General features: G+C 72.3%; 50 protein-coding genes (1 of these 50 cut by a window edge). 21 read left to right on the top strand and 29 right to left on the bottom strand.

The window, feature by feature from the left end; all coding sequences use genetic code 11:
- A protein-coding gene (locus IF28_RS40440; RefSeq protein WP_420713803.1) for a DUF4157 domain-containing protein crosses the window boundary here: on the top strand, positions 1-1,648 show its 3' portion. Its footprint begins 377 nt before the window's first position; 1,648 of the gene's 2,025 nt are visible here — the last part of the coding sequence; the start codon falls outside the window, past its left edge; the stop codon is at positions 1,646-1,648.
- 16 nt (positions 1,649-1,664) lie between these two features.
- On the opposite strand, the gene IF28_RS0133900 is transcribed toward IF28_RS40440, so the two are convergent.
- From IF28_RS0133900 to IF28_RS0133885, 4 genes are all read right to left on the bottom strand, one after another.
- Positions 1,665-3,797: an ATP-binding protein gene (locus tag IF28_RS0133900; protein ID WP_030228783.1), complete on the bottom strand. Its 2,133-nt coding sequence runs from the start codon at positions 3,795-3,797 to the stop codon at positions 1,665-1,667.
- On the bottom strand, positions 3,794-4,501 hold the full coding sequence (locus IF28_RS0133895; RefSeq protein ID WP_030228782.1) for a DUF4255 domain-containing protein: 708 nt from the start codon (positions 4,499-4,501) through the stop codon (positions 3,794-3,796). Before IF28_RS0133895 ends, IF28_RS0133900 begins: the two co-directional genes overlap by 4 nt.
- Complete coding sequence (locus IF28_RS0133890; RefSeq protein ID WP_037894615.1) at positions 4,498-7,662, bottom strand: DUF11 domain-containing protein; 3,165 nt, start codon at positions 7,660-7,662, stop codon at positions 4,498-4,500. The genes IF28_RS0133895 and IF28_RS0133890 overlap by 4 nt, the downstream gene beginning before the upstream one ends.
- Positions 7,663-7,832: 170 nt before the next feature.
- On the bottom strand, positions 7,833-8,555 hold the full coding sequence (locus IF28_RS0133885) for a helix-turn-helix transcriptional regulator (RefSeq protein WP_030228778.1): 723 nt from the start codon (positions 8,553-8,555) through the stop codon (positions 7,833-7,835).
- Positions 8,556-8,760: 205 nt separating this feature from the next.
- Between IF28_RS0133885 and IF28_RS0133880 the strand changes: the two genes are divergently transcribed.
- On the top strand, positions 8,761-10,113 hold the full coding sequence (locus IF28_RS0133880; RefSeq protein ID WP_234325403.1) for a hydrolytic protein: 1,353 nt from the start codon (positions 8,761-8,763) through the stop codon (positions 10,111-10,113).
- A gap of 139 nt (positions 10,114-10,252) precedes the next feature.
- Here IF28_RS0133880 and IF28_RS0133875 read toward each other — a convergent pair whose 3' ends face one another.
- Positions 10,253-11,086, bottom strand: a complete 834-nt coding sequence (locus IF28_RS0133875; protein WP_063829364.1) for a hypothetical protein — start codon at positions 11,084-11,086, stop codon at positions 10,253-10,255.
- 218 nt (positions 11,087-11,304) lie between these two features.
- Positions 11,305-11,922 carry an RNA polymerase sigma factor gene (locus IF28_RS0133870; RefSeq protein WP_030228772.1) on the bottom strand — a complete coding sequence of 206 codons (618 nt, stop codon included), beginning with the start codon at positions 11,920-11,922 and terminating at the stop codon, positions 11,305-11,307.
- Positions 11,923-12,168: 246 nt separating this feature from the next.
- Between IF28_RS0133870 and IF28_RS0133865 the strand changes: the two genes are divergently transcribed.
- Entirely contained in the window at positions 12,169-14,892 is a 2,724-nt protein-coding gene (locus IF28_RS0133865; protein WP_030228769.1) for an FG-GAP-like repeat-containing protein, read from the top strand.
- A 47-nt stretch (positions 14,893-14,939) separates the two neighbouring features.
- Here IF28_RS0133865 and IF28_RS0133860 read toward each other — a convergent pair whose 3' ends face one another.
- From IF28_RS0133860 to IF28_RS0133845, 3 genes are all read right to left on the bottom strand, one after another.
- The gene (locus tag IF28_RS0133860) at positions 14,940-15,353 is read right to left on the bottom strand and encodes a hypothetical protein (protein WP_030228767.1); all 414 of its coding nucleotides are present in this window, start codon (positions 15,351-15,353) and stop codon (positions 14,940-14,942) included.
- Between the two features lie 210 nt (positions 15,354-15,563).
- Positions 15,564-16,121 carry a hypothetical protein gene (locus tag IF28_RS0133855; RefSeq protein WP_030228765.1) on the bottom strand — a complete coding sequence of 186 codons (558 nt, stop codon included), beginning with the start codon at positions 16,119-16,121 and terminating at the stop codon, positions 15,564-15,566.
- Between the two features lie 231 nt (positions 16,122-16,352).
- Complete coding sequence (locus IF28_RS0133845; protein WP_030228762.1) at positions 16,353-17,927, bottom strand: beta-N-acetylhexosaminidase; 1,575 nt, start codon at positions 17,925-17,927, stop codon at positions 16,353-16,355.
- Between the two features lie 248 nt (positions 17,928-18,175).
- Between IF28_RS0133845 and IF28_RS0133840 the strand changes: the two genes are divergently transcribed.
- The 8 genes from IF28_RS0133840 (at position 18,176) to IF28_RS0133805 (ending at position 24,277) form a co-directional block, all read left to right on the top strand.
- A complete protein-coding gene (locus tag IF28_RS0133840; RefSeq protein ID WP_420713804.1) occupies positions 18,176-18,808 on the top strand; it encodes a 2-oxo-4-hydroxy-4-carboxy-5-ureidoimidazoline decarboxylase in 633 nt (210 codons plus the stop codon).
- A 158-nt stretch (positions 18,809-18,966) separates the two neighbouring features.
- A complete protein-coding gene (sdhC, locus tag IF28_RS0133835) occupies positions 18,967-19,347 on the top strand; it encodes a succinate dehydrogenase, cytochrome b556 subunit (protein ID WP_078621622.1) in 381 nt (126 codons plus the stop codon).
- Between the two features lie 5 nt (positions 19,348-19,352).
- The gene (locus IF28_RS0133830) at positions 19,353-19,835 is read left to right on the top strand and encodes a succinate dehydrogenase hydrophobic membrane anchor subunit (RefSeq protein ID WP_030228755.1); all 483 of its coding nucleotides are present in this window, start codon (positions 19,353-19,355) and stop codon (positions 19,833-19,835) included.
- Positions 19,836-19,854: 19 nt separating this feature from the next.
- Positions 19,855-21,609 carry a succinate dehydrogenase flavoprotein subunit gene (gene sdhA, locus IF28_RS0133825; RefSeq protein ID WP_030228753.1) on the top strand — a complete coding sequence of 585 codons (1,755 nt, stop codon included), beginning with the start codon at positions 19,855-19,857 and terminating at the stop codon, positions 21,607-21,609.
- Positions 21,609-22,388, top strand: a complete 780-nt coding sequence (locus IF28_RS0133820; protein ID WP_030228750.1) for a succinate dehydrogenase iron-sulfur subunit — start codon at positions 21,609-21,611, stop codon at positions 22,386-22,388. The genes sdhA and IF28_RS0133820 overlap by 1 nt, the downstream gene beginning before the upstream one ends.
- Positions 22,389-22,564: 176 nt before the next feature.
- Complete coding sequence (locus IF28_RS0133815; RefSeq protein WP_030228747.1) at positions 22,565-22,972, top strand: hypothetical protein; 408 nt, start codon at positions 22,565-22,567, stop codon at positions 22,970-22,972.
- Positions 22,969-23,472, top strand: coding sequence for a thiol-disulfide oxidoreductase DCC family protein (locus IF28_RS0133810; protein WP_030228745.1), 504 nt, complete (start codon positions 22,969-22,971; stop codon positions 23,470-23,472). Before IF28_RS0133815 ends, IF28_RS0133810 begins: the two co-directional genes overlap by 4 nt.
- A 31-nt stretch (positions 23,473-23,503) precedes the next feature.
- The gene (locus IF28_RS0133805) at positions 23,504-24,277 is read left to right on the top strand and encodes a TetR/AcrR family transcriptional regulator (protein WP_030228742.1); all 774 of its coding nucleotides are present in this window, start codon (positions 23,504-23,506) and stop codon (positions 24,275-24,277) included.
- Here the strand turns inward: IF28_RS0133805 and IF28_RS0133800 are convergent.
- Positions 24,270-26,675, bottom strand: a complete 2,406-nt coding sequence (locus tag IF28_RS0133800; RefSeq protein WP_030228740.1) for an MMPL family transporter — start codon at positions 26,673-26,675, stop codon at positions 24,270-24,272. The genes IF28_RS0133805 and IF28_RS0133800 overlap by 8 nt on opposite strands.
- Before the next feature lie 162 nt (positions 26,676-26,837).
- Here IF28_RS0133800 and IF28_RS0133795 point away from each other — a divergent pair, with 162 nt between their 5' ends.
- Entirely contained in the window at positions 26,838-27,524 is a 687-nt protein-coding gene (locus IF28_RS0133795) for a response regulator transcription factor (RefSeq protein WP_030228738.1), read from the top strand.
- On the top strand, positions 27,521-28,975 hold the full coding sequence (locus tag IF28_RS0133790; protein WP_030228736.1) for a sensor histidine kinase: 1,455 nt from the start codon (positions 27,521-27,523) through the stop codon (positions 28,973-28,975). Before IF28_RS0133795 ends, IF28_RS0133790 begins: the two co-directional genes overlap by 4 nt.
- Positions 28,976-29,243: 268 nt before the next feature.
- Here the strand turns inward: IF28_RS0133790 and IF28_RS0133785 are convergent, their stop codons facing one another.
- Positions 29,244-30,533: a metallophosphoesterase gene (locus IF28_RS0133785; protein WP_030228734.1), complete on the bottom strand. Its 1,290-nt coding sequence runs from the start codon at positions 30,531-30,533 to the stop codon at positions 29,244-29,246.
- 24 nt (positions 30,534-30,557) lie between these two features.
- The gene (locus IF28_RS0133780; RefSeq protein WP_030228731.1) at positions 30,558-30,806 is read right to left on the bottom strand and encodes an SCO4848 family membrane protein; all 249 of its coding nucleotides are present in this window, start codon (positions 30,804-30,806) and stop codon (positions 30,558-30,560) included.
- A gap of 91 nt (positions 30,807-30,897) precedes the next feature.
- Here IF28_RS0133780 and IF28_RS0133775 point away from each other — a divergent pair, with 91 nt between their 5' ends.
- Entirely contained in the window at positions 30,898-32,175 is a 1,278-nt protein-coding gene (locus tag IF28_RS0133775; protein ID WP_030228728.1) for a D-alanyl-D-alanine carboxypeptidase family protein, read from the top strand.
- Here the strand turns inward: IF28_RS0133775 and IF28_RS0133770 are convergent.
- Genes IF28_RS0133770 through IF28_RS0133755 form a run of 4 tightly spaced genes read right to left on the bottom strand, consistent with a single transcriptional unit; the run spans position 32,123 to position 34,912 of the window.
- On the bottom strand, positions 32,123-33,040 hold the full coding sequence (locus IF28_RS0133770) for a YihY/virulence factor BrkB family protein (protein WP_030228726.1): 918 nt from the start codon (positions 33,038-33,040) through the stop codon (positions 32,123-32,125). The genes IF28_RS0133775 and IF28_RS0133770 overlap by 53 nt on opposite strands.
- Positions 33,028-33,456 carry a GtrA family protein gene (locus tag IF28_RS0133765; RefSeq protein WP_030228724.1) on the bottom strand — a complete coding sequence of 143 codons (429 nt, stop codon included), beginning with the start codon at positions 33,454-33,456 and terminating at the stop codon, positions 33,028-33,030. The genes IF28_RS0133770 and IF28_RS0133765 overlap by 13 nt, the downstream gene beginning before the upstream one ends.
- The gene (locus IF28_RS0133760; protein ID WP_030228722.1) at positions 33,450-34,388 is read right to left on the bottom strand and encodes a decaprenyl-phosphate phosphoribosyltransferase; all 939 of its coding nucleotides are present in this window, start codon (positions 34,386-34,388) and stop codon (positions 33,450-33,452) included. Before IF28_RS0133760 ends, IF28_RS0133765 begins: the two co-directional genes overlap by 7 nt.
- Positions 34,385-34,912: a phosphatase PAP2 family protein gene (locus IF28_RS0133755; RefSeq protein ID WP_030228719.1), complete on the bottom strand. Its 528-nt coding sequence runs from the start codon at positions 34,910-34,912 to the stop codon at positions 34,385-34,387. The genes IF28_RS0133760 and IF28_RS0133755 overlap by 4 nt, the downstream gene beginning before the upstream one ends.
- A gap of 134 nt (positions 34,913-35,046) precedes the next feature.
- Between IF28_RS0133755 and IF28_RS0133750 the strand changes: the two genes are divergently transcribed.
- Positions 35,047-36,402: an FAD-binding oxidoreductase gene (locus IF28_RS0133750; protein ID WP_030228714.1), complete on the top strand. Its 1,356-nt coding sequence runs from the start codon at positions 35,047-35,049 to the stop codon at positions 36,400-36,402.
- Positions 36,403-36,435: 33 nt separating this feature from the next.
- Positions 36,436-37,191, top strand: a complete 756-nt coding sequence (locus IF28_RS0133745) for a decaprenylphospho-beta-D-erythro-pentofuranosid-2-ulose 2-reductase (protein ID WP_030228712.1) — start codon at positions 36,436-36,438, stop codon at positions 37,189-37,191.
- A gap of 15 nt (positions 37,192-37,206) precedes the next feature.
- On the opposite strand, the gene IF28_RS0133740 is transcribed toward IF28_RS0133745, so the two are convergent.
- Complete coding sequence (locus tag IF28_RS0133740; RefSeq protein WP_030228710.1) at positions 37,207-37,785, bottom strand: 2'-5' RNA ligase family protein; 579 nt, start codon at positions 37,783-37,785, stop codon at positions 37,207-37,209.
- 229 nt (positions 37,786-38,014) lie between these two features.
- The gene (gene trpS / locus IF28_RS0133735) at positions 38,015-39,007 is read right to left on the bottom strand and encodes a tryptophan--tRNA ligase (RefSeq protein WP_078621620.1); all 993 of its coding nucleotides are present in this window, start codon (positions 39,005-39,007) and stop codon (positions 38,015-38,017) included.
- Between the two features lie 152 nt (positions 39,008-39,159).
- Between trpS and IF28_RS0133730 the strand changes: the two genes are divergently transcribed.
- The 3 genes from IF28_RS0133730 to IF28_RS0133720 all read left to right on the top strand — a co-directional run bounded on the left by IF28_RS0133730 (position 39,160) and on the right by IF28_RS0133720 (position 41,444).
- Positions 39,160-39,720: an RNA polymerase sigma factor gene (locus IF28_RS0133730; protein WP_030228706.1), complete on the top strand. Its 561-nt coding sequence runs from the start codon at positions 39,160-39,162 to the stop codon at positions 39,718-39,720.
- Positions 39,713-40,594, top strand: a complete 882-nt coding sequence (locus IF28_RS0133725) for a hypothetical protein (RefSeq protein ID WP_030228704.1) — start codon at positions 39,713-39,715, stop codon at positions 40,592-40,594. The genes IF28_RS0133730 and IF28_RS0133725 overlap by 8 nt, the downstream gene beginning before the upstream one ends.
- Before the next feature lie 208 nt (positions 40,595-40,802).
- Positions 40,803-41,444, top strand: coding sequence for a hypothetical protein (locus tag IF28_RS0133720; protein ID WP_234325402.1), 642 nt, complete (start codon positions 40,803-40,805; stop codon positions 41,442-41,444).
- Positions 41,445-41,514: 70 nt separating this feature from the next.
- Here the strand turns inward: IF28_RS0133720 and IF28_RS0133715 are convergent, their stop codons facing one another.
- The 4 genes from IF28_RS0133715 to IF28_RS0133700 all read right to left on the bottom strand — a co-directional run bounded on the left by IF28_RS0133715 (position 41,515) and on the right by IF28_RS0133700 (position 46,290).
- Positions 41,515-42,969 (bottom strand): glycine hydroxymethyltransferase, encoded by a 1,455-nt coding sequence (locus tag IF28_RS0133715; RefSeq protein WP_030228698.1) that lies wholly within the window; start codon positions 42,967-42,969, stop codon positions 41,515-41,517.
- Between the two features lie 255 nt (positions 42,970-43,224).
- Complete coding sequence (locus IF28_RS0133710) at positions 43,225-44,409, bottom strand: glutathionylspermidine synthase family protein (protein WP_030228695.1); 1,185 nt, start codon at positions 44,407-44,409, stop codon at positions 43,225-43,227.
- A gap of 7 nt (positions 44,410-44,416) precedes the next feature.
- Complete coding sequence (locus tag IF28_RS0133705) at positions 44,417-44,758, bottom strand: hypothetical protein (protein ID WP_030228692.1); 342 nt, start codon at positions 44,756-44,758, stop codon at positions 44,417-44,419.
- Positions 44,759-44,904: 146 nt separating this feature from the next.
- Positions 44,905-46,290, bottom strand: a complete 1,386-nt coding sequence (locus IF28_RS0133700; protein ID WP_030228689.1) for a PLP-dependent aminotransferase family protein — start codon at positions 46,288-46,290, stop codon at positions 44,905-44,907.
- Positions 46,291-46,337: 47 nt separating this feature from the next.
- Between IF28_RS0133700 and IF28_RS0133695 the strand changes: the two genes are divergently transcribed.
- Positions 46,338-46,844, top strand: a complete 507-nt coding sequence (locus IF28_RS0133695) for a carboxymuconolactone decarboxylase family protein (RefSeq protein ID WP_030228686.1) — start codon at positions 46,338-46,340, stop codon at positions 46,842-46,844.
- A complete protein-coding gene (locus IF28_RS0133690; RefSeq protein WP_030228683.1) occupies positions 46,841-47,293 on the top strand; it encodes a carboxymuconolactone decarboxylase family protein in 453 nt (150 codons plus the stop codon). Before IF28_RS0133695 ends, IF28_RS0133690 begins: the two co-directional genes overlap by 4 nt.
- A gap of 9 nt (positions 47,294-47,302) precedes the next feature.
- Here the strand turns inward: IF28_RS0133690 and IF28_RS0133685 are convergent, their stop codons facing one another.
- The 7 genes from IF28_RS0133685 to IF28_RS0133655 form a co-directional block, all read right to left on the bottom strand.
- On the bottom strand, positions 47,303-48,253 hold the full coding sequence (locus IF28_RS0133685) for an ABC transporter substrate-binding protein (RefSeq protein WP_030228680.1): 951 nt from the start codon (positions 48,251-48,253) through the stop codon (positions 47,303-47,305).
- 1 nt (position 48,254) lies between these two features.
- Positions 48,255-50,204 (bottom strand): ABC transporter permease, encoded by a 1,950-nt coding sequence (locus tag IF28_RS0133680; protein ID WP_030228676.1) that lies wholly within the window; start codon positions 50,202-50,204, stop codon positions 48,255-48,257.
- Positions 50,204-51,310, bottom strand: a complete 1,107-nt coding sequence (locus IF28_RS0133675) for a quaternary amine ABC transporter ATP-binding protein (RefSeq protein WP_037894611.1) — start codon at positions 51,308-51,310, stop codon at positions 50,204-50,206. The genes IF28_RS0133680 and IF28_RS0133675 overlap by 1 nt, the downstream gene beginning before the upstream one ends.
- Positions 51,307-52,863 (bottom strand): GMC family oxidoreductase, encoded by a 1,557-nt coding sequence (locus IF28_RS0133670; protein ID WP_030228671.1) that lies wholly within the window; start codon positions 52,861-52,863, stop codon positions 51,307-51,309. The genes IF28_RS0133675 and IF28_RS0133670 overlap by 4 nt, the downstream gene beginning before the upstream one ends.
- Before the next feature lie 88 nt (positions 52,864-52,951).
- Entirely contained in the window at positions 52,952-54,472 is a 1,521-nt protein-coding gene (locus IF28_RS0133665) for an aldehyde dehydrogenase family protein (RefSeq protein ID WP_030228669.1), read from the bottom strand.
- Positions 54,473-54,735: 263 nt separating this feature from the next.
- A complete protein-coding gene (locus IF28_RS0133660) occupies positions 54,736-55,725 on the bottom strand; it encodes a malate dehydrogenase (RefSeq protein WP_030228667.1) in 990 nt (329 codons plus the stop codon).
- Positions 55,726-56,157: 432 nt separating this feature from the next.
- Positions 56,158-57,222: a helix-turn-helix domain-containing protein gene (locus IF28_RS0133655; RefSeq protein ID WP_078621618.1), complete on the bottom strand. Its 1,065-nt coding sequence runs from the start codon at positions 57,220-57,222 to the stop codon at positions 56,158-56,160.
- Between the last annotated feature and the right edge of the window lie 118 nt (positions 57,223-57,340).

Raw genomic sequence — 57,340 nt, 5'->3', positions numbered from 1 at the left:
CACCTCGGGCAGCCATGTCGTCCTCGGTGACGGCGGCGGCGACAAACACACCCTCGCCCATGAACTCACCCATGTCGTGCAGCAACGGCAGGGTCCCGTCGCGGGCACGGACCACGGCGACGGCCTGCGCATCAGCGACCCCGCCGACCGCTTCGAACGGGAGGCGGAGGCGAACGCGCACCGCGTGATGGCGGGCCCCGCGCCCGTGCAGCGGGCCGAGGCGGACACGGCGGCGCCCGCGGCCCGCGGCGCGGCGGTGATCCAGCGCAAGGGCACGGAGGAACTCTCGGGCCAGTTGCCGGCCGCCGGGGCCGGCGGCACGTCGCTGTCGTCCTTCCTCAAGTCCTTCTCGCGCGCCCCCGCCCAGGAGTCCCGGGAACTGGCGGACATCCGCCGGGCCATCGCGGAGTACGACCGTGATCCCAAGCGGGACCCCATGTACTGCGCGCAGCAGGTGGTCGGGCTGCTGCTGGCGGTCAGCGGCGCCGAGGAGAACCTGGAAGGCAGGCCCGAACGGGAGACCGCGTCCGCCAGGACCTTCCTGACCGCGGCCCGCACGGCCCTGAAGGCCGAGAACGACCGGGTGACCGAACAGATCGGCCGGGACGCCGACTTCCCCGCGGAGGCCCGCGCCCCCTTCGAGGCGATGACCGCGAACGGCATGCTCTGGAGTGAGGATGCCTGGGCCGACAGCGCCGCGGCGTTCGCCATGAGCGGGCCGAGCTACTTCCGCGAGCTGTCCGAGCTGAACCGGGCCGGTATGGCCAACGAGATCAGCACCCGTGGGCGCGACGAATGGGTGGCCGGCGTCGAACGGGCGCTGGGTGCCGCGCTGCGGCAGAGCGTGCTGGTCCACTACACCAAGGACGAGGAGCGCGCGGAGCAGCTGAAGCAGGCGGGCCACATCAAGTCGAAGACGGAGCTGCTGAAGGCGGACCCCGAGGCGCCGAACAACTCCGAGGGCTACGACACCCACGTACTCGCGAACGAGGGCTTCGTCTTCTTCTTCCTGGAGGCGCCCGGCAGCGAGTTCCGCGACACCCGGTTCGGAAAGGTCCGCTTCGAGATCCCGCTCGTGGACTCGCCCCTGGAGTCCCAGGGCTGGCTGATGCTCAGCGACTTCGCCCAGCGGGAGTATCCGACGATCAACGCCAAGCCCGCCGAGCCGGCGGTCACCAAGAGCGAGCTGGCCACCCGCCCGGAGAAGATGCCCGCCGAATTCTCGCTTCCCGTGAGGAACTTCGACCTCGGAGCCGCCAAGGGGGAGATGGACTACGACAAGTTCGGGGAGCGGCGCAGCATGGAACAGGACCCGATCCGGGCGAGCCAGATCCTCCTCTCCATGGCCCAGGCCGCGGCGGACGAGCACAGCACGATGACCTACGGCTCCGGCGCCGGGCAGAAGCAGTACAAGGAGCGGCTCCGCTCCAACACCCTCAGGGGCAAGGACATCATTCCCGGCCTGGTGGACCGCGCGGTGCTGGAGATCATGCGCATGGAGGACGTCAACCCCGCGCTGGCGGGGCGGCTGAAGAACATGTCCGGCCAGGAGCTGATGAGGTTCCTCCTCAAGGACCTGCTGCGTCCGCAGGCGATGCTGCCGGGCACCGTGGATCTCGCCAACGCCACGATGCGGGTCAAGTCCTGACCCCGGACGGGTCGTCTCACGCCCCGGCCGCCTCCGCCGTGTAGGGCCCGAACTCGCTCTCCAGGAGCAGCCGTCCGAGCTTGCGGTACTCCTGGGCGATCGCGGTCACCGTCTGCCGCATGGTGAGCGGTTTGCCGGACTCCGCGGCAAGGTAGGCCGCGGTGACCGCGCAGGCGCGGATGGAGCCGCCGGCGAGTTCGAAGCGGTCCGCGCAGAAGGCGAGGTCGAGGTCGTCGGAGCGGGGCAGCCGGTCGCCCAGGCACCGGTCCCACAGGGCGAGCCGCTGGCCGGCGTCCGGCATGGGGAAGTCCGCGACGACGTCCAGACGGCGGGTGAACGCCTCGTCCAGGTTGGCGCGCAGGTTGGTGGTCAGTACGGCGATCCCGTCGAACGACTCCATGCGCTGGAGCAGATAAGCCGACTCGATGTTGGCGTGCCGGTCGTGGGCGTCCTTCACCTCCGAGCGTTTGCCGAAGATCGCGTCGGCCTCGTCGAAGAGCAGCACCGCGTTGACCGCGGAGGCCTCGGTGAAGATGCGCTCCAGGTTCTTCTCGGTCTCCCCGACGTACTTGTCGACGACCGTGGACAGGTCGACGACGTACAGGTCCATGCCGAGGTCCGCGGCGACGACCTCGGCGGACATGGTCTTGCCGGTGCCGGACTCGCCGGCGAACAGCGCGATGACGCCGCGCCCCCGGCCGCCGCCGGGCCGCATCCCCCACTGTCCGAGCACCTGCTCACGGTGGCGGGCGCGCAGTGCGAGCTCCCGCAGCCGCCGGTGGGTGGTGGGCGGCAGCACGAGGTCGTCCCAGCCGACCCCCGGTTCCACCCGCCGGGCGAGCCGGTCGAGGCCCGCGCCGTTCTGGGCGCGGACGGCGCCCCGCAGATCGTCCGGTCCGACGGGGCGTCCGTCGAGCGCGGCCGTGCGCACCGCCACGTCGGCGGCCCGGCGCAGTTGCCCGGCGTCCAGCCGATGCGCGGCGACGGCTCGCGCGAGCGCCTCGACGTCACCGAGGGGATCGACGGGCCGACGCGGCCCGGGTGCGACCGGGCCGGCGGTCGCCGGGCTCGGTGACCCGGCGTCGTCGGCGGGCCGGTGCGAGGTCCCGGCCGCCTGCGCGGCCCTGGTGAGCGCATGGTGCCACCGGGCTGCCTGGCGTTCCGGCGCCGGGGGCGGGACCGTGAGGGTGACGGGGGTGTCGGGGGCCCAGGTGGGGTCCCAGGGTGTCGCGTCGTGGGTGTAGAGGGGGATGCCCCGGAGTTCGGTGCAGAGGGTCCGGAGCGTGCGGGAGCGTTCGCCGGGTTCGCCGGGCAGGGCCGCCAGCGGTCCGAGCACCACGCCCGCGCCGGTCAGGCGGGCCTCGAGGGCGAGGACGCGGGCCAGTGCCGGCAGGTCGGACGGGCGGCGGGTGAGCGCCGCCGGGTCCAGGACCAGCGGGTCCCGGCCCGCCGTGCGCAGGGCCGCGACGGCCAGCCCCTCGGCGTCGCCGCCCCGGCTGCGCAGATGGACGAGACCGGCCGCGGCGGCCGCCCGGCGGACCTCCACCGGCTCGGCGGTGGGGTCCTCCAGGACCTCGCCGAGCACTCCCGTGAGCCGGGCGTCGGGTGTCGGGTCGCCCAGGAGGTGGGCGGTGACCCGGTCGGGGACCGTCAGCACGCGCGACAGCGGGGGCCGTTCCGGTTCGGTGATCTCCAGCAGACCGCCCGCGATCAGCGGTGCCCCGGGGGCGAGCCGGAACCGGGCGGGCGACGCCCCGCCGAGCCCGCAGAGTTCCAGTGCGAGCCCGACGGTGGGCCGGCGCCGGGTCAGGTCGTCGTTGAGGTAGCCGTAGAGCCGCTCGAACCGGGCGTCCAGGTCGGGCGCCAGGGCCACCAGCAGCAGATCCAGGTCGAGCGGAGACAGCCCGAACCGCCGTGCGAGCGTGTCGAGTCCGGATCCGTCCGGCGGCTGCCAGGGCTCCCGCGCGGGTACGTCGAGGCCGCCCGGCTCGTCCAGGATCCGCGCCGCCGCCTCCGGGGTGAGGTACTGGCCGCGGTAGGGGTCGTCCGGGTCCGGGTCGGCGTCCCGCCGTACGGCCACGGCCTCCCGCACCCGCCGCTCGACCGCCCCGAGCCGTGTCCAGAGCGCGGGCTCCTCGGTGTGTGTCACGGCTGGCGGTCTCCCTTGCGGCGGCGCCGGGCCGGGGCCGGCGGGCGTTCACGCGGGCCGGTGAAGCCGTCCGCGCCGGGGTCGCCGACCTCGGTGTACCGCAACCGGCGCCCGGGGCCCGCCTGTTCGCCCTCGCGGGCGGCGGCGGTGCGGACGACGAGTCCCTCGGTGACCGGCGGTGCGGCGACCCGGGTCACCCCGGCGAGGGGCGCCCGCACCCGCACCCCGAGGGACGCCTTCAGCTCTCCGCCGAGGGCCGACCACACGTCGGCGGCGGCCGGCGCGTCCATGCCGGTCCCGGCGGCGTCCAGGCCCACGGTCAGGCCGAGTTCGCCGAGCGAGCCGGTGAGCAGCGCCGGGGGCAGCACGTCGTACGCCACCAGGGTGCCGAGCACCTGCGACAGCAGCCGGTGTTCGTCCTGCGGGCGGCTCGCCCACGCCGTGACGAGGTACGTCAGCTGGAACCAGCGCGGCGGGGAGCGCCGGGCGACGACGTGCCCGTCCTCGTCGTACACCTCCCCGGCGCCGGCGCCGCGCCGCAGGGCGTCCTCCCGGATGTCGTACAGGAAGACGCAGACGGTCGGGGCGCTGCGCCGGGCCGCCCAGTCACGGGTGGGGGCGTCGAAGACGACGTCGACGCCCGACGCCTCCAGGCCGCTTTCGGCGAGCAGCCTGCGCAGCCCCTCGTCGACCTCGTGGATCACCGGCGGGTCACCTCGTCCGGCGGCTGCACACTGCCGTTGACGACCAGGAAGTCGGTCTTCACCGGGGAGAATCCGGGGCCGCTCGCCGTGATGACGCGGGGTCCGGTCTGGTCCTTGGCGAGGATGAGCAGCTGGCCGATGAACGTGCCGTCCGCGAGCGGGACGGTCGGCGCGGCGGCCGCGGTGATCCCCGGCTTCCACGTGAACCGCACCGGCACGCCCGGCGGGAAGTCCTTGCCGCGTACGGAGGTGACGAAGCCGGGCTTGCCGATCTCCGGCACGGCGACGATGCGCGGCTGCAGGATGCGCAGCCGCTGCCGGGCGGTGTTGTCGCTCCGGTCGGCGTCCGTGCCGGTGGTGGTGAGGCGGCCGGTGACCTGTCCGGTCAGCGCCCTGTCGGGCCTGAGCACGACCCGTACGACGGTGCTGGCGCCCGGCGTGAGGTCGGGCAGCGCGCACTCGAGGTCGCGGTCGCAGCCGGCCGGCGTGCCGCCGCGGGGGATGCCGGCGGGCAGGCCGATGCGCAGCCGCAGTCCGGTGGCGAGGGCGTTACGGCCGTTGCGGACGGTGTACGTGACCACGACCCGGCCGCCGACATAGCCGGGGTTCGGCTGGGCGGTGACCCGTACCCCGGGACCGGCCTCGGGTGCCGCCGGCTCCGGGGGCACGGTGGGCGTGGGAGTCGGGGCGGGGGGCGCGGGCGGCGTGGGGGTCGGGGTGGGCGTGGGGGTCGGGGTGGGCGTGGGCGTGGGGGTCGCCTCGACGACCGGCACCACGGTCCGGCCCGCGTTGTCGCCGGGCTGCGGGTCGATGACCGTACCGGTGACCGACCAGTCGACCGGTGCGTCGCCGGGGACGAGGCCGGTGAGCGTGACCTGTACCGGGACGGTGGCGCCGGGCTCCACCACACCGAGGTCGCACTCCAGGGACGCGGCGTCGCAGGTGCCGTCGGGCGGGGTGATCCGGGTGACCCGGACGCCGGGCGGCGGGGCGATGGTGAGCCGGGTGCCGGGGGAGGCGGCGGGGCCGTTGTCGACCACGTCGACGGTGACCGTGACGGTGTCGCCGACGGTGACCTGCGGCGTGCTGCCGGGTGCCCGGACGGCGAGGTCCACGGACTGCTGGACGGAGGGTTCCTTCTGCCGTCCCGCGAGACCGGCGGTGAGCGGGGTGAGGCCGCCGGAGGCGATGTCGAGGAGGCTCAGCTTCTCGGGGCTGTTGCCGGCGGCCTCGGCGCGGGAGCTGAACACGAGCCCCTTGCCGTCGGCGGTCCAGGCGGCGTCGCGGGGCTGGTGCGGTCCGGTGACGGTGGTGTCCGGCAGTTCCCGGTCGCAGGCGCCGGGCACACCGCGGGCGGCGGCCGGCAGGAGGACCTGGCAGGTGTCGCCGGTCGGGGAGGTGAGCAGGATGCCGTTCCGCTCGTCGATCCGGCCGGCCCCGTTCTTGCGGTTGAACGCGACACCGCGCCCGTCCGGGGAGAAGGCGGGGCTGTCGTCGATGACCTCGCAGTCGCCGGGGCAGTGGGTCTCGCTCAGGTCGTTCTGGTCGGTCAGGTCGTCCACCGGCACGGTCCACACGTGCTTGTTGCCGCCCCTGCCGTCGATCTCCTCGGCGCGGGTGAAGGCCAGGGTGGCGCCGTCGGAGGACCAGGTGGGCTGGGCGTCCCGGCCGGTGAGCTCTCCGGCCGGCGGGACGATCTCGCCGGTGATCGCGCCGTCGGCGACGTCGGCGACGAGGATGCGGCCCGCCCCGCCGACGGCGCCCGGCGAGACACGGGTGAAGGCGAGGCGGGTGCCGTCCGGGGAGAACGTCGGGTCGGTGTCCCAGTCGGTGGCGGCGCGGCCCGCGAGGTCCATGGGTGCCGCGTTGAAGCCGTCGGCGTCGACCGTCCAGATCCGCTGGCTCCGCTGTCCGGCCTCGCCCTCGAAGCGGGTGACGACGATCCGGCGGCCGTCGGGCGTGTAGTTCTGCCGCTCCGTCCAGGGGTCGTAGCCGGGGCCCGGCTGGAAGAGGGGGTCCTTGGCGGGATCGGTGTTGGTGTCGGCCGCGGGGTCCTCGGTCAGGATCGTCGGCCCGAGGTCGCGGGGGTCGGAGCCGTCCGCCCGGATGTCCTGGAGCGTCGCCACGTGCGGGCCGGCCGCGGAGGTGCGCTCGACGACCGCACGGCCGCCGTCGACGGCGCCGAGCCAGGTGGGCGAGAGGACGTCCCGGTCCTCGTTGAGCACCAGCGAGGGAACCTGGTCGGAGTGGGCGGTGGACCGGAACACATGGTCCCAGTCGCCCTCGCACTCGCAGGTGATCTCGGGACTGAGGAACACCAGCCCGTCCCCGTCGGGCAGCCACGACGCCCCGTGGGCACGCCAGTTGGCCGCCACCCCCGCGAACAGCGGCTCGTCGGCGGCCCCGTTCGTGATCCGCAGCCGGGACACGGACCGCCCGTCCTCGGTCGTGGTGACGGTGTAGGCGATCCAGTCCCGGTTGACGTCGTCGTCGACCGGGTTCCACGCCGGCTCGGAGGCCGTACCGCCCGCGGAGCCGGTGAGCCGGGTGGCGGCACCGCCGCTCAGGTCCCGTACGTGGATCTGCCGGCCGGCCACCGGGTCGGCGTCGGACACGTACGCGATGCGCTCCCCGTCGGGGGAGACCGCCGGGTCGGTCTCGTCGGCCGGGGTGTCGGTGAGCCGGGTCGGAGCACCGCCGTCGGTGCTCACCAGCCACAGGTCGCGCTGCGCCCCCTCGCCCGCGTCGAACACCACGGACTCTCCGTCGGGCGTCAGCTGGGGGTGCGCGGCGTCCATGCCGGTGGTGAGCCGCCGTACGGAACCGCCGGCGGCCCGCAGATAGATCTGCGGGTTCTTCTCGTCCCGCCGGGAGGCGAAGACCAGCTGGTCGCCGACGGCGGACGGCTGTACGTCGTAGTGGGCCGGGCCCTCACCGAACAGGGCGGGGCTGGAGGTGGTGGAGGCGACGCCGCCGAGACTGCGGTGTCCGGTGCCGGCGTAGGTGATCCGGGTCTGCGCGGCGTCCGCCGCGTCCGTGTCCCCCGGTTCGGCATTGCCCGGACCGGCCGCCGCCGTCACCCCGAGCAGCGGGAGGAACAGCAGCAGCGACATGCCGAGTCTCCCCAGGCGGTACCGCCCGCCGGAGCCAGCGGATTCCATCGGGTCCCCTTCGCGGTCTGGTGCGGCAGCTGGATGTGCCCTCGCCCACCGTGCACCGGCCGCGCGCACGGCGGCAGGGCGGCGGGGCCGCACCCGGGGGAAGCGCGGGGTGTGCTTTCGGGCAGCGCGGGGTTCCCCGGCGTCGTCGGCGGGGGCGCCCGGCCGGTCCCTCAGATCAGCCCGTTGCGCAGCGCGTAGCCCACGGCGTGGGCCCGGTTGCGCAGTTGCAGCCGGGTGATGACCTCGTGCAGGACGTTCTTGACGGTGCGTTCGGAGTACGAGGTCTTGCGGGCTATCTCCGCCGTGTCCAGGCCCTCCGACACCAGCCGCAGCATGTCCGCCTCGCGCGTGGTGAGGGTGGACAGGGACAGCGCCCCGGGGTCGAGTGCGGAACGCTGCAGGCTGCCGACGTGGTTGAGGAGTTCACCCAGCAGATCGCCGGGGAGCATGCCCTCGCCGTTGCCGGTGGCCAGGACCAGGCGCAGCAGCTGGTCCTGATCGGCCTCGGCGCGGCGCAGCACCGCGGCGACCCCGCACTCGATGACACGCTGCAGCCCGCCGGCCCCGAGGGTGCCGATCACCAGGCCGGTGCGGGTGGCGCCGTTGTGCCGCAGCCGGCCCAGCAGGGCGGCCACGTCGTCGTCGACGGTGTCGGCGACCACCAGGGACACCCGGGCCGAGCCCATGTCGTCGGCGTCGACCAGGTCGACCTCGGGCCGGTGCCGTAACTGCTGGACGACGCCCACCCGCAGCACCGGGTCGGCGGCGTAGACGGCCAGGGTCACCCGGGGCGGAGGTCCGTCGGGTGGGGTGCGGTGGATCCAGCCGGTCCGGACGGGGCCGGGCGGTGAGGTGTCGGACAGTTCGGGTCGGATCTCTTCGGCGCGGAACACGGCTACCTGCTTCGCATGAGTCGGTGGGAGGTGACGGGGAGAACGTGAGGTGATCACAGGCGGGGTGGTGCGCGGGAGGCGGCTCGCCACATCAAGAGGCCGCCGTTACAAGTGAGTTGCCCGCGGCTGTCCGGGCACCGTCACTGCCCGCACATTGCCCTCGCGTTCCTCGCCGTACTCCCGGGCGGGCTCCTACGGTGAGGGCGTGACGCCTTCCGCAGCCTCTTCCGGTCCCGGTGCGCCCGGCCTCGACATCCCGGCCGTGACGGTGACTCCGGGCGACATCGCCACCACCACGCTGACCGTGCGCAACGACAGCGACATCGTCGAGGCGTACGACCTGACGGTGGTCGGGGACTGCGCCGCGTGGACCACGGTCGAACCGGCGCGCGTCTCCCTGTATCCCGGCACCTCCGAGACGGTGACGCTCCGGCTGGAGCCGCCGCGTTCCCCGGAGATCCGGGCCGGCGAGATGCCCCTCGGGGTGCGGGTGCTGCCGAACGAGCACCCCGACGCGGTACGGGTCCTCGAAACCACCGTGCACGTCGGGGAGTTCCACGAACTGCGGACCGAGCTGTCCCCGCGCCGCCGGCGCGGCTGGCTGCGCGGCCGCTACCTGCTGGCCGTACGCAACCAGGGCAACACCCCGGTGCGGGTGCGCTTCACCCCCGGACAGGCGGGCGAGGAGCTGGCGTTCGCCTTCGACCCGGCGCAGCCGAAGCTGGAGCCCGGCGAGTCGGCGGAGGTCCGGCTGCGGGTCCGTACCGCCAAGCCGGTGTGGTTCGGCAACCCCGTGGTGTGGCCGTTCACGATGGACACCACGGAGGCCGTCGAGCAGGAGGAGACGGCGCAGGCGCGCGCCGGCGATCCCGTCGTACAGCCGCCGCTGGACGCGGAGTTCGTCCAGATCCCGATCTTCCCGAAGTGGCTGCTGATCCTGCTCGCCGCGCTGCTCGCGCTGCTGCTCGCCTGGTTCACACTGGTCCGTCCGGCGGTGCGCAGCGCCGCCGAGGAGGCGGCCACCGAGGCGGTCCGGCCCCGGCCGACACCGGCCGGTGAGCAGGAGGCCGGCGGAGGGGCTCCGGGCACCGGGGCCGACAGCCGGCCCGGGGGCGGCGGCCAGGAGTCGGGGGCCGCGGCGCCCGGCACGGGCGGCGACGGCAGCGCCTCCTCGGCCGGGGGCGGTACGGCGGCCGGCGGCGCGCAGCACTCGGAGACGATCGACCTGAAGACGGGCACGGGCCGGACCGAGGCCGGCACGTACAAGGTGCCCGCGGACAGTGTCTTCGGCGTCACCGACATCGTCGTCGCCAACTTCCAGGGCGACGAGGGCGTACTGACGATCAGCTTCGGCGACCGCAAGATCACCACGATCGCGCTGGAGACGTTCCGCAACCAGGACTACCACTGGGTCACTCCCATCGAGATCCCCGAGAACGACACGGTGACCATCAGCGTGACCTGCGCGAAGCCCGGTACCCCGGCCACAGGTCGTCAGGCGTCCCAGTGCCATGAGGTCCTGAACGTGAGCGGAGTGCTCGGCACCACCACGCGATGAATCGGACATGCTGCTTCCGAGTTCATCCTCGATCAGTGGTGGCTACATTCGGAAAGTACCGAAAGCCTTTCGGCCGGAAATGAATAACCTTGGTCTCAAAACCGGCATCGAGCCCCAGGGGTCCCGTACGGCACCGGGCTCAGGGGCGGCCGGCTCCCGGGTTTCCGGACTTCTCCGGCTCACCGGGGTTCCCCGTGGGGCCGGCCGGGCCGTTGCCCTGGTTGCCCGAACTGCCTTGGTTGCCGAAGGTGTTGGCGCCCGGCTCGCCGGTGGGGCCGTTTCCGTTCCGCCCGGACCGGCCGTTGCCCTCGTTCCCCGGCTGCCCTGAGGGCGCGTCCGCTTCCAGCCGCCCGGCGCAGTAGGCACCGACGTCCGCCGCGCCGCCCGCCGCCTCGACGAGCCGCTTCCAGACCGCCGAGTCCAGCGCCTTGCCCCGGCCCCGCACCCGGTCGTAGGCCCGGCAGTGGGCCTCGGTGTCCTTGGCCGTGGCGGGACGGCCGGGGCGGCCGGAGCCGGTCTCCGGGGCCGTGGTGGAGCCGCCGGCCGACGGGGTGGCCGTACCGGACGACGGGGCCCGGGTGCCGCTGACGTCCCTCGCCGGTTCGTCCGGGGACGGGCCACCCGCCGCGCCGATGCCCGCGACCGCGACACCGCTCAGTGTGAGACCGGCGATCAGCACGGACAGCGTGGCCTTCAGCGAGCGGCGGCCGAGCCGGCCGCCCCGGGTCCGCCAGTCGTCCCGGCGCCGGGTGCGCGCGCCCCGCGCCCCCGTCTCCCGGGCGGCCAGGAACGCGGCGACGGCCCGCTGCTCGGCCCCGACGTCCACACCCTCGCGTATCAGCGCGGCGGCGAGCAGGGCCTCCAGGTCGGGCCCTGCGGTGGCGGCACCCGGGCCCCGGCGGCCGGACGGCGTGCCCTCGGGGTGCGCACGCCGACGGCCGGCGGGCCCGCCGTCGTTCTGCCGTTCACCCATGTCCGTTCCCGTTCCTGCTCGTTGCACCGGATACCCGCGGTCCGCCGGACCCGTACGGGCCGGCCGTGGAGGCGGCGTCGCCCGGACCGACGGATACGTTCCGCATGTCCGGCCCGTTCAGCCGGCGGCCTTGGGCGGCCGTCGTGGACCGCCGGGCGCCGCAGGGCCGGGCCGGACGCCGTCGCGCCGCCCGCCGTGTCCGCCGTCCCGGCCGATGTTCATGTCGACTCACCCAGCGTCTGCGAGGCCTCATCCGTCACACCGTCGGGGCCGAGCTGCCGCGCGAGACGCTTCAGCCCCCGGTACGCGGCCGTCCGTACGGCACCCGGCCGCTTGCCGAGGACGCGGGCGGCGGCGGGCCCGTCGAGGCCGACGACCACCCGCAGCAGCACGGCCTCGGCCTGGTCCCGCGGCAGCCCGCCGACCAGTTCGAGGGCGTACTCGGTGGACAGGGACTCCATGGCCTGGTCGTAGGTGCTCTGCGGTCCGGGCAGGTCCAGTACGTCCTGTTCCAGCGCCGACGGCCGGGGCCGTACCCGCTGCCGGCGCAGATGGTCCAGCGCCCGGTGCCTCGCTATGGTCGCCGTCCAGCCCCTGAAGCCCGCCCCGTCGCCCCTGAACCTCCCCAGATCGCGGGCGATCTCCAGCCAGGCGTCCGACATGACGTCCTCGGCGTCGTCCCCGACCAGCCCGCGCACATAGGCGAGCAGGCCCGGCTGGACGAACCGGTAGGCCACGGCGAAGGCGGCCTCGTCCCCCTCCTGGGCCCGCTCGACGGCCGCGCCCAGTTCCCCGTCGTACGCCTTTACGCGGCGGGATTCCCCTCCGTGGCCCAAGAACCGTCCTCGTCCGTACCGGGCGCGCAGCGCACCCGTGTCGCCTGGTACGGGCCCGTCCCACACGCGCCCGCACCCCCACGGTCATCAGCGTCCGCCGCCACGAAAGTGTCACAGCTCGTCACGGGCCCCGTACGGCGCGGGGGACGTCCGGGGCCATGTGTGACGTTCGGTGCCCGCCCGGCGCTGGATGAATGCCACCTGTGGGACAGGTGGTGTCCATGTTGCATTCCAAGGGGTGGGGTAGTGAGTCCTCGAAGGACCCATGCGTACAAGCCGCTCAGCCTGAGACGGCGGGCCTGGCTGACCATCGGAGCCGTCGTCGTCGGCGGCGCCGGGGTCGCCACCTACGCGGTCGCCGGCCCGTCGTCGGAGCCGCCCGCCGGGGCGAAGGCCCGGGAGCCGAGCATCCACACGCTGGAGCTGGACAACCGGGGCGCGGGCCGCCGGGGTCTCGACCGGCAGGCGACGAAACGATTCAGCGCGGTACTGGTGACCTGGGACAACCCGGAGGCGGACGCCAAGGGCACGCCCGAGGTGCGCACCCGGGACCTGGAGACCGGCGAGTGGTCCGGCTGGCAGAAGCTGGAGGACGAGCCGAGCCAGGCCGACGGCGCGGAGGGCGAGCGCGCGGCGGCCCGCGGCGGTACGGCGTCGGTGTGGACCGACGACTCGGACGGTGTCGAAGTGCGCGTGGTGAACGCCACCGGCACCCAGGTCGGCGGCCAGCCGGCCGGTATGGACGTCAAGCTCCTCGACCCGGGCACCGACCCCGAGGGCGCGCCGACGGTCGCCGCCATGGAACCGGCCGCGTTCGCGGAGGAGACCACGGAGCCGACGACCACGGAGCCGGCGACGACGGACCCCGCGACCACGGAGCCGACGACGACGGAGCCGGCGCAGTCCCCCTCGGTGGAGCCCACCGAGACGGTCACGACCACCCCCGCGGAGCCCACCGGCACCCCGTCGGGGACGGCCACCGACACCGCCTCCCCCGAGCCGTCCCCGACGGTGCCCGAGCCCCGCCCCTCGACGGTCGTGAAGCCGCCGGTCATCACCCAGGCCGAGTGGGGCGCCTCCACTGACTACGACGGCACGCCGGCCTACGGCACCGGGATCAAGGCCGCCGTCATCCACCACACCGGCGTCGACGGCGACAACGGCGTCTCCTGCGCCGACTCGCGGGCCCGGATGCGTTCCATCCAGCAGGAGCACTTCGCGCGCGGCTACTACGACATCGGCTACAACTTCGTCGTCGACCGCTGCGGGCAGATCTTCGAGGGCCGCAGCGGCGGCATGGACCTGCCGGTGACCGGCGCCCACGACGTCGGCTTCAACACCGACACGCTCGGCATCTCCTACATCGGCAACTTCGAGAGCGCGCAGCCGAGCCGGGCCGCGATGGACTCGATCGCCCGGGTCGTCGCCTGGAAGTTCGGCATGTACGGCATCGACCCGACCGGCAAGGTCACGCTGACCTCCGGCACGGAGGCCGGGGTCACCGGCAACAAGATCGACAAGGGTGAGTCGGTCACCCTCCCGCGGGTCTTCGGCCACCGGGACACCAACAACACCGCCTGCCCCGGCAAGAACCTGTACCCGAAGCTGTCCCGGATCGCCGCGCTCGCCAAGACCCCGGGCATCTCGCACGCCCTCGCCACCTCGGACTTCAACCGGGACGGACTCGCCGACCTGGCCGTGGGCACCCCGCGGGTGAAGAGCGGCGCGGGCAGCGTCTCCGTGCTCCCGGGCGGCACCGGCGGTCCGGTCTCCGGCGCCCGCAGGACGCTCATGCAGAGCAGCCCCGGCGTCTCCGGCAACGACGAGTCGGGGGACGCCTTCGGCACCTCCACCGCCTGGGGCGACGTCAACGGCGACGGCCACGCCGACCTCGCGATCGGCGTCCCCGGCGAGGACGACACCAGCGGTCACCGTGACCGCGGCTCGGTCGTGGTGATGTACGGCCCCGGGCTGAACACCGGTTTCGGCTACACCACGTCGGGTGTCACCGAGACGGGTGCGAAGCTCGGCACGACGGTCGCCGTCGGCGACTTCGACGGCGACGGCAAGGCGGACGTGTTCGCCGCCGGTCCCGGCAACGGCGGCAACTGGAACGCCCGCCACACCGGCGGCGCCACCAAGTCCGGCACGCTCACCTCCGCCACGGGGGCCCTCGCCCACCTGGACGCGGCGAGCGGCGACTTCAACCGGGACGGCTACGCGGACATCGCCCTCAACTACCGCGACACCGGCGGCGTCAGCCGCGTCGTCCGGTTCGCGGGCTCCGCGTCCGGCCTCACCAAGGCGGGCGTCATCTCCGTCAAGGGCGGGCGCTCCCTCGCCGCGGGCGACATCAACGGCAACGGCTACGACGACATCGTCATCGGCCAGCCGGCGGCCGCGGAGTCCGGCGGTACGACGTCGGGCGGGCGGATCACCATGCTGCTGGGCACGTCGTCCGGGTTCACCACCACCGGCATGAAGACGGTCCACCAGGACACCACCGGGGTCCCGGGCGGCAACGAGTCCGGGGACGACCTGGGCGCGTCGGTGTCGGTCGGCGACTACAACGGCGACGGCTACGCGGACGTCCTGGCCGGTGCCCCCGGCGAGGACCTCAGCCGCGCCGGCGTCAACCGCAAGGACGCCGGCAGCGCGATCCTGTTCCGGGGCACCTCCTCCGGCATCACCGGTTCCGGCGCGGTGTTCGTGTCCCAGGACACCTCCGGCATCCCCGGCGCAACGGAGTCCGGTGACCGGTTCGGTTCCGCGGTCTCGCTGACGGACCTGTCCGGCTACGGCCGCGCGGACCTGACGTTCGGCGCGGACGGCGAGGACACGTGGGACGGCGCGGTCCTCTACCTCCCGAGCAACGGCTCGGGACTCGGGTACGGCGACACGGTGTTCTACGGCCGGGGCTCGTTCGGCCTGGCGGCGGACCTCCGGCTGGGGAACACCCTGACCCCGTGACACGGTGACGACGACGGCCGGGGCCCGCACACCGTGCGGGCCCCGGCCTATGGGCGGGGCCCCGCGTCCGACGCGTCCCGGCACAGCAGGCGCAGGGAGCCGTCGCCCGTGTAGCAGCGGCGGGCCTCGTCGATGGGGTCCCAGAGGCGGCCGTCGGGCGTACGGACCCAGTGGTCACCGCCGTACGCCGACCACTCGCCGCCCGTCTGACGCGCGATCACCTCGCCGGCGTAGGCCCCGAAGCCGCGCAGCACCAGTTCCACGGCGGCGTACGGGGCCGCCTCGCGGCGTATCTCCCCGATGGTCCGGTCGACGCTCCACAGACTGCGCGCCGAGTAGTCGAGCCGCAGCCGCGCCCCCTCCCGCATCGCCGCCACCGCGTCCGCGGCCCAGCGGGCCGGCTTGGCCGCGGCGGAAGGCCTGGCCCCCTGCTGTGTGGTCGCACTCGTCGCACTCGTCACACCCAGCTAAGCGCAATCCCAAACGGTTCCATCACCCACCCGCCGACCACGGCCAACCGCGCCGCACCCCCGCACCCCCGCAGCCGCGGGCAACCACACGCACCCCGCAGCTGCGGGCAATCGTGCCGCTGGGGCGGCACGGGTGGGCGCAGCGGCACCCGGCAAGCGCCGGCGAGCACACCCACCCCCGGCCGCCATCACACCGGCCCCTCACCCATCCCTGCGGCTCCGCCGCGACACGGCCGCGCGCAACACCCGCCGCCCCTCCGTGGAAACCTCCAGCGCCCCGCGCAAACCCCCCGCCCCATGGGCGACAAGAAGCTCCAGCACCGCCACCTGGCGCCGCAACTCAGCGGCGAGCAACGGCGAAAGCCCATCGGTGTCGACCCCACCACGGGCATCGCCGAGACCGGAGTCGTCACCGCCCCCGTCCAACAGCCGATGCACCCGCAGCGCGGCGACGGAACAGTCGTCGGCCCACCCCCGCAACGCGGCGGCGGACCACTCACCCGGCGCGGCGGCAAGCATCCCGTGAGCAAGCCCCACCGCCTCGTCCGCACCCCCCGCCACCGCGCCCAGCTTCCCCCGCGTCTGCTCCAGCCGCTCCGCCCAGTCCCCGGCCGCCGCACCCTCCGCAAGGCTCGCCCACAGCGGCCGCAGCACCTCGTCGTCACCGCCCAGCAACGGCACGCACCGGTCCAAACAAGCCAGCCCGCTCGCGGCCAGCCCGCGCTCGTCGGCCCGTGCGATCAGTTCCACCAGGCTCATCCACGCCTCCCCAAGGGATGATTCGCGGGCCCCCCGTCGAGGCCCTCACGTGCCCCGTCCCCCACGGAGCCCGCATCTCCCCTTACTGCGTGCGATTCACCCGGAGTGTCACAGCGGCACCGCGCCGAGCCGGCCGAGCAGCCGGAAGCAGAGGTTTTCGGCCATCGGATCGGAGGCGCCGGCCGGCTCCTCGGCCCAGGGCACGCCCCGCCCGCATCAAAACCGGCGCGGTCAGTCCAGTTCGTCCGCCAGGGCCTTGAACTCCGCCCACGACAGCGCCGGTTCGCGCGGATCCCAGAGCTTCTGGACGGTCGCCGCCAGCGGCAGCCGTATCCCGGCCGCGATCTGTTCCTGGGTCTGCGCCCGGGGGATGTCGCCCCAGATGGCGAAGGATCCGCCGAGTATCTGGCCGTCGTAGCGCTCCGGGACGGGGGTGGTGCCGCGCAGCACCAGCGGCGTCCACTGCTCGTAGATCCGCTCACCGGTCGGGTAGACGAAGGTCAGCGGCTCGCCGAGCACGTAGTAGAGGAACTCGTCGTTGTAGTTGATGACCTCGCGGCCCTCGCGCAGATACTCCGCCGGCTGCCGCGCGCCGATCTCCTTGCCGGTCCAGTAGGCGACCTGGATGTCCTTCGCGGCCTGCACGGAGCCGCCGCGGAAGAAGCCGTCGTTCCAGGCGCGGGGCGTGCGGTCGAGGGCGCGGACGGTGGCGGCCCGGTCGTTCAGCCAGCCGGTGGTGAGGTCCTCCACGGTCGCTCCGGCGCCGTACCTCTTCCGCGCGGCGGCGGCCAGCCCCGGGAACGACGCCTCGGGGTCGGACACCACCAGCGCCTGGTACTCGTCCGCGCCGAGGTGCCACTGCCCGCCGGGGAACAGCCCGGCGTACTCCTTCAGCAGGTCGTCGACGATCTCGGCGGACTCGGGGTTCGCGATGTCGACCGCGCCGCGCACCGCCGCGCCGTTGACGTCGCGCAGCTGCAGACCGGGGTGTGCGGCGATGACCGCGCCCAGGTGTCCGGGCGAGTCGATCTCGGGGACGACGGTGATGTGCCGGCTCTCCGCGAGTTCGACGATCTTCCTCACCTGCGCCTTGGTGAGGTGGTCGTCGGACACGATCTCCGGGTGCGAGCCGGACTCGACGCGGAAGCCCTGGTCGTCGGAGAAGTGCAGACCGAGCTCGTTGTACTTCAGATCACCGAGCTCACGGATGCGGTCCTCGATCCACCCGGCGGTGTAGTGCTTGCGCGCGATGTCCACCATCAGCCCGCGCCGCCGCTTGGCCGGCTCGTCGCGCACCACGCCCTCGGGGGCGGCGCCGTCCGCCTTCACCTCCTGCTTGAGCGTGCGGGTGCCGTAGAACACGCCCGCCTCGGTGGGGGCGGCCACGGTCACCCGGCCGTCCCGCACGGTCATCGTGTACGACTCCGGGTTCGCGCCCGCGTCCCGGTTCAGCTCCAGCCGCAGGTCCCCGGCCCGCTCGTCGTCCCGCTCCCCCGCGTACGTCATCCCCAGCTCGCCTGCGGTCAGCCGCCCCTCGTCGGCCAGCGCGGGATCGTCCACCACCACCCGGTGGTCCTTCGCGGGCCGCCACCCCGGCCCGCGCTCGGCGCTGTGCTCGCGTACGGCGGGTATGGTGCGCGGCGCCTTGGACAGCGGGTAGCTGCGGGTGGGGCTCGGACTCGGGCTCGCCGTACCGGCGGCCTCGTCGGAACCGCCGGACGCGCCGTCGTCGCCCGAGCCGGCCCAGAGCCCGAGGCCCACACCGGCCGCGGCCACCAGCGTGCCCGCGGTGACCGCCCCGACCAGCACCCGTCGCCGCCTCACCGCCTCCCTCACGGAGCGCCGCCGGTGCTGCCTGTGCTGCCTGTGCTGACTCACCCGGCCAACGTACGACCCGAACGAGTGAAGGGCGTCATCGAGCCGTTCTCAAACTCTGCCGACCGGGTGAATCCGGGGTACCGATCGGACACGTCTCGGACTCACTCGATAACGTGGCGTCAGAACTGTCACAGCATCTTCCACCGACACACACGCGACGCCCACGAGGACCCACGCTGCCTGCGCACCGTCTCCCAGACCTCCCCGGCCGAGTCGCCATACCCGGACAGTCCCGCGGCACGCCCGGGACGCCGTCCGCGCTGGAGCGGTTCAACACCGGTCCGGCCGAGGACGCCGAGCGCCTCCTCCTGGCCTGTCTGCGCAGCCCGCGCTGGGCCCTTCGCCTCTCCGGCCACCGCCCCTACCCGGATCTGCCGTCCCTGCTCGCGGCCTCCGACGAGGCGGCGTACGACCTCTCCCCCAAGGAACTCACCGAGGCCCTGACGGCCGAGCCCCGCCCCGTCCTCCCCGAGGACACCTACTCCGCCGCCCACACGGCCCTCACCGCGGCCCACACGGCGTACGAGTCCACGTTCGGGCACGCCTTCGTGATCTCCCTGGACGGCGTCCCCGGGGAAGAGATCCTGGACCGCTTCCTGGAAAGCATCCGATCACGTTTGGCCAACGATCCCGACGAGGAACGAGCGGTAGCGGCGGACCACCTCCGCCAGCTCGCGAAGGAGCGGCTGCTCACCTCATTGGGGGCACGGGACGCGCCCCTCAGGGGCGCGGGGAACCGCGCGACCGGCCCTCGCGACGCCACACCCGTCACACAACCGGACAATCCATCCCGTATGCCACCCCGATAGCCCGTAAGCGTGCCAGTTTGATCACACCGGCAGGCCCCCTGCAAGCGCCGCAGGCATCCGTCGCTAACATGCTGGGGGCCGGTGGACCGTACCCGGCCGGGCCCGACCGACAAGGAAAGCCGGCGCGGCCCCGACCCCCGCTCCCGGAGGAAACTTCCGTGCCGGCTGGAACGCTGTACCGCGGCCGGGAAGGAATGTGGTCCTGGGTGGCTCACCGAGTCACCGGCGTCCTCATCTTCTTCTTCCTGTTCGTTCACGTGCTGGACACCTCGCTCGTACGAGTGTCCCCCGAGGCCTACGACGATGTCGTGGCCACGTACAAGACGCCGATCGTCGCGCTGCTGGAGTACGGCCTCGTCGCCGCCATCCTGTTCCACGCGCTCAACGGCCTGCGTGTCATCGCCGTCGACTTCTGGGCCAAGGGCGCCCGCTACCAGAAGCAGATGCTCTGGACGGTCGTCGCCATCTGGGTCGTGCTCATGCTCGGGGCGATCTACCCCGTGCTCGGCCACGCCGCTCGTGAAGTGTTCGGGAGCTGACGACCATGTCCACGACTGATACCACCGCCTCGGGCATCGGCCCCGTCGAGGGCGCCTCGCTCTACTCCGTCGACAACCCGGCACCGGTCATCGAGCCGCCGCGCCAGCGGACGAAGAAGACCCCGAAGTCCACCCGGGGCAACTTCGAACTGGCCGCGTGGCTGTTCATGCGCCTGTCCGGTGTCGTGCTGGTCGTGCTGGTCATCGGCCACCTGCTGATCCAGCTCGTCCTCGACGGCGGCGTCTCCAAGATCGGTTTCGCCTTCGTGGCGGGCCGCTGGGCCTCGCCGTTCTGGCAGGTCTGGGACCTGCTGATGCTGTGGCTGGCGATGCTGCACGGCACGAACGGCCTGCGCACGGTCATCAACGACTACGCGGAGCGTCCGAACACCCGGCTGTGGCTCAAGGGCCTGCTCTACACCGCCACGGTGTTCACCATCCTGCTGGGCACGCTGGTGATCTTCACCTTCGACCCGAACATCCGCTAGGCACGGGGCTGCGAAAATCATGAAGGTACACAAGTACGACACCGTCATCGTCGGCGCCGGTGGCGCCGGCATGCGCGCGGCCATCGAGTCGACGAAGCGCAGCCGCACCGCCGTCCTGACCAAGCTCTACCCCACGCGTTCCCACACGGGCGCGGCGCAGGGCGGCATGGCCGCCGCGCTGGCCAACGTGGAGGAGGACAACTGGGAGTGGCACACGTTCGACACGGTCAAGGGCGGTGACTACCTGGTCGACCAGGACGCCGCCGAGATCCTGGCGAAGGAGGCCATCGACTCGGTCCTCGACCTGGAGAAGATGGGCCTGCCGTTCAACCGCACGCCGAACGGCACCATCGACCAGCGCCGCTTCGGCGGTCACAGCCGTAACCACGGCGAGGCGCCGGTCCGCCGGTCCTGCTACGCGGCCGACCGCACCGGTCACATGATCCTCCAGACGCTGTACCAGAACTGCGTCAAGGAGGGTGTGGAGTTCTTCAACGAGTTCTACGTCCTGGACCAGCTGATCACCGAGGTCGACGGCGTCAAGAAGTCCGCCGGTGTGGTGGCGTACGAGCTGGCGACCGGTGAGATCCACGTCTTCCAGGCGAAGTCCGTGATCTACGCGTCCGGCGGCACCGGCAAGTTCTTCAAGGTGACGTCGAACGCGCACACGCTGACGGGTGACGGCCAGGCGGCCGTGTACCGGCGCGGGCTGCCGCTGGAGGACATGGAGTTCTTCCAGTTCCACCCGACCGGCATCTGGCGCATGGGCATCCTGCTGACGGAGGGCGCCCGCGGTGAGGGCGGCATCCTGCGCAACAAGGACGGCGAGCGCTTCATGGAGAAGTACGCGCCGGTCATGAAGGACCTCGCGTCCCGTGACGTCGTCTCCCGCTCCATCTACACGGAGATCCGCGAGGGCCGCGGCTGCGGTCCCGAGGGCGACCACGTCTACCTGGACCTCACGCACCTCCCACCGGAGCAGCTGGACGCCAAGCTGCCCGACATCACGGAGTTCGCGCGGACGTACCTCGGTATCGAGCCGTACACGGACCCGATCCCGATCCAGCCCACCGCGCACTACGCGATGGGCGGCATCCCGACGAACGTCGAGGGTGAGGTGCTCCTCGACAACACCACCGTCGTACCGGGTCTGTTCGCGGCCGGCGAGGTCGCCTGTGTCTCCGTGCACGGCGCCAACCGGCTGGGCACCAACTCGCTGCTGGACATCAACGTGTTCGGCAAGCGGGCCGGTATCGCGGCGGCGGAGTACTCCCAGAAGGCCGACTTCGTCGAGCTGCCGGAGAACCCGGAGTCCCTGGTCGTCGAGCAGATCGAGCGGCTGCGGACCTCCACCGGCACCGAGCGGGTGGCCACCATCCGCCGGGAGCTGCAGGAGACCATGGACGCCAACGTCATGGTGTTCCGCACCGAGCAGACGATCAAGACGGCGGTCGAGAAGATCGCCGAGCTGCGCGAGCGCTACAAGAACGTCGCCATCCAGGACAAGGGCAAGCGGTTCAACACCGACCTCCTCGAGGCCGTCGAGCTGGGCAACCTGCTCGACCTGGCCGAGGTCATGGCCGTCTCGGCGCTGGCCCGCAAGGAGTCCCGCGGCGGTCACTACCGCGAGGACTACCCGAACCGCGACGACGTCAACTTCATGCGTCACACGATGGCGTACCGCGAGGTCGGCGCCGACGGCACCGAGACCGTCCGTCTGGACTACAAGCCGGTCGTCCAGACCCGCTACCAGCCGATGGAGCGTAAGTACTGATGGCTACCCCTGTTCTGGACAAGGCGGACGCGGCCGGTTCCCCCGAGCCCGGTTTCGCCGACTCCCCGTACATCACCGTCACCATGCGGATCCGCCGGTTCAACCCGGAGGTCTCCGCCGAGGCGGTCTGGGAAGACTTCCAGCTGGAGATCGACCCGAAGGAGCGCGTCCTCGACGCGCTGCACAAGATCAAGTGGGATCTGGACGGCACGCTCACCTTCCGCCGTTCCTGCGCCCACGGCATCTGCGGCTCCGACGCCATGCGGATCAACGGCAAGAACCGTCTGGCCTGCAAGACGCTGATCAAGGACATCAACCCCGAGAAGCCGATCACGGTCGAGGCCATCAAGGGCCTGACGGTCCTGAAGGACCTGGTCGTGGACATGGAGCCGTTCTTCCAGGCGTACCGGGACGTGATGCCCTTCCTGATCACGAAGGAGACCAACGAGCCGACGCGCGAGCGCCTGCAGACCGCCGAGGACCGCGCGCGCTTCGACGACACGACCAAGTGCATCCTGTGCGCCGCGTGCACGTCCTCGTGCCCGGTGTTCTGGAACGACGGCCAGTACTTCGGCCCGGCCGCGATCGTCAACGCGCACCGCTTCATCTTCGACTCGCGCGACGAGGCCGGCGAACAGCGCCTGGAGATCCTCAACGACAAGGACGGCGTCTGGCGCTGCCGCACCACCTTCAACTGCACCGACGCCTGCCCCCGTGGCATCGAGGTGACGAAGGCGATCGCGGAAGTGAAGCGCGCACTGATCACCCGCCGCTTCTGACCCACCCCGCCGCACGGCCGTAGGGCCCCGTCTCCACCGGAGACGGGGCCCTTCGGCATTCCGTGACGGTGTTCCGTGACGCAGCACACCCCACCCTGGAGTTGAACACGTTCAAAAGAAGGGTCTAGAGTCTCCCCTGTCAGCGTTTTGAACGCGTTCAAGAAAGGCTGGGGGGCATGGACCGTACTGTCATCGCCTATGTCATCTACCTCGTCGTCAGCATCGGGCTGACCGTGTGGGTGGCTCGTACGCTCAGCAGGAACGGGCGGATCTTCCTGTCCGACGTGCTGCACGGGAACGAGAAGCTCGCCGACGCCGTCAACCACCTCCTCGTGGTCGGCTTCTATCTCGTGAACCTCGGCTTCGTCGCGCTGTACCTGAGCGACGACGACACGATCACCGACACGCGCGGCATCTTCGAGGCCCTGTCGACCAAGCTCGGCGTGGTGCTGCTGGTGCTCGGTGTGATGCACCTGGGCAACGTGTGGGTGCTCAACAAGATCCGGCGGCGCGGGATGATGGAGCGCGAGCAGGTTCCGCCGGTGCCGCCGCAGGGCTGGGCGGCCCCCACGGCCGGGGTGTGAGCGGCGTGACGGCCACCGTCCGGGGCCGGGGCGCGGTGCGCGTCCCGGTCCGCCGGCTCACCGTGCTGTACGACGCCGACTGCTCCCTGTGCGCCTTCGTACGGGACTGGCTGGTGCGCCAGCCGCAGCTGGTGCCCCTGGAGCCCATCCCGGCCGCGTCGGAGGAGGCGCGGGCCCGCTTCCCCGGCCTCGACCACCGCTCCACGCTGGAGGAGATCACCGTCGTGGGGGACGCCGGGCAGGTGTACCGGGGAGCCCACGCCTGGATCGTCACCCTGTGGGCGCTGCGCGAGTACCGGCGCCTCGCCCACCGGCTGAGCACCCCGTCCGGCCTGCGGCTCGCCAAGGGCGCGGTGCTGGCCGCCGCCAAGTGGCGCGGGGTCCGGTCCGGGTGGGGCGGGAGCGTGTACCGCAGGGGTGACGGGTGGACGTACGATCCGCGCGACGGCTGGAACTACACCCCGCCGGACTGCGAGGCGGGCACCTGCACCGCACCGTAGGCCCGCCTCCCGCTGGCGTTAGGCTCCTTCCGTGCCCGTGAAGAACGACGGCCCCGACGACGGCGCCACCCTCAGCAAGTCCGAGCAGACCCGCGCCCTGATCCTGGAGACGGCCATGCGGCTGTTCCAGGAGCGCGGGTACGACAAGACGACCATGCGGGCCATCGCCAAGGAGGCCGGGGTCTCCGTCGGCAACGCGTACTACTACTTCGAGGGCAAAGAACACCTGATCCAGGGCTTCTACGACCGGATCGCCGCCGAGCACCAGGTGGCGGCCCGGGAGGTCCTGCGCCGGGAGACCGACCTGGAGGCGCGGCTGGCGGGCGTGCTGAAGGCGTGGCTGGACATCGCGACGCCGTACCACGAGTTCGCGGTGCAGTTCTTCAAGAACGCCGCCGACCCGGACAGCCCGCTCAGCCCCTTCTCCCCCGAGTCGGAGCACGCGCGCGTGGAGGCGATCAGCGTCCACCGTTCGGTGCTCGCGGGCACGAAGACGAAGGTGCCCGACGAACTGCGGGACATCCTGCCCGAGTTGATGTGGCTGTCGCAGATGGGCCTGGTCCTGTACTGGATCTTCGACCGCACCAAGGGCCGTGAGCGCAGCTACCGGCTCGCCGAACGCGGCGCCCGGATCACCGCGCGCGGCATCTCCCTGGCCCGTTTCCGGGTGCTGCGGCCGCTGGTGCGCGAAGTGCACGAACTGTTCACGGAGTTCCTGCCCGGCATGACCAAGGCGCTCCCGGACCCGGCGAAGAAGGAGAAGGGGGCGCCCGCCGGCGACGAGCGCCCCGACCCCGTCAGTTGACGGCGTCCACCTCACCGGGCGTGAGCTCCACGTCGTGCACCAGCGGCCCGTCCGCGACGGTCACCTGGGCCGCGCGCGAGCCGAACGCACTCGCCGTGACCGCGAGCAGATAGGTACCCGGAGCCGGTACGGCGACGATGTACGCGCCGTCCGCGAGGGAGACCACTCGGTCCAGCTGGCGTCCGCCCGACGTCAGCAGGGTGACGGCGGCACCCTCGACGGCCTCCCCGTCGGCGGCGCGGACGAAGCCGTGGACGACGGAGGAGGGTCCGCCCGGGACCGGCTCGGGCTCCGGGGCGTCCTCCCCCGGCTCGACCGCGAGATGCGGCAGCCGCTTCTCCAGTCCGGCGGGCAGCCACCAGTTGGACTTCCCGAGCAGATGCATCACGGCCGGCACCAGCGCCGTACGGAGGATGAACGCGTCCAGGGCGACCGCGGCGGCCAGCCCGACACCCGCCATGGCCGCGCCGTAGTCCCCGCTGAGCACGAAGGCGAGGAAGACGCAGACCATGATCAGGGCGGCGGAGTTGATGACGCGGCTGGTCTCCGCGAGGCCGACGCGCACCGCGCGGGCGTTGTCGCGGGTGTGCACCCACTCCTCGTGCATCCGGCTCACCAGGAACACCTGGTAGTCCATGGAGAGCCCGAACAGCAGCGACAGCATGATGATCGGCAGGAACGCCGCGATGGGGCCCTCCTTGCCGAGGCCCAGCAGTTCGAGGCCGTGCCCCCACTGGAAGATCGCGACGAGGACGCCGAAGGAGGCCGCCGCCGCGAGGAGGTTCATCACGGCGGCCGTCAGCGGCACCACCAGGGAACGGAACGCGAGCAGCAGAAGCAGGAAGCCGAGCCCGATGATGGTGGCGATGAACAGCGGCAGCCGGTCACCGGTCACCGTCGCGAAGTCCTTGGACACGGCGGTCACGCCGCCGACATGGCCCTGGACACCCGCCTCCGGGAGGACGTCGTCGCGCAGGGTGTCGATGAGCCGGTCGGTCTCCACGTCCTGCGGTGAGGTGGTGGGCACCACCTGGATGACGCTGACCCCGTTCGCGGGCGGCACGGCGGCGACCGCGGCGACACCGTCGGTCTTCTCCAGGACGGTCACCAGACCGTCGGACGCCTCCCCGTCCACCACCACCTGGAGCGGCCCGTTGAAGCCGGGCCCGAAGCCCTCGGCGAGCAGGTCGTAGGCCTTCCTGGTGGTCGTGGAGGCCTCGTCGTTGCCCTGGTCCACGGTGCCCAGGCGCAATGACAGCAGCGGGATCGCGAGCGCCGCCATCAGGGCGACGGCGACGACGGCCACCGTCCGCGGGCGGCGCTGGACACCGGCGGACCAGCGGGCGGCGAGACCGCTCACGGCCTCGGTCTGCGGGCCGGCCGCGGCGAGCCGGCGGCGCTGGCGGCGGCTGAGCACCCGGGGGCCGAGCAGTCCGAGGAGCGCGGGCAGCAGTGTGACGGCGGCGAGCACGCTCAGGACGACGGTCAGCGAGGTGCCGATGACGACACCGTCCAGGAACCGCAGGTTCGTCACCAGCATTCCGGCGAGCGCGATGCACACCGTGCCGCCCGCGAACAGCACGGCGCGCCCCGAGGTGTTGAGAGCGGTGACCGCGGCCTCCTCCGGGTCGGCGCCGCGCAGGATGCCGCGCCGGTGCCGGGTGACGATGAACAGGGCGTAGTCGATGCCGACGCCCAGCCCGATCAACGTGGACAGCAGCGAGGCGAGTTCGGGGACGTCGGTGACATGGCTGATCAGCTGGGTGCCGAACAGGCCGGTGCCGACGCCGAAGACGGCGACCACGATCGGCAGCAGCATCGCGAAGAGCGACCCGAAGGCCACGAACAGCACGATCGCGGCGGCCAGGACGCCGACCAGCTCGGCCGTACCGGTGGGCGGCTCCTGGACCCGGGTGATGGCCTGGCCGCCCAGCTCCACCTCCAGCCCGTCACGCTCCGCGTCCTGCGCGGTGTCGACGACGTCCTGCACCAGCTCCTTCGGTACGGCGTCGGCCTGCTCGGCGAACGTGACCTGCGCGTACGCGATCCGCCCGTCCTCGCTGATCTGCGCGGCGCCCTGCTCGCCGTACGGTCCGGAGACCGCGCCGACCCCCGCCATGCGCCCGATCTCCTCCAGCGCCGGCTCGATCCGGGACCGTACGGAGTCGTCCCGTACGGACCCCTCGCCGACCTTCCACACCACGGTGTCGGTGTCGCCGGAGCGTTCCGGGAACGCCTTCTCCATCAGGTCGTACGCCCGCTTGGAGTCGGTGTCCGGCAGCGAGAAGACGTTCGCGTAGTTCGTGCCCGCGCCGCTCGCCGCAACCCCCAGTCCGAGCAGCGCCCCCACCCACACCAACAGGACCACCAGCCGATGCCGATAGCACCAGCGTGCCAATACCGCCACTGTCCCGCTCCTTGTCGCTCGGTCGGTCCCCCAGGTCCTGCACAGCAGGATCGGCGGCGGCACCCGCGCGGGAACACGGCCGGCGCGGGACTCTCAAGGAACTCCAAAGGGAAGACCCGGGCGACGGCGGGGAGTCGCGCCGATACTGGAGGCATGACAGCTCCCGGCACCGTGCTGGTCGTGGAGGACGAGGAGAGCATCGCGGACGTCCTCGCCATCGCCCTGCGCTTCCACCGCTTCGAGGTCATGACGGCGGGCACGGTCCGCGAGGCGCTCGCCCTGACCGAGCACACCCGTCCCGACTGCGCCCTGCTCGACATCATGCTGCCGGACGGCGACGGCCGCGCCCTCGGCCACGAACTGCGTGCCCGAAGGCCCGAGTTGGCTCTGGTCTTCCTCACCGCGCGGGACGCGCCCGCCGAGATCGTGGGCGCGCTCGGCTTCGGCGACGACTACATCACCAAGCCGTTCAACATCGACGAGGTCGTCGCCCGGATCACCGCCGTACTGCGCCGCACCCGCCCCGCCGACGTCCTTCCGCAGCGGGCGCCGCTGCGCCACGGCGATCTGGAGCTGGACGAGACGACGTACTCGGTGCGCCGCGGGGGCCGTTCGGTGGAGCTCACCCCCACCGAGTACGCGCTGCTGCGGTTCCTGGTGCGCAACGGCGGCCGGATCGTGCCGAAGGACCAACTGCTGCGCCATGTCTGGCAGTACGAGCACGCCCCCGCCGAGTCGACCGTCGTCGAGACGTACATCAGCTATCTGCGGCGCAAGCTCGAGACCCTGGGCGCGCCGGTGATCACCACCCGGCGCGGTGTCGGATACGGCCTGACATGAGGCTCCCGATCCGGAACCGGGGCCCCCGGCGCGGAATCCACTCGCTGCGCGGCGCGCTCACACTGGCGAACGTGGTGCTGCTGGCCCTCGGCATCGTGGCGGCGACCGCGGTGAGCGTGATGGGCATGCGCTACTACCTGCTGGACCAGATCGACACGGAACTGACCCGCACGCGTGACTCGCTCGGCGGGTCGGAGCTGACGCTGCGGCAGATCGACTCGCTGAGCGTGCTGAGCTTCTTCCGGGACCGGGTGGACCCGGACTGGAACCGTGAGGACGACCCGGACTCGATCTTCGCCGCCGTGGACGGCCGGGGGAAGCCGGTCGGCGTCCTCGGCTTCGCACCCACGCAGGCACAGCGCGACCTGGCGGAGACGGTCGGCGACGCGCGCACCCTGCTCAAGGACCCGGAGCCGCACGACGTCACCGTGCGCGGCGCCGCCTACCGGGTGACCGCGACGCGGCTCGCGGACGGCACGTACATCCTGATCGCCACCTCCACGGAGGCGGTGCACGAGGGGGTCGCCAAGGCGGTCAAGTTCGATCTGGCCATCGGCACACTGCTGTTGCTGCTGCTGGCCTGTCTGACCATGTTCAGCGTTCGGCGGCGGATGCGGCCGCTGGAGGACATGGTGGAGACGTCGTCGGCGATCGCGGAGGGCGATCTGACCCGGCGGGTGCCGTCCAGCAGGGATCCGATCCTGGAGGTGGAGCAGCTGCGGCTGGCGCTCAACTCGATGCTGCAGCAGGTGGAGTCGGCGTATCGCACGCGCGAGCGGAGCGCGGCGCAGCTGCGGAGGTTCGTCGCGGACGCCTCGCACGAGCTGCGCACTCCGCTGGCCGCGATACGCGGCTATCTCCAGCTGTACGACCGGGGGATGCTGCGGGAGCCCACGGAGCGGAAGCGGGCCTGGGACCGGATGATCGCGGAGTCCGACCGGATGGGGCGGCTGGTCGACGAACTCCTGGTCCTGGCCCGGCTCGACCAGCGTCCCGAACTGCGGCTGCGGAACGTGGACGTGTGCCGGCTGGTGCGGGACGCGGCGGAGGATCTGCGGGTGCAGCAGCCAGAGCGGGCGGTGTCCGTGGAGGCGGAGGGTTCGGTGCTGGTGCGGGCGGACGAGGCGGGGCTGCGGCAGGTACTGGGGAACCTGCTGGGCAACGTGCGCACGCACACGCCGGCGGAGGTGCCGGTACGGCTGGGGGTGGGCCGGGGGGACGACGGAGCGGTACGCCTGTGCGTGGCGGACGAGGGCCCCGGCCTCGCACCGGAGGACGCGGCCCGCGTGTTCGACCGCTTCTTCCGGGCGGGCGGAGGCGCGGGCAGCGGACTGGGCCTGGCGATCGTGCAGGGCGTCGCGCGAGCACACGGAGGCGAGGTCGAGGTGGACACGGCCCCCGACAAGGGCCTGACGGTAACGGTAACGCTACCGCCCCACCCCACACCGTAACCGCCGCCCATCCCACCACGCACGGCAACCGCGGACCATCACACCAAACACCGCAACCGCGGGCAATCACGCCAAGCGTCGTAACTACGGGCAATCGTGCCGCAAGGCGGCACAGGTAGGCGCGACGGCACCCCGCAACCCCCGGACCGCACAACCCGGCCCCCCCGCAACCGCGGGCAATCGTGCCGCAGGGCGGCACGGGTGGGCGCGACGGCACCCCGCAGACGCCGGGCCGCGCAACCCGCCCCCGCCCCACGTCAACGCGCGCTCAGGCCTGGCGGGAGGCCAGCTCGATCACCGTGATGTCCGACGGCGCTCCCACCCGAGTAGGCGGCCCCCAGGCCCCGGCCCCCCGGCTCACATACAGCTGCGTATCGCCATACCGCTCCAACCCCGCCAGCGTCGGATTCGCAAGCCCCGCCACCAGATTCCCGGGAAACAACTGCCCCCCATGGGTATGCCCGGACAGCTGCAGATCCACCCCATGATCCACCGCATCATGGATCTGCACCGGCTGATGAGCCATCAGCACACAAGCCCGCCCCTGATCCCGGTCCCCCAGCGCCCTCGCGTAGTCCGGCCCCTGCCCCTCACTCTCACCGGCGACATCGTTCACCCCCGCCAGATCGAAGTACGGCAACTCCGTACGCGCGTTCTCCAGCGGAACCAGCCCCAGCCGCCGCACCTCCTCGACCCACTGCTCGGCCCCGGAGAAGTACTCGTGGTTACCGGTGACGAAGAACGCCCCGTCGCGCGCCCGCAGCTGCGCCAGTGGAGCCGCCGCCGGACCGAGATCCTTGACGCTCCCGTCCACCAGGTCCCCGACGACGGCGATCAGATCCGGCTGGGTGGAGTTGATCGTGTCGACGACCTTCTGCGCGAAGCCGCGCCCGAGCACCGGCCCGAGATGGATGTCGCTGACCACGGCGATCCGGTACCCGTGCGCCGCGCGGGGAAGCTTGGCGAGCGGCACGGTGACCCGCTTCACGCTCGGCCCCCGCAGCACGCCGTACGTCCCGTAGCCGACCGTCCCCACGGCCGCCGCGGCGGCGGCCCCGCCGACCACGCGGGAGACGAACAGCCGCCGAGAGGGAGCGGCGGACACCTGCGGACCGGAGCCGTCGCCCTCGTCACCGGAGGCGGTCACCGCACTCGGCGCAGCCCCCGCCCCCGCCGCTATCGGCTCGGCAGGTGCCGGTGCCGTCGCCGGCGCCGGCACCTCCGCGGCCGTCCGCGCCCGCCGCTCCAGCACCCGCCGCAGCACCGGCCGCACCAGCTCACCGGCCAGCACCGCCAGCAGCAGATACAACGCGAGCGCCAGCCACAGGAACCCCGGCCAGGCCAGCACCTGCTGCAGCCAGAACGGCGCCCCGCCACGCTCGGCGACAAGGGCCCCCACGGTCAGCGCCCAGCCGCCGGCCATCACGACGGCGCCCGCGCGGCGCACCGCGCCCGGCCCTCTCGTGGTGTCCCGGAACAGACGCCGCCACACGTACCAGTTGCCCGTCACCAGGACGGCCACGACCAGTAGCGCGATGAGTACGAAAACGATGGCCACGAGGCGCAGTTCCCCTGTTCCCGGTCAGGACGTGCGTGACGTCCGGCTCAGTGCGCGCAGTCCGCGCAACCCGATGCCCCCGATGACCGTCCCCCATACGAAGGAGACGACGGCAAGCGTCAGATGAACGAAGAAGTACGCCGTCGGGTGCCCGTTCTCGAACGCGAGTCCACTGCTGTCCTTGACCAGGTTCTTGACGAAAGTGACCCAGATGACCCAGCTCCACACCCCGAAGGCGAGCAGGAACCAGGAGACGGGGCGGCTGAGCTTCATTCCCCCAGTATCACCGTCCGGTGTCCGGATCCTTGCCCGGGGTGGGGACCTGCCCGGGACTCCACCGGACATGGCATGTACGTTTCCGACCGTGCCCGCACCCAAGAACACCGCCAGGCGACCGCTGCTGATCGCTTCCGCCGTCCTCTTGTCCACCGCGCTGACGTCACCCGTCGCGCTCGCGGCCCCCAAGCCGTCGACGAGTCCCACGGCTACTCCCCCGGCGAAGATGTCCGTCGTGGGCGGTGCCCGGCTCGCGCAGCCGGGGACGCAGGTCAACCTGGCGAGCGGGGTGCCGGTACTGCCGAAGGGGCTGTCGGCCCGCTCCTGGATCGTCTCCGACGCCGAGTCGGGCGAGGTCCTCGCCTCGCACAACGCGCACTGGCGGCTGGCCCCGGCGAGCACCCTGAAGATGCTGTTCGCCGACACGCTGCTGCCGAAGTGGCCGAAGACGACGGAGCACAAGGTCGTGCCGTCGGACCTGGCCGGGATCGGCTCGGGTTCCAGCATGGTCGGCATCAAGGAGGACGAGACCTACACCGTCCACGACCTGTGGCGGGGTGTCTTCCTGCGCTCCGGCAACGACGCGGTGCACGTCCTGTCGGCGATGAACGGCGGCATCGAGGACACCGTCGACGACATGAACGCGCACGCCCAGGAGCTCCAGGCGCTCGACACGGTCGTGGTCAGCCCCGACGGCTACGACGCCCCGAAGCAGGTGTCGTCCGCGTACGACCTGACGCTGATCGCCCGTTCCGGACTGCAGAAGAAGGACTTCCGCGAGTACTGCTCGACGGTCAGGGCGAAGTTCCCGGGTGAGACGAAGAAGAACAAGAAGGGCAAGAAGGTCCGCGAGTCCTTCGAGATCCAGAACACCAACCGGCTGCTGGCAGGCGACTTCGACGTGCCGGTCTACCAGGGCATAGCCGGTGTGAAGAACGGCAACACCACCAACGCCGGCGCCACCTTCACCGGTGTCGCCGAGCGGGACGGCAAGGTCCTGCTCGTCACGGTGATGAACCCGCAGAAGAGCGAGAGCAACGAGGTCTACAAGGAGACCGCGAAGCTCTTCGACTGGGGCTTCAAGGCGGCCGGCAAGGTCGAGCCGGTGGGTGAGCTGGTGGCGCCGAGGAGCGCGGAGAAGGCCGACGCGCAGCCGGGCCCGTCCGCGTCGCCCGGTCAGGCGGGCGGTGCCGCGGCCGGCGGGTCGAAGCCGGTCGCGAGTGCCGCCTCGGGCGACGGCACCGACGGCGCGGGCGTCGCGCTGGGCATCGCGGGCGGCGTGGTCGTGCTGCTCGCGGGCGGCGCGTTCCTGGTCAACCGACGCTGGCCGCTGCCGGACCTGGTGCGCCGCCGTTCGCGTCCGTGAGGTCGGGGGCCTCGTCCTCCTTGCCCGGCGTCGCCGTCCAGGCGGCGCAGAACAGCACCAGTTTCGCGGTGAAGTTGATCCACAGCAGCAGGGCCACGGGGACGCCGAAGGCGCCGTACATGCTCTTCGTGGCCACGCCCTGCATATAGCCGCTGAGCAGCAGCTTCAGCAGTTCGAAGCCGACCGCGCCGGTGAGCGCGGCGACGATCAGGCGGCGCCGGGCGGGTTCGACGCCGGGCAGCAGGGTGAGGACGTACAGCAGGAGCAGGAAGTCGGCGCCGACGGCGACGGTGAACGCCGCGATGTGCAGGACGACGCCGCCCCAGCCGCCCTTCTCCAGCCCGATGGCGTCGCTGATCCGGCCGACCAGCGCGGAGGCGACGGTGGAGACGATCAGGGTGATCACGACCGCTCCGCCGAGCCCGACGAGGATGCCCAGGTCCTTGCCCTTGCGCAGGACGGGGTTCTCCTCCTCGTCGGGCAGCTCCCACACCGCGCGCAGGCATTCGCGCATGGAGCCGGCCCAGCTGACACCGGTGAACAGCAGCACGGCACCGGCGATGAGGCCGACGGTGCCGGCGTTGTCCACCAGTTCGCCGACGTTCAGCTGGTCGGAGATGCCGGGCACCTGATCGGTGATCTTGTCCTGCAGGGCGTCCTGCCGTGCCTCGCTGAGTGTGGCGGCGCCGATCGCGGCCGCCACGGTGAGCAGCGGGAACAGCGCGACGAAGCTCCGGAACGTCATCGCGGCCGCCAGCCGCGCCCAGTGCACCCGGTCCAGCCGCTCGTACGACCGCCACGCGTGCGTGAGCATCAGCCGCGCCGTCCACGGTCCGACGACCGGAAGCCTTTTCAGCCAGTCCATGACCCGACTCTGCCCCCGTTGCGGAAGACCAATGTCCTGGTGCCCCAGAACCGGACGACCGTGGCGAGGGCCATGCCGACGACCGCGCCGGAGACGGTGTCCGCGCGCTGCGAGGTGAGGCCGAGCCCGTAGTGGCTGACGGCCAGACACAGCAGTTGTACGGCGGCGCCGGCGAGGTTGACCGCGAAGAACAGGGCGTAGGGGCGGGGGCCGCGCACGCGTGTGCCGCGGTAGGTGCCATGCGCGTTGCCCGCATAGGCGACGGTGCAGCCGACGAGGAAGGAGAGGGCCTTCGCGGTGAGCGGGCCGAGTCCGGCGGGACCGCGCAGATACGTGAAGAGGGCGAGGTCGGCGGCGTAGGCGAGGAGTCCGGCTGTGGCGAAGCCGAGGAGCTCACGCGAACGGGGGCTCACCAGTCGGCCACCGCCAGGGCGTACATGGCCGCCCAGACCAGACCGATGACGGCGAGGGCGCGGTCGCCCAGCACCACGTCCTCGGGTTCGCCCGCGGTCCCCCGGTCGGCGAAGACGGCGTAGCGCAGGACGGCGAGGACGAACGCGACCACGGACAGCTGCCGCCAGGGCAGCACGCTCGTGTGCGGCACACCGCCCTCCTCCAGGGCCCACAGGCAGTAGCCGAGGACGGCGACGCCGGCGGCGAGCTGCCACACGAAGCGGAGGTAGCCGGTGGTGTACTCGGTGAGCAGCGCGCGCGTGGCACCCGCTTTCCCGGTCATCTGCACGGCCTCGGAGTAGCGCTTGGCGGCGACCATGAACAGCGCGCCGAATCCGGCGGTGATGAGGAACCAGCGGGACAGCGGGATGCCGAGGGCGAGTCCGCCGATCACCGCGCGCATCACGAAGCCGGTGGTGACGACGGCGAGGTCGACGACGAGGACGTGCTTGAGGCGGACGCAGTACGCCAGTTGCATGACCAGGTAGGCGGTCAGCAGCGCGGCGACCTCCGGCGGGCACAGCCGGGCGGCGGCCACGGGGGCGAGGACGCCGAGGATGATCCCGGCGGCGTAGGCGGCCGGTACGGGGACCCGGCCGGCGGCGACCGGGCGGCGGCACTTGACCGGGTGGGCGCGGTCGGCCTCGGCGTCGCGCGCGTCGTTGACCAGGTAGACGGCGGCGGCGCAGGCGGTGAACAGGACGAAGACCAGGGCGAGCCGGGTCGGCGTGCCGCGGGTGAACAGTTCGCCGGCGGCGGCCGGGGCGGCGATCACCAGCACGTTCTTGACCCACTGTTTGGGCCGTGCGGTCAGCAGGAGGCCCGTGAGCAGGCCGCCGCCCCGGCCGGGCGGGGCGGCCTGCCGCCGGTCGACGCGCTCGCGCAGCAGGGTCATGCCCGGCCTCCCGCCATCCAGCGGGCGCCGAGACGGGCCGTCAGCGCGCCCAGGGCGGCGCCGGCCGCCACGTCCGACGGGTAGTGCACGCCGGCCACCAGCCGGGACACGCACACGGCGGCGGCGAGCGGGGGCACCGCGCGCGAGCCCAGCGTGCCGAAGGCGACGGCGGCGGCCGCCGCGGAGGTGGCGTGCGAGCTGGGGAAGGAATGCCGGCCGACCGTGCCGACCAACGGCTCGACATGCGTGGGGCGGGGGCGGCGCACGACCCGTTTCACCAGCGAGCCGGCGGCGTGGGCGCCCGCGGTGAGCACGGTGCCGCGCAGCCAGGCGCCGCGCCGCGGCCGGTCCACGACGGCACCGGCGATCCCCGTCACGAGCCACACCGCCCCGTGCTCCCCGGCCCAGGACAGGACCCGCGCGGCACCGGCCACGCGGGGGTCGGCGCCGTACGCCCTGAGGGCCGAGACGATCCGGTGGTCCATGCCGTACGGCCCCTGGGGGCGGTCGTGGAGGTGGTCCATGTGGACCCACTGTTCACCCCCGGGCGGGCGGAACTCCCGCCCCTATGGTGCGACATCCCATTAATCACCCGTTTCGGGGACGGGATTGACGTTTCAAAACCAACCAGTCACATAGGGGCGATACGGTCACCGTCATGCCTGCCGACACCGTTTCCGTCACGGGGTGGGGCCGCACCGCTCCCTCCGCCGCCCGGCTCATCCGCCCGCGGACGTACGAGGAGGTCGCCCTCGCGGTCCGGGAGTGCGGCGCGCGCGGGGGCATCGCGCGGGGGCTGGGACGGGCCTACGGGGACGCGGCGCAGAACGCGGGCGGTGCCGTGCTCGACATGACGGGCCTGGACCGGGTGCACGCGATCGACGCCGACGGCGGCACCGTGCTGTGCGACGCGGGCGTCTCCCTGCACCGGCTGATGGAGGTGCTGCTGCCGCTCGGCTGGTTCGTGCCGGTGACGCCCGGCACCCGCTATGTGACCGTCGGCGGGGCGATCGGCGCCGACATCCACGGCAAGAACCACCATGTCTCCGGCTCCTTCTCCCGCCATGTGCTGTCCCTGGAACTGCTCACCGCCGACGGGCAGGTCCGTACGGTGGTGCCGGGCACGCCGCTGTTCGAGGCGACGGCGGGCGGCATGGGCCTGACCGGGGTGATCCTCACCGCGACGGTCCGGCTGCTGCCGGTCGAGACCTCGCTGATGTGCGTCGACACCGAACGCGCGGGCGACCTCGACGACCTGATGGCCCGCCTCGCCGACACCGACCACCGCTACCGCTACTCGGTCGCCTGGATCGACCTGCTGGCCAGGGGCCGGGCCACCGGACGCGCGGTGCTCACGCGCGGTGACCACGCCCCCCTGGACGCCCTGCCCCGGCGCGTCCGCACCCGCGGGGAGCCCCTCTCCTTCCGCACGTCCCGGCTCCCGGCCGCCCCGTCCTTCGTCCCCGAGGGCCTGCTCAGCCGCACCACGGTGGGACTGTTCAACGAGCTCTGGTACCGCAAGGCGCCCCGCGCGCGGACCGGGCAACTCCAGCGGATCCCCGCCTTCTTCCACCCCCTGGACGGCGTACCGCACTGGAACCGGGTCTACGGCCGGGGCGGCTTCGTGCAGTACCAGTTCGTCGTCGGGCACGGCCGGGAGGACGCCCTGCGCCGGATCGTGCGCCGGATCTCGGAGCGCCGCTGCCCGTCCTTCCTCGCCGTCCTCAAACGCTTCGGGGGGTCCGACCCGGGCTGGCTGTCCTTCCCCGTGCCGGGCTGGACGCTGGCCCTGGACATTCCGGCGTCCCTGCCCGGCCTCGGCGGTTTCCTCGACGAACTCGACGAGGAGGTGGCCGGCGCCGGCGGGCGGGTCTACCTCGCCAAGGACTCCCGGCTGCGCCCGGAGCTGCTCACGGCCATGTACCCCCGCCTGGACGACTTCCGCGCGCTGCGCGCCCGCATCGACCCGCGCGGGGTGTTCGTCTCCGACCTGGCCCGCCGCCTCCATCTCTAGGCACGATCCGAACGACACCCCCTAGGAGCCGTCATGAAGGACGCCTTCGGCCTCCCCCAGTCCCTGCTCGTCCTCGGCGGCACGTCCGAGATCGCGCTGGCCACCGCGCGACGGCTGATCGCCCGCCGCACCCGCACGGTGTGGCTGGCCGGCCGCCCCTCCCCCGGCCTGGACGAGGCCGCCGCGCACCTGCGCGACCTCGGCGCCGAGGTCCGCACCGTCGCCTTCGACGCGCTCGACCCCGACGCCCACGAGGACGCGCTCGGCAAGGTGTTCGCCGAGGGCGACGTCGACATGGTGCTGCTCGCCTTCGGCACCCTCGGCGACCAGGCGCACGACGAACGGGACCCCGGGGCGGCGGTACGGGTCGCGCAGACCAACTACACCGGCGCGGTCTCGGCGGGCCTGGTGTGCGCGAGCGCGCTCCAGACGCAGGGGCACGGCTCCCTGGTGGTGCTGTCCTCCGTCGCCGGCGAGCGGGCCCGCCGCGCGAACTTCATCTACGGCTCCAGCAAGGCCGGCCTCGACGCCTTCGCCCAGGGCCTCGGCGACGCGCTCCACGGCACGGGGGTGCACGTCATGGTCGTACGCCCCGGGTTCGTCCGTACGCGGATGACGGCGGGGCTCCCCGAGGCGCCGCTGGCCACCACCCCGGAGGCCGTCGCGGCGGCCGTGGAGCTGGGCTTGAGGCGCCGCGCGGAGACCGTGTGGGTGCCGGGCACGCTGCGGGTGGTGATGTCGGCGCTACGGCATCTCCCGCGCGGGGTGTTCCGCCGGCTGCCGGTCTGAGACGCGGCCGGCGGGTCAGTGGGCGGAGACGGATCCCCGGTCCACGCTCCCGCCCTGCGGCGGCACCACCGCCGTGCCGAAGGGGAACTCGCGCAGTTTGCGCCACACCCCGTCGGCGCCCTGCTCGTACAGTGCGAAGCCGGTGCAGGGCCACGCGGCCTCGTAGTCGGCGAGGTCCTCGTAGGCGCGGTCCATGGCCGCCTCCTCGATGCCGTGCGCCACGGTGACGTGCGGGTGGTACGGGAACTGCAGCTCGCGCGGGACCGGCCCGGAGGCCTCCCGGACCCGCTTCTGCAGCCAGGCGCACGCCGCGCCGCCCTCGACGACCTGGACGAACACCACCGGCGTCAGGGGCCGGAAGGTGCCGGTACCGGACAGCCGCATGGGGAATGGGCGGGCGGCCGCGGCGATCTCGCTCAGATGCGCCTCGACGGCCGCGAGGTCGGTGTCGCCGATCTCCGTCGGCGGGAGCAGGGTGACATGCGTGGGGATACCGTGAGCCGCGGCGTCGCCGAAGCCCGCGCGCAGCTGCTGAAGCCGGCTGCCGTGAGGCTCCGGGACCGCGATCGACACGCCGATCGTTACGGTCCCCACGTCGTCTCCTGTCGTTGTGGTGGTGAAGCGTGGCGGGTGGAACTGCGGTGAGCACCGGGTGACCGCGGAAACGGTCACCCGGTTATCGACTGTACGACCACGACCCGGATGCGGGCAGGCGCAACCGGAGTGATGTGCAGCGCTGTGCGGTGGTACGGACCGGGGGCGTGGACCGGTTCAGCGCCGGTGCGAGGCGTCCGCCCGGCGCTGGTGCGATCCGTGCGGCGGATCAGTGTTTGGCCGGCAGGAAGCCCACCCGGTCGTACGCCTGCGCGAGGGTCTCCGCGGCGACGGCACGCGCCTTCTCCGCGCCCTTGGCCAGGATCGAGTCGAGCGTCTCGGGGTCGTCCAGATACTGCTGGGTGCGCTCTTTGAAGGGGGTCGCGAACTCGACCATGACCTCGGCGAGGTCCGTCTTGAGCGCGCCGTAGCCCTTGCCCGCGTACCGCTCCTCCAGGACGGGGACGTCCGTCCCGGTGAGGGTCGACAGGATCGTGAGGAGATTGCTCACACCGGGCTTCTCCACGACGTCGTAGCGGATCACCGTGTCGGTGTCGGTGACCGCGCTCTTCACCTTCTTGGCGGTGGCCTTCGGCTCGTCCAGGAGGTTGATGAGGCCCTTCGGCGTGGACGCCGACTTGCTCATCTTGATGGACGGGTCCTGAAGGTCGTAGATCTTCGCCGTCTCCTTGAGGATGTACGGCTTCGGCATCGTGAACGTCTCGCCGAACCGGCCGTTGAACCGGTCGGCGAGGTCGCGCGTGAGCTCGATGTGCTGGCGCTGGTCCTCGCCCACCGGCACCTCGTCGGCCTGGTAGAGCAGGATGTCCGCGACCTGGAGGACCGGGTAGGTGAACAGTCCGACGGAGGCGCGGTCGGCGCCCTGCTTGGCGGACTTGTCCTTGAACTGGGTCATGCGGGAGGCCTCGCCGAAGCCGGTGAGACAGTTCATGACCCAGGCGAGCTGGGCGTGCTCGGGCACGTGGCTCTGCACGAAGAGCGTGCAGCGGTCCGGGTCGAGACCGGCGGCCAGCAGCTGGGCGGTGGCGAGCCGGGTGTTGGCGCGCAGCTCCTCCGGGTCCTGCGGGACCGTGATCGCGTGCAGGTCGACGACCATGTAGAACGCGTCGTGGGTCTCCTGCAGGGCCACCCACTGGCGGACGGCGCCGAGGTAGTTGCCGAGGTGGAACGAGCCTGCGGTGGGCTGGATTCCGGAGAGCACGCGGGGTCGGTCAGTCGCCATGCCCACCATTCTCTCAGGTCCCGCGAGGCGGTCCGGAACTGACCGGAAACAGATGGGAACCGATCCGTCCCCGGCGGTGTAACAAGAATGTGAGGACGCGGGAGGGGGGCCGCATCACCGATGAGGCCGCGGTGATCGCACGCGTACGCGCCGGGGAGCCCGAGGCGTACGCGGAGCTGGTGCGGGCCCATACGGGCATCGCGCTCAGGGCGGCCGCCGCGCTCGGGGCGGGGTCGGACGCGGAGGACGTGGTGCAGCAGGCCTTCGTGAAGGCGTACTGCGCGCTGGGCCGGTTCCGGGACGACATGGCGTTCCGGCCGTGGCTGCTGTCGATCGTGGCCAATGAGACGAGGAACACAGTGCGCGCCGCCATGCGGCGGTACACGCTCGCCGGCCGGGAGGCGGCGCTGGTGGAGGCGGAGCCGGTGATACCCGACTCGGCCGATCCGGCGGTGGCGACGCTGGAGTCGGAGCGCCGCGGGGTGCTGGCGGCCGCGCTGGAGAAACTGAGCGAGGAGCACCGGCTGGTCGTCACCTACCGCTATCTGCTGGAGATGGACGAGCGGGAGACCGCCCAGGCCCTGGGCTGGCCCCGGGGCACGGTGAAGTCGCGGCTGAACCGCGCCCTGCGCAAGCTGGAGCGCCTGCTGCCGGACTTCCGGCCCCGGGAAGGGGGTGAGAGGCGTGAGTGAGCGGTCCGACGACGAGGCCGCCCGGCTGCGGGAGGAGCTGCGGGCCTTCGGCCGGTCCCTGGACGGGCCGGACGGGGCCGCGGGGTCCGAGTCGATGGTCGAGAGGGTGCTGGGGCGGATACTCGCCGAGGAACTGCCGGTACCGGTCACCGAGCCGCCGGGGGCCGGGGCGCGGCTGCGGGGCTGGGCCCGGGCGCGGTGGCGGTCGCTGGTCGCGGCCCTGTGCGGGCTGCTGACGGTGCTGACGCTGACGCCTCCGGTGCGGGCGGCGGTGACCGACTGGTTCGGCTTCGGCGGGGTCGTGGTGCGGTACGACCCGTCGGCGGTGCCCTCGCCGGGGGCGAAGGTGCCGGGCTGCGGGCGGTCGCTGTCCTTGGGCGAGGCGGAGCGGCGGGCCGGGTTCGCGCCGGTGGTGCCGGAGTCGCTGGGCGTCCCGGACGCGGTGACGGTGGGTGCGCTGCCTCGGGGGCGGTTCCTGATGAGCCTGTGCTGGCGGGAGGACGGGCGGACGATCCGGCTCGACGAGTTCCCGGGCCGCCTGGACCTCGCCTTCGTCAAGAGCGTGCGCGAGCAGCCTCAGCATCTGTCGCTGAGTGGACGAAACGAGGAGGGCGCCGTTACCGATCCGGCCCTGTGGTTCCCGCGGCCGCATGTGCTGAGCTTCTGGCTGGTGGGTCCGGACGGTCACCGGTTCACCCGGAAGGAGCGCACCGCCGGGCCGACCCTGCTGTGGCCGCATGACGGTGCGGTGAGCGGTGAAGGTCCCGCCGCGGACGGGGTGACGCTGCGTCTGGAGGGGGTGGCGTCGAAGGCGCGGGCGCTGGAGATCGCGAAAGGGGTCGAGGAGGCGGGCGGCGAGGCGGGCGGCCGGTAGCGGCCGGGCTTCCGGAGAAATGCTCGGAATCGGGGCGGACCGAGTGGGAACCCCGGCGGGTCGGGCGGTGTACCAGAAGTGACAGGCGGCCCGTGGGCGGGCCGTACGGAGATCGACCGGCCGAGTGGGGGTCCGGATGCGTGGGTGGACGGGCAGGGTTCGACAACTGACGGCAGGGCTGGGCGCGTTGGCGGCGGGGTTGGCCCTGATGGTGTGGGGGGCGGCGCCCGCCTCCGCCGGCGGGCCGACGAGCGCGCTGGTGGTGTCGCCGGAGAGCGAGGAGACGGCGTCCGTGTACTACTCCGACAGCGAGTACGGCGAGTTGGAGCGGCTGCTCGGCCCGGTCGGCAAGGGCACGCGGGCGAGGCCGCCGGAGGACATACGGGCGAGGGAGCGGCTGATCAATGTGACGTGGATGGTGCACGACGTGACGCCGTGGCGGGTGGACCGGATCCTCATGGCGGAGGCGGGCCAGGACGCGTGGATACATACGGCGGAGCGGTTCAACGAGACGCCGAACGGCCTCTGGCACCGGGCCACCGACCCGTCGGACCTGTACAAACTGCTGTACTCGATGGGGGTGATGGGAGAGGGGACGGGCACCGGATCGGGTTCGGGGATCTACCCGGCGCCGTGGGAGACGGAGCAGGCGGAGCAGGCCGTGGCGGCTCCCTCCGAGACCCGCGCCGCACCGGTGAAGGACGACGGGACCGACTGGTGGTGGGCGATACCGGGCGTGGTGGCCGGAGCAGGCCTGGCTCTGGTGCTGGGGCCCCAGGTGAGGCGGCTGCCGCTGCTCCGTGGGCGGGAACGCGGCTCGGGGCCGAGGCAGGAGCTGCTGGACACCTGAGCACGCGTACGGCGGCCCGGTGCGGGACCGGACCGCCGTACGAGGCAGGGCTGGGCTGGGCTCGGCTGGGTCAGCCGAGGTCGATCTCCGGGTAGAGCGGGAAGCCGGCGACCAGGTCGGTGGCGCGGCGTGAGACCTCGTCGGCGATCTTCGCGTCGAGGATGTGGGCCGCCTTGGAGGGGGCTCCGGACTTGGTGGTGCCGGGCTCGGTCGTCGTCAGGACCCGGTCGATCAGGCCCGCGACCTCGTCCATCTCCGCCGTGCCGAGACCGCGCGTGGTCAGCGCGGGGGTGCCGATGCGGATGCCGGAGGTGTACCAGGCACCGTTGGGGTCGGCGGGGATGGCGTTGCGGTTGGTGACGATGCCCGAGTCGAGCAGGGCGGCCTCGGCCTGGCGGCCGGTGAGGCCGTAGGAGGTGGCGACGTCGATCAGGTTGAGGTGGTTGTCGGTGCCGCCGGTGACCAGGGTGGCGCCACGGCGCATCAGGCCCTCGGCGAGGGCGCGGGAGTTGTCGACGATGCGCTGGGCGTAGTCCTGGAAGGCGGGCTGACGGGCCTCGGCGAGGGCGACGGCCTTCGCGGCCATGACGTGCGGGAGCGGGCCGCCGAGGACCATCGGGCAGCCGCGGTCGACCTGGTCCTTGAGGGAGTCGTCGCACAGCACCATGCCGCCGCGCGGGCCGCGCAGCGACTTGTGGGTGGTCGTGGTGACGATCTGGGCGTGCGGGACCGGGTCGAAGTCTCCGGTGAGGACCTTGCCGGCGACCAGACCGGCGAAGTGCGCCATGTCGACCATGAGGGTGGCGCCGACCTCGTCGGCGATCTCCCGCATGATCCGGAAGTTCACCAGACGGGGGTAGGCGGAGTAGCCGGCGACGATGATCAGCGGCTTGAACTCACGGGCGGAGGTGCGCAGGGCCTCGTAGTCGATGAGGCCGGTGGCCGGGTCGGTGCCGTAGGAACGCTGGTCGAACATCTTGCCGGAGATGTTCGGGCGGAAGCCGTGGGTGAGGTGGCCGCCGGCGTCCAGGGACATGCCGAGCATGCGCTGGTTGCCGAAGGCCTGGCGGAGCTCGGCCCAGTCGGCCTCGGAGAGGTCGTTGACCTGGCGGGCGCCCGTCTTCTCCAGGAAGGGGACCTCGACCCGGGCGCCGAGGACGGCCCAGAAGGCGACCAGGTTGGCGTCGATGCCGGAGTGCGGCTGGACGTAGGCGTGGCGGGCGCCGAAGAGTTCCTTGGCGTGCTCGGCGGCGAGGGACTCGACAGTGTCGACGTTGCGGCAGCCGGCGTAGAAGCGGCGTCCGATGGTGCCCTCGGCGTACTTGTCGCTGAACCAGTTGCCCATCGTGAGGAGGGTGGCCGGGGAGGCGTAGTTCTCGGAGGCGATCAGCTTGAGCATCTCGCGCTGGTCGGCGACCTCTTGGGTGATCGCGTCGGCTACGCGGGGCTCGACGGTGCGGATCACGTCGAGCGCGGCTCGGTAAGCGGTGGAAGCGGGGGTGAGCGGCTGCTCGGGGGCTGACATGGGGACCTCCGGACGTGGCGTTCGGCGTTCACGGTGCGGCCCAGGCGCGCGGCACATGTTTCGGACCCGAGGGGTCCGGGGCCGCTTCCCGATGGTTGTTCCCATCCCTGCACGCCAGTCACGGCCCGCCGTCAGGGTACCGGGTGGCACGGGGTGCCAGGGGGTGGCGTCCGCCATGCGGGCTACCGCGTCTGCCGGGCGGTCGTGCGAGTCGCGGCCGCGCGCCCCTGGAGGGGCGCTCCCCCTCAGTCCCGTTTACAGGATCACGTGGGGGAGGAAGCGGGCGTACTCGTCCGTCACCAGGCCCGACGACTCGCGGATGCCCAGGCCCGCCGACTCGTTCTCCACCACCCATGCGCCCAGGACCACGTGGTTGCCGGCGAAGTCGGGGAGGGGGGCCAGTTGTTGGTAGCAGCAGGGGTCGGTGCGCGGGGTCGGGTCGGAGCCGGGCTCGTGAAGGGTCACTCCCGCGCCCTCGCGGCCCAGGAGGGGCTTCGCCACCCAGCCGGTGGTGGTGGCCAGGTCGCGGGGGCCGTCGAGGTGGGCCGGGAGGAGGTTGGGGTGGTCGGGGTAGAGCTCCCAGAGGATCGCCAGCAGTGCCTTGTTGCTGAGGAGCATCTTCCAGGCCGGCTCGATCCACAGGGTGGTGCCGGTGCCGCCGCCGTTGTCGAGGGTGGTGAGGACGTGGTCGGCGAAGCGGTCGGTGGTGAGCCACTCCCACGGGTACAGCTTGAAGATGCTGCGGATGAACCGGAGCCCGTTGTCGACGAAGCGTCCGGAGAGGCGGTCCCAGCCGATCTCCTCCACGGAGATCCAGTCGGTGTCGAGGCCGGCCTGTTCGGCGGTCTCCTTGAGGTAGGCGACGGTCATCAGGTCCTCGCCGAGCTCGTCGGCGGAGGAGTGGGCGAAGTACAGGGGGCTGCCCGGGGGGAGGAGGGCGGCCTGCTTCCTCCAGGCGTCGACGAGGCGTTCGTGGAGGGAGTTCCACTGGTCGGCGCCGGGGAAGCGGTCCTCCATCCAGAACCACTGGGGGGACGCGGCCTCCACCAGGGACGTCGGGGTGTCGGCGTTGTACTCCAGGAGCTTCGCGGGGCCGGTGCCGTCGTAGCGGAGGTCGAAGCGGCCGTAGACGGAGGGGAGTTCGGCGCGCCGATGCCAGGCCTCGGCGACCAGGCGGGCGATGCGCGGGTCGGTGATGCCGAGGTCGGCGAAGCGGTCGGCGGTGACGATGTGGTCGGCCGCCGCGAGGCACATGCGGTGCAGTTCCTCGACGACCTCCTCCAGCGCCTCGACCTCGTCCAGGGTGAAGACGTAGTAGGCGCTCTCGTCCCAGTAGGGGCGCAGGGAGTCGTCGGGGTAGCGGGTGAGGGGGTAGATGAGCCCCTGTTCCTCCACGGTCTCCTGCCAGCCCGGCCGGGGCTCGGTCGTACGGCGTTCCATGGGCCGCTCAGCCGCCGCTGCTGCCGGAGCCCGAGCAGCCGAAGCCGCCCCGGTCGACGGCCTCGCTGCGGCTGAAGGTGCCGTAGTCGGCGTAGCCGTTGCTGACGTCGGAGTCGTAGTACCAGTCGGCGCGGGTCGGGCGGCTCTTGCCGAGCGAACCGGAGGTGCTGGTGCCGGACGTGCAGTTCTTGTCGGAGACGACCTTGTAGCCGTTGAGGTAGTCGTAGCTGTCCCGGTCCACGCACCGCCGGTCTGGGTCGGAGCCGCATGAGGTCAGTGCCGCCGCGAGGACACCCATGCCCCCGAGCACCACCGTGCTGGACCGCAACCGCCGCCGTGACTCCGCCATAGCTCCCCCTCGCAGGCACTTCCCCCGGGTGCACCTCTCCCGGCTCGCGGCGGACAGCCTAGAGACCGCCGGGCCGCCCCGCACAGGAGCCCCCCGCCAAGACCCCGCCCCCGCCGCCGATTTGCGGGTATTGGCACGGTATGCGGTCAGGGCAGTGCCCGGCACAGGGCGTCCAGGGTGGCCGCCCAGGCGTGGTCCGGCGGGGTGGCGTAGCCGACGACCAGGGCGTCGCCCTCCGTGGTCCCGGCGCCGGGGTGGCGGTAGCGGGAGAGGCCGTGGACGGCGAGGTTCTGCCAGGTGGCGGCCTGGACCACGGACCGCTCGGTGCCGGGCGGGAGCCGCAGGACGGCGTGCAGGCCGGCCGCGATGCCGGTGATGAAGACCTCGGGGGCCCGGGTGGCGAGGGCTTCGACCAGGGAGTCGCGGCGGCGGCGGTAGCACAGCCGGGCGGCGCGGACATGACGGTCGTAGGCGCCGGAGGTGAGGAACTCGGCGAGGGTGAGCTGTTCGACGACGCTCACGGAGCGGCCGCCGCCGTGGGCGACGACGTCCGGGACCAGGGACGGGGGCAGGACCATCCAGCCGAGGCGCAGTCCGGGGGCGAGGGACTTGCTGGCCGTACCGAGGTGGACGACGTGGTCGGGGTCGAGGTTCTGGAGCGCGCCGACGGCCTGACGGTCGTAGCGGAACTCGCCGTCGTAGTCGTCCTCCAGGATCAGTCCGCCGGTGCGGCGTGCCCAGTCGACGACGGCGGCGCGCCGCTCGGGGCGCAGGGCGCCGCCGAGGGGGAACTGGTGGGCGGGGCTGAGCAGTACGGCGTCGGCGGCGCCCACGTCCCCGGCGCGGGTGCCGAGGGTGTCGAAGGGGAGCGCGGTGGTGGTGAGGCCGGTGCGGGCGACGAGGTCCCAGTGGAGGTCCAGCCCGTAGGACTCCACGGCGAGGGTGCGGGCGCCGCGGGCGCGCAGGATCTCGCAGAGGAGCTGGAGTCCGTGGGCGAAGCCGGAGCAGACGACGATCCGTTCGGGGTCGGTGCGTACGCCCCGGACCCGGGCGAGGTAGTCGGCGAGGGCCGTGCGCAGTTCGGGGCGGCCCCGCGGATCGCCGTAGCCGAAGGCTTCGTGCGGGGCGGCGGCGAGGGCGCGGCGGGTGGCCTTGAGCCATGCGGCGCGGGGGAAGGTGGCGAGGTCCGGGGTGCCCGGGACCAGGTTGTACGGAAGCCGCCCGGGGGTGCGGCGAGGGGAGGGCCGGCGTGTGGGCGGGCCGGCGGCGGCGCGGTCGGCGACGCGGGTGCCGGAGCCCTGGCGGGCCGTGAGCCAGCCCTCGGCGGCCAGATCGGCGTAGGCGTCGGCGACGGTGTTGCGGGCGAGGCCCAGGTCGGCGGCGAGGGAGCGGGAGGACGGCAGCCGGGTGCCGGGGGCGAGCCGGCCGGTGCGCACGGCCTCGCGCAGGGCGTCGGTCAGGCCGCGGCGCAGGCCGGGACCGGACGGTTCGAGGTGGAGGTCGATGCCGAAAGTGGCCCAGCGTTCTGCCATGGAAGTGGACCATACTCCTGGGCCGCCCCGCTTCTAGTCTCGGTGGCATGACGACACACACCGATACCGCCACCCACTCCTTCGCCCCCGAGCGGGCCCCCCGGCTGGAGTGGTCCCGGCACGCCCCCGAGGTCTGGAAGGCGATGCTGCGGCTCTCGAAGGCCGCCTCCGAGGGCGTGGACCCCGGCCTGCAGCACCTGGTGAACATCCGTGCCTCCCAGCTCAACCACTGTGCCTTCTGCCTGGACATGCACACCAAGGACGCGCTCGCGGCCGGCGAGAGCGTGGAGCGTGTCGTGCAGCTCTCCGCCTGGGACGAGTCGCGGCACTTCTACACGGAGCGGGAGCTCGCGGCGATCGAACTGACCGAGGCGATCACCGTCCTGACGGACGGATTCGTGCCCGACGAGGTGTACGAGACGGCCGCCAAGCACTTCGACGAGGCCGAACTGGCGCATCTGATCGCCGCGATCACGGTGATCAACGCGTGGAACCGGTTCGGCGTGACCTGCCGGCTGACGCCGGGCCACTACACGCCGGGACAGTACGCGTGACGGCTCGTACGACCCGCCTCGACGACGGGGTCCGCGGCGCGCTGCGCGCGATGGGCGCCGCCGCCGGGAAGGGCCTCGGCGATCCCGGTCTGGCCGAGCTGGTCCAGATCCGGGCCTCGCAGCTCAACCACTGCGCGTTCTGTCTGGACATGCACCTCGCGCTCGCCCGCAAGGGCGGGGTGGTGCGCGAGGCGCAGCTCGGTCTGCTGAGCGCCTGGGAGGAGGCCGGGGACGATGTCTTCGACGCACGGGAGCGGGCCGCGCTGGAGCTGACGGAGTCGGTCACCCTGCTGACGGAGGGGTTCGTACCCGACGAGGTGTACGAGCGGGCGGCGGCGCACTTCGACGCCGCCCGGCTCGCCCACCTCGTCGCGCTGATCGCCGCGATCAACAGCTGGAACCGGCTGATGGTCGCCCGACGGATCCCGCCGGGCGCCACCGACTGGTGAAGCGGGTGGTCAGGGCAGCCACGCCCGCCAGGTGGACTCGTGGCCGTCCACCCACTTCCTCGCCGCCTCCCGGGGCGACAGCTTCTGCTCGGCGATCAGCAGGGAGACCTCGTTCTGGTCCTCGGTCGTCCAGTTGAGGTTCCTGAGCAGCTCCGCCGCCTCGCCGCCGTGCCGTGCGAAGTCCGCATTGAGGTACTTCTGCAGCGGGGTGACCGGGTAGGCGCAGGCGACCTCCGCCGGGTCGGCGTCGCAGCCCTCCTCGTACGCGGGCAGTTCCACCTCGGTCATCGGCACCTTCGCCGAGAGCCACTGGGGGGTGTACCAGTAGGTGAGGAAGGGCTTCCTCTCCTTGGCGAACCGCTTGATCTGGGTGATCTGCGCGGCCTCGGATCCGGCGAACACCACCCGGTAGTCCAGCTTCAGGTTCTTCACCAGCGCCTTGTCGTTGGTGACGTAGGACGGGGAGCCGTCGAGGAGCTGGCCCTTGCCGCCGCTCTCCGGGGTGCGGAACCGATCGGCGTACTTGTCGAGGTTCTTCCAGTCGGTGACGTCGGGGTGCTCCTTCGCGAAGTACGTCGGCACGAACCAGCCGATGTGCCCGGTGACACCGAGGTCGCCGCCGTTCACGATCGTCTTCTTGTCGTCGACGTACCGCTGCTCCTGCTCGGGGTGCCCCCAGTCCTCCAGGATGGCGTCGACGCGGCCCTGGCTGAGCGCGTCCCAGGCGGGCACCTCGTCGACCTGGACGGTGTCGACGCGGTAACCGAGCTCCTCTTCCAGCAGGTACTGGGCGACGGCCACATTGGCCTGCGCGCCGACCCAGGACTGCACGGACAGGGTGACCGTCCTGGCCCCCTGGGCGTTCGCGAAGGGCGACGCCTGCTTGGTCATGTCGGCGGCGCCGCAGCCGGTGGCCAGCGCCAGTACGGCCACGGCGGCCGTGATCCGTGTACGGGACATCTCAGGCTCCCTTCGCCGTACGGCGCTCGGTGGGCTGTGTCACCCGGTCGAGCATCAGGCCGAGGCAGACGATCGCGGCCCCGGCGACCAGACCGGTCGCCAGATCGCCCTGGGCGAGGCCGAAGACGACGTCGTAGCCGAGCGCGCCCCCGCCGACCAGGCCGCCGATGATGACGACGGCGAGGACCAGGACGACGCCCTGGTTGACGGCGAGCAGCAGCGCGGGGCGGGCCAGCGGGAGCTGGACCTGCCGGAGTTGCTGGGTGCTGGTCGCGCCGAGCGAGCGGGCGGACTCCAGGGCGGCTGGGTCGACCTGACGCAGGCCCTGGGCGGTGATGCGGACGACGGCCGGCAGCGCGTAGACGACGGCGGCGGCGACGGCCGGGGCGCGGCCCACGCCGAACAGGGCGACGACCGGGATCAGGTACACGAACTGCGGCATCGTCTGGAACACGTCGAGCACCGGGCGCAGCAGCCGTTCGAAGCGGTCGCTGCGGGCGGCGGCGATACCGGTCGCGAAACCGATGACGAGGGTGACGGCGACGGCCGCGAGGACCTGCGAGAGCGTGTCCAGGGACGGCTTCCACACGCCGAGCACCCCGATGGCGGCCATGGCGAGGACGGCGGTGAGCGCGGTGCGCCACGTGCCGATCAGCCAGGCCAGGGCGGCGACGATCAGCAGCACCGACCACCAGGGCAGCCACTGCAGACCGTCCCGGAGCGGGTCGAGGACCCAGGTGGTGAAGCGGCCCGCCCAGTCGGCCGTACCGCCGACGACGGGGACGCCGGAGTAGAGGTGGTCGGTCATCCACTCGACGGCCCGGTTCACCGGCTCGGCGATGCCGACGACCCAGCCGTCGGGCCACTCGAGGCGGTCCGCGAGACGTCCGGCGGCCGCTACGGCCACGGCGGCGATCCCGGCGTACGCCCACAGCGCGCGGGAGTTCGGCGGGGGCGCCTGCCCGAGGCGTGCGCCGGCCGCGCCGGTCACCCGGTCGAGGACGACGGCGAGCAGCACGATCGGAACGCCGGCGGCGAGCGCGGCACCCACGTCGACCGAGGCCAGCGCCTGGTAGACGCGGTCGCCGAGACCGCCGGCGCCGATCACGGAGGCGATGACGGCCATGGACAGCGCCATCATGATCGTCTGGTTGAGCCCGAGGAGGAGTTCCCCGCGGGCCAGCGGGAGCCGGGCGGTCAGCAGGCGCTGGCGGGCGGTGGCCCCGAGCGAGTCGACCGCCTCCAGCACCTCCTTGTCGGCGCTTCGCAGGCCGAGCGCGGTGAGGCGGGCCATGGGCGGGGCGGCGTAGACGACGGTGGCGAGGACGGCGGCGGGGACGCCGATGCCGAAGACCAGGACGACGGGGAGGAGGTAGGCGAACGCCGGGAGCACCTGCATGGTGTCGAGGACCGGGCGCAGGATGCGGTGCATACGGTCGGACAGACCGGCGGCGAGGCCGAGGAGGGCGCCCACCGCGACGGACGCGGCGACCGCTACGGCCATCAGGGCGAGGGTCTGCATCGTGGGGACCCACATGCCGAGGAGGCCGCAGGTGAGGAACGCGGCGGCTGTGCCGAGGGCGAGGCGGATTCCGGCTGTGCGCCAGGCGATCAGGGCCGATACGGCGGTCACTCCCGCCCAGCCGACGGCGAGGAGGGCGAGGTAGACGGCGCGTACGGCGATGACGACGGCGTTGCTGACGTGGCCGAGGAAGTGGAGGAAGAGGGGGTGGGTGTCTCTGTTGTCGATGATCCAGTCGCTGGCGGTGGCCAGGGGGGTGGAGAGGTCGACGGTGAGTTCCCCGGGCCAGGTGCCGGTCGCCCAGCGGGCGGCTGCGAGGGGGGTGAGAACGGCCGCGAGGGCGGCGAGCACGAGGAGCTTGCGTACGGCGGGGTGGGTCGAGATGCCCGGCGGTGTCTTCTTGCGGGGTGTCGCCGTGAGCGTTGCCATCACACCTGCTCCTCGCTGGTGGTGGCCGTAGGGTGCTCCGGCTCGCGGCGCTGCGCCGGGGGGCTGCCGGCCGGGGTTGTGGTGCCTGCTACGACGTCCAGCAGCGTGCCTGCGTCGACTACGCCCAGGCATTTGCCTTCGGCCGTCACTCGGGCCGGGGTGCCTGCTCGGGCTACCGCTTCTATCGCTTCCGAGACCGTGGCCTCCGGGCGGATGGCCGGGCCTGTGGCTGCTTCCTCCGCCGAGGTGGGCGGGCGCATGGCTGTGCGGACGGTCAGGATCTGCTCTCGGGGGACGTCGCGGGTGAAGGCGCGGACGTAGTCGTCGGCCGGGGAGGCGACGATCTCCTCCGGGGTGCCGAGCTGGACGACTCTGCCGTCGCGCATCAGGGCGATGCGGTCGCCGAGTCTCAGGGCTTCCTGGAGGTCGTGGGTGATGAAGACCATCGTGCGGCCCTCCTCGCGGTGCAGCCGGATCACCTCCTCCTGCATGTCCCGCCGGATCAGCGGGTCGAGCGCGCTGAACGGCTCGTCGAAGAGGAGGACTTCGGGGTCGACCGCCAGTGCCCGTGCCAGGCCCACGCGTTGGCGCTGGCCGCCGGAGAGCTGGGCGGGTCTGCGCTGTTCCATGCCCTCCAGTCCGACCTTGGCGACGACCTCGGCGGCCCGCTCACGGCGCTCCGCCCTGCCCATGCCCTGGATCTCCAGTCCGTAGGCGACGTTGTCGAGGACGGTGCGGTGCGGCAGCAGGCCGAAGTGCTGGAAGACCATCGCGGCGCGGTGCCGGCGCAGTGCGCGCAGCCGGGACCGGTCCATGGCGCGGACGTCCTCGCCGTCGATGACGATGGTGCCGGCGGTCGGCTCGATCAGCCGGGTCAGACAGCGCACCAGCGTGGACTTGCCGGAGCCGGACAGGCCCATGACGACGAAGACCTCGCCCTTGCGGACGTCGAAGGACACATCGCGGACGGCGGCCGTGCAGCCGGTGCGGGCACGCAGTTCGGCCGGGTCGAGGGCGGTGAGGGCGGGGTCGGCGGGGATCCGGTCGGCCTTCGGGCCGAAGACCTTCCACAGGCCGTCCACGGAGAAGACGGGAGAGGCGCTCATCGCGCGTCACCCCCGATGAGGTCCACGGCGCGCTCGCCGACCATCAGGACTCCGATCATCGGGTTCACGGCGGTCATCGTCGGGAAGACGGAGGCGTCCGCGATCCGGATGCCCTCCAGTCCGCGGATCTTCAGCTCGGGGTCGACGACGGCGAGTTCGTCGTTCACCGCGCCCATACGGCAGGTGCCCGCCGGGTGGTAGACGGTGTGGGCGACCTTGCGGGCGTATGCGCCGAGTTCCTCGTCGCCGGTGATGTCCGGGCCGGGGCAGACCTCGCGCTTCAGCCAGCCCGCCAGCGGCTCCGTCTTCGCGATCTCGCGGGCGATGCGGATGCCGTCGACGAGGGTACGGCCGTCGTAGTCGTCCTCGTCGGTGAAGTACCGGAAGTCCAGGGCGGGTTTCACGGACGGATCGGCGCTGGTGAGGTAGAGCCGTCCCCGGCTCTTCGGCTTGGGGATGTTCGGGGTCATGGAGACGCCGAACTCCGGGCGTTCGTAGCCCAGTCGCTCCGGATTGTCCGTGAAGGGGATCTGGTAGAAGTGGAACATCAGGTCGGGGCCCGCGTGTTCGGGGTCGCGGCGCACGAACAGGCCCGCGTCGGAGTCCATCGCGGAGTTGTCGGGGATGGGGCCGTTCGTCTCCCAGACGATCACGGACTCGGGGTGGTCGAGCAGGTTCTCGCCGACGCCGGGCAGATCGTGCGCCACGGGTATGCCGAGGGCCTCCAGGTCGGCCCTGGGACCGATGCCGGAGTGCAGCAGCAGGCGCGGGCTGTCGACCGCGCCGGCGCACAGGAGGACCTCGCGCCGGGCGCGTACCAGCTTCTCCTCGCCGTCCCGGGTCCGCACGCGGACGCCCTCGGCGCGGGTGCCGTTCAGCTCCAGCCGGTAGGCCCAGGTCTCCAACAGGAGCGTGAGGTTGGGGCGTTCGTCCATCACCGGGTGGAGGTACGCCACGGACGCGGACGAGCGCTTGTTGTTCTCCGGGTGGTAGGCGAGGTCGAAGAAGCCGACGCCCTCGCTGAACGGCTTCCGGTTGAAGCCTTCCACGCGCGGCACGCCGAGCGCGGACCGGGCCGCGTCGACGAAGTCGCGGGCGATGGCGTTCCGGTCCTTCTCGTCGACGGGGACGATGTTGTTCTTGAGCCGGGCGTAGTACGCCTCCATCGGCACCGCGCCCCAGCCCTTGGCGCCCGCCCCCTCCCACTCGTCCCAGTCGGACGGCAGCGGCTTGAACGCGATGAGCGTGTTGTGCGAGGAGCAGCCGCCGAGGACGCGGGCGCGGCTGTGCCGGATGTGCGAATTGCCGCGCGGCTGTTCGGTGGTGGGGTAGTCGTAGTCGAGTTCGCCGCCGAGCAGGCCCATCCAGCGGCGCAGGGTCAGCACGTCGTCGCGGCCGACGTCGCTGGGGCCGCCCTCGATGACGGCGACGGTGACATCGGGGTTCTCGGTCAGCCGGGAGGCGATGACGGAACCGGCGGTGCCGCCGCCTATGACGACGTAGTCGTAGACGTGTTCGGGTTCGTGTTCGTGTTCACGGGTGTGAGCGGTCATCTGGGTGGTACTCCTCCGGGGACTCGGGAGAGGTGGGTGGATCGCCGTACGGCTTCGGGCGGGGCGGCGCGGCGGGGACGGCCGCGGTTCAGCCCGCGAACCAGCGCACCGGCTTCGGCGCCAGGTTCTGGTAGACGTGCTTGGTCTCGCGGTACTCGGCGAGACCGGCCGGGCCGAGTTCGCGGCCCACTCCGCTCCTGCCGAAGCCGCCCCACTCCGCCTGCGGGAGGTAGGGGTGGAAGTCGTTGATCCACACGGTGCCGTGACGCAGCCGCCCGGCCACGCGGCGGGCACGGCCCGGGTCCGCGGTCCATACGGCGCCGGCCAGCCCGTACTCGGTGTCGTTGGCGAGGGTGACGGCCTCGTCCTCGGTGCGGAACGTCTCGACGGTGAGGACCGGGCCGAAGACCTCCTCGCGTACGACCCGCATCTCGCGGTGGCAGCGGTCGAGGACGGTCGGCTCGTAGAAGTAGCCGGACTCGGGGCGTTCGGCGGACGGGGTGGGCCGCTTGCCGCCGGAGCGCAGCACCGCGCCCTCCTTGAGGGCGGATTCGACGTACTCCTCGACCTTGGCGCGCTGCTGTGCGGAGACGAGCGGGCCGCATTCGACACCGTCAGCGGTGCCCCGGCCGAGCCTGATCCTCTCGGCGCGGCGGGCGAGTTCGGTGACGAAGCGGTCCCGGACGGACTCCTCCACGATCAGCCGGGCGCCGGCCGAGCACACCTGGCCGCTGTGGATGAAGGCGGCGTTGAGGGCCTGGTCGACGGCGGTGTCGAAGCCCTCGTCGGTGGCGCAGGCGTCGGCGAAGACGACGTTGGGGTTCTTGCCGCCGAGTTCGAGGGCCACCTTCTTCACGGTCGGCGCGGCCGCCTGCGCGACCTTGGTGCCGCTGACCAGTCCGCCGGTGAAGGAGACGAGGTCGACGCCAGGGTGTTCGGCGAGCCGGGCGCCGACGGTGTGGCCGGGTCCGGTGACGATGTTGGCGGCCCCGGCGGGCAGTCCGGCCTCGGTGAGCAGGTCGACGAGGGCGACCGTGCTGAGCGGGGTGATCTCGCTGGGCTTGACGACGAAGGTGTTGCCGGCCGCGAGGGCCGGAGCGATCTTCCAACTGGCCTGGAGCAGGGGGTAGTTCCAGGGGGTGATCAGCGCGCAGACGCCGACGGGTTCGTGGACGACGACGCTGTGGACGTCGGGTGAGCCCGCGTCGACGACGCGGCCGGGCGCCTCCCCGGCGACCAGGTCGGCGAAGTAGCGGAAGGCGTCGGCGACACAGTCGATGTCGACGCGCCCCTCCTCGGCGGTCTTGCCCGCGTCCCGGCTCTCCAGCAGGCCGAGCTTCTCCCGGTCCCGTACGAGCAGGCCGGCGACGCGGCGCAGCAGCGCGGCGCGTTCGGCGACGGGGGTGTGCGGCCAGGGGCCCTCGTCGAAGGCGCGGCGGGCCGCCGCCACCGCGAGGTCGGTGTCCCGCTCGTCGCCCTCCGCGACCACGGCGAAGGGCCGGCCGTCCGCGGGGTCGAGGATCTCGCGGGTGGCGCCAAAGACGGCCGCCCGCCACTCGCCTCCCGCGTGGATGGTGTCGCGTGCCTGGAGTTCCGTACTGTCCGCCATGATCGGTCCGCTGCCTTCCGTTCCTGTTCAGCCACCCGCGAGTCACACAGATGTCATCCACGGGGCCGGGTGGGCTCCTGCCCTTGAGTCCCGTATGCATGCGGAACCAAGGGGCCGAAGTGCGAGGTGTCACGGAAAGCAAGGGCCGAACGGAGGAAATCGCCCGTCTCACAGGCATACGGTCACTGCCTGTCGGGGGTGCCGGGAACGCGAGGGGCCCCGCACCGGTACGGCCGGTGCGGGGCCCCTGCTGGCGGGTCCGATCAGATGAGGCCGAGGCCGCGGACCGCCTCGCGCTCCTCCTCGAGCTCCTTGACGGAGGCGTCGATACGGGCGCGGGAGAACTCGTTGACGTCCAGGCCCTGGACGATCTCGTACTTCCCGTCCTTGACGGTGACGGGGAAGGAGGAGATCAGGCCCTCCGGGACGCCGTAGGAGCCGTCCGACGGGATGCCCATGGAGGCCCAGTCGCCGTCGGCGGTGCCGTTGACCCAGGTGTGCACGTGGTCGATGGCGGCGTTGGCGGCGGAGGCCGCCGAGGAGGCGCCACGGGCCTCGATGATCGCGGCACCGCGCTTGGCGACGGTCGGGATGAACTCCTCGGCCAGCCACTTCTCGTCGTTCACGACCTCGGCGGCGTTCTTGCCGGCGACCGTGGCGTGGAAGATGTCGGGGTACTGGGTGGCGGAGTGGTTGCCCCAGATCGTCAGCTTCCTGATCTCGGAGACCGGGACGCCGGTCTTCTTCGAGAGCTGGGTCAGCGCGCGGTTGTGGTCCAGGCGGGTCATCGCGGTGAACCGCTCGGCGGGCACGTCCGGCGCGGCGGCCTGGGCGATCAGGGCGTTGGTGTTGGCCGGGTTGCCGACGACCAGGACCTTGATGTCGTCCGCGGCGTGGGCGTTGATGGCCGCGCCCTGCGGCTTGAAGATGCCGCCGTTGGCCTCGAGGAGGTCACCGCGCTCCATGCCCTTGGTGCGGGGGCGGGCGCCCACGAGAAGACCGACGTTGGCGCCGTCGAAGGCCACGTTCGGGTCGTCCGTGATGTCGATGCCCCGCAGAAGCGGGAACGCGCAGTCGTCCAGCTCCATCGCGGTGCCCTCGGCGGCCTTGAGCGCCGGGGTGATCTCCAGCAGGCGCAGCTTGACCGGCACGTCCGCGCCGAGCAGCTGGCCGGAGGCGATGCGGAAGAGCAGGGCGTAACCGATCTGGCCGGCCGCGCCGGTGACGGTGACGTTCACGGGAGTGCGGGTCATGGCGTTCTCCGTATGACAGCTGGCGGTGGGGCGGTCCCTGCCCCGGGGTGCGGGATCCCGCTCCGGCTCGTGACCGGCGTCCAGGATGATCGATCATCGGTTCGCATGATCGATCTCTTGGCGTCAAGAGAGATCCAGCGGTCAGGCTATCGCGCATCCGCGACGGCGGACGGCCGGGCTCCCTGTGGCCCGTCCCACAGAGTGACGGCCCGCGTACCCGGGTACGCGGGCGGGCACATGAAGGGGCGGCCGCCCCGTCCGGGAGAGGTGGGGGCGGGGCGGCCGCCGTCGGGGCCGACCATGCCGGACTCCCGTGGGGGTACCTTTCGCGTGCCCGCCTTTCGGCACAGCATTCGCGTCCCCACGGTTTCCCCACACATATGGCCCGAATGGGCCCATATGTGTGACGTATCGGGCGGGATGCGAGGCGGGTTACCCGGTGCAGCCCTTCTCGCCGGTGGCGGCCAGGATCGCGCAGGCCTTGGCGTCCGCCGCCTTCTTCACCGGCAGCATCGGGGTGTACGCGGCCGTGTCACCGGCGGCGGTGATGGTGTCGGTCTGCTTCTCGGCCGTACCCCCGCCGATCTCGACCTGGTCGCCCTGAGCGCCCTGGGTGATGCGTCCCCAGGCGGCGGCGCAGGTCTCGCTGTAGCGGACCTCCACCGTGGTGGCGCCGACGGTCGCGGTCCCGGTGGTGGTCACGAGGTCGCCGCTGCACCCCATCACCTCGGCGTCCTTGCCGGCGCAGGCGTCGCCGCTGCACTTGACGCCCGGGGGGAGTTTCGCGGCGGTGGCGGTGGGCGAGGGCGACCTGCCGGCGTCGTCCTTCTTCTTGTCGTCCTCGGTCCCGGTGACGTAGAGGCCGGCGGCGATCACCACCAGCGCGCCCAGCGCCCCGACGATGAACGTCGACATCCGCCGCTTGCCGCCGGGGCGGCCGCGTCCGGGGGCGGCCGGGGGCGGTGTGCCGCGACCACCCGGCGGACGCCCGCCCGCCCGGGGTGAGTCGTCCGGCGGGGTGACGCCCCAGGAGTTCACCTCCGAGGCGGTCGGCTGCGGCGGCACGCCGGGCGAGACCCCGGCCGGGCCGGCGACGCCCGGACGGACGGCGGCCCCGGCGCCCTTCGCGTTGCCCCTGCCGCCGGAGGACGGTCCGGCGACTTCGCTGAGCGCGGCGCGCGCCTGCGAGATCCGGATCGCCTCCATGGTCATGTCATGGCGCATCTCCGAACGGCTCCAGGCACGTTCGGCGAGCTCCCACATGGTGGTGAGGTGCAACGGGTTGGTCCCGGTGACCTCGGCCAGGGCCACGATCGCACCCTTCGGGGCGAGCAGCCGGCCGTTGAGATAACGCTCCCAGGACGTCTTGCTGTAGCCCGTACGGTCGGAGACCGACGCGACGCTCAGGCCGCTGCGGTCCACGACCCGCCTGAGCTGGCTCGTGAACTCCCTGATCTGCGGATCGAGTTCATCAGGCAAGGACTTCCAACGAGGCATTACTCTCCCCCTCTTCCCCCCACATGGTGCTGGTCTTTCCCCCACCCAAAGGATGCCGCCACACAGCGTCCCAGTTCCCCACCCCAGTCTCCCACCACCCCCACCCCCACCCTCCCCC

It is taken from the genome of Streptomyces sp. NRRL WC-3626, assembly GCF_000718785.1.
Taxonomy (GTDB): domain Bacteria; phylum Actinomycetota; class Actinomycetes; order Streptomycetales; family Streptomycetaceae; genus Streptomyces; species Streptomyces edwardsiae.
Note: the sequence above shows the minus strand (reverse complement) of the source record. Positions and strands in the feature narration are given on the sequence as shown.

Bases quoted from the DNA above. Each gene is read 5' to 3' on its own strand.
- IF28_RS0133890 (WP_037894615.1), bottom strand. From the start codon at position 7,662: ATGGAATCCGCTGGCTCCGGCGGGCGGTACCGCCTGGGGAGACTCGGC.
- IF28_RS0133875 (WP_063829364.1), bottom strand. From the start codon at position 11,086: ATGGGTGAACGGCAGAACGACGGCGGGCCCGCCGGCCGTCGGCGTGCG.
- IF28_RS0133855 (WP_030228765.1), bottom strand. From the start codon at position 16,121: ATGAGCCTGGTGGAACTGATCGCACGGGCCGACGAGCGCGGGCTGGCC.
- IF28_RS0133830 (WP_030228755.1), top strand. From the start codon at position 19,353: ATGTCCACGACTGATACCACCGCCTCGGGCATCGGCCCCGTCGAGGGC.
- sdhA (WP_030228753.1), top strand. From the start codon at position 19,855: ATGAAGGTACACAAGTACGACACCGTCATCGTCGGCGCCGGTGGCGCC.
- IF28_RS0133820 (WP_030228750.1), top strand. From the start codon at position 21,609: ATGGCTACCCCTGTTCTGGACAAGGCGGACGCGGCCGGTTCCCCCGAG.
- IF28_RS0133815 (WP_030228747.1), top strand. From the start codon at position 22,565: ATGGACCGTACTGTCATCGCCTATGTCATCTACCTCGTCGTCAGCATC.
- IF28_RS0133795 (WP_030228738.1), top strand. From the start codon at position 26,838: ATGACAGCTCCCGGCACCGTGCTGGTCGTGGAGGACGAGGAGAGCATC.
- IF28_RS0133790 (WP_030228736.1), top strand. From the start codon at position 27,521: ATGAGGCTCCCGATCCGGAACCGGGGCCCCCGGCGCGGAATCCACTCG.
- IF28_RS0133780 (WP_030228731.1), bottom strand. From the start codon at position 30,806: ATGAAGCTCAGCCGCCCCGTCTCCTGGTTCCTGCTCGCCTTCGGGGTG.
- IF28_RS0133770 (WP_030228726.1), bottom strand. From the start codon at position 33,040: ATGGACTGGCTGAAAAGGCTTCCGGTCGTCGGACCGTGGACGGCGCGG.
- IF28_RS0133760 (WP_030228722.1), bottom strand. From the start codon at position 34,388: ATGACCCTGCTGCGCGAGCGCGTCGACCGGCGGCAGGCCGCCCCGCCC.
- IF28_RS0133755 (WP_030228719.1), bottom strand. From the start codon at position 34,912: ATGGACCACCTCCACGACCGCCCCCAGGGGCCGTACGGCATGGACCAC.
- IF28_RS0133750 (WP_030228714.1), top strand. From the start codon at position 35,047: ATGCCTGCCGACACCGTTTCCGTCACGGGGTGGGGCCGCACCGCTCCC.
- IF28_RS0133745 (WP_030228712.1), top strand. From the start codon at position 36,436: ATGAAGGACGCCTTCGGCCTCCCCCAGTCCCTGCTCGTCCTCGGCGGC.
- IF28_RS0133720 (WP_234325402.1), top strand. From the start codon at position 40,803: ATGGTGTGGGGGGCGGCGCCCGCCTCCGCCGGCGGGCCGACGAGCGCG.
- IF28_RS0133715 (WP_030228698.1), bottom strand. From the start codon at position 42,969: ATGTCAGCCCCCGAGCAGCCGCTCACCCCCGCTTCCACCGCTTACCGA.
- IF28_RS0133710 (WP_030228695.1), bottom strand. From the start codon at position 44,409: ATGGAACGCCGTACGACCGAGCCCCGGCCGGGCTGGCAGGAGACCGTG.
- IF28_RS0133705 (WP_030228692.1), bottom strand. From the start codon at position 44,758: ATGGCGGAGTCACGGCGGCGGTTGCGGTCCAGCACGGTGGTGCTCGGG.
- IF28_RS0133700 (WP_030228689.1), bottom strand. From the start codon at position 46,290: ATGGCAGAACGCTGGGCCACTTTCGGCATCGACCTCCACCTCGAACCG.
- IF28_RS0133695 (WP_030228686.1), top strand. From the start codon at position 46,338: ATGACGACACACACCGATACCGCCACCCACTCCTTCGCCCCCGAGCGG.
- IF28_RS0133685 (WP_030228680.1), bottom strand. From the start codon at position 48,253: ATGTCCCGTACACGGATCACGGCCGCCGTGGCCGTACTGGCGCTGGCC.
- IF28_RS0133680 (WP_030228676.1), bottom strand. From the start codon at position 50,204: ATGGCAACGCTCACGGCGACACCCCGCAAGAAGACACCGCCGGGCATC.
- IF28_RS0133675 (WP_037894611.1), bottom strand. From the start codon at position 51,310: ATGAGCGCCTCTCCCGTCTTCTCCGTGGACGGCCTGTGGAAGGTCTTC.
- IF28_RS0133670 (WP_030228671.1), bottom strand. From the start codon at position 52,863: ATGACCGCTCACACCCGTGAACACGAACACGAACCCGAACACGTCTAC.
- IF28_RS0133665 (WP_030228669.1), bottom strand. From the start codon at position 54,472: ATGGCGGACAGTACGGAACTCCAGGCACGCGACACCATCCACGCGGGA.
- IF28_RS0133660 (WP_030228667.1), bottom strand. From the start codon at position 55,725: ATGACCCGCACTCCCGTGAACGTCACCGTCACCGGCGCGGCCGGCCAG.
- IF28_RS0133655 (WP_078621618.1), bottom strand. From the start codon at position 57,222: ATGCCTCGTTGGAAGTCCTTGCCTGATGAACTCGATCCGCAGATCAGG.